The organism is Roseateles sp. (assembly GCF_039595595.1).
In the GTDB taxonomy this organism is placed as follows: domain Bacteria; phylum Pseudomonadota; class Gammaproteobacteria; order Burkholderiales; family Burkholderiaceae_C; genus Roseateles.
The window spans coordinates 506,100-546,800 of the sequence record NZ_JBCNLG010000002.1 but is presented as its reverse complement, the minus strand read 5'-3'; the positions used below and the strand labels follow the sequence as shown (position 1 = coordinate 546,800).

Sequence of the window (40,701 nt, the reverse complement as noted above, 5' to 3'; positions counted from 1 at the left end):
CCCGACCGCGACAGACGCTCGGATGGAACACGCCGCTTCAGGCCTTTGCGCTCACCTTGGCAAATGCGCATCAGGCTCCAGTATCAATTCAATGACAGGTGTTGCGGTTCAAACTTGAGACCGCCCGGCATATTCGAGAACGTTCTCTGGCATCAGTAATTGCGCAGCGAATGCATTCGCCTCACGCTCAATCGGAGAGAGCACACCGGAGAAATTGGAAGCTGGATCCTCGCGATGCTGAGCACATTCGGGGGATACATGTCCCAACGCCAGATGGCCGATCTCGTGGGCGATGGTGAATCGCTGGCGAATGGTCGACTCAGAACTATTGCAATAAATGTGTGGAAGACCGGCCACTAATTCGATCTTTCCGCTGAGGGGGCCGAGGTCTGGTGAGGAGAACACATGCGCGCCCATTTTCTGAGCAATCGCCACCACATCCACTGGCAGCTTGCCGTCCCAAAAGGCGGCCAGGACATCGATGGCTCGACGATGGGTCATCTTGCGCCCTTCTTTAGTCGACGTGGGGGATATACGTTCGCGAATCTGCGGGCGATCGTCAATCACTCGTTCTGGAGCACGAACCCCTTGGTATAAGTAGCCTAGCTAGCCTAAGAGAAGGGGCCGAAGCAAGTTGGGGCTTCAAGCCGTCTGCGCCGGACGAATGTTCACAAGCAAAAGGCCCCTGACTCCGTTCGGAATCAGGGGCTTCGAATCTTTGGTGGCCAAGGGCGGAATCGAACCACCGCCACGCGGATTTTCAATCTCGGCGGAAGTCGAGTCGTGACAGGCACTTAGGCGAGGTTGCGCGCTCTTATCGGATCTGCATTCGTCCCCGCGAGCGGCGCAGATCAGCACAGGCGCGGCGGTCTTGTAGATGCCTCTGATGTGCGCAGCCCGAGTGGCGGGTGCTTCGACAATGGCCGTCCCGACGCGTGCCGCGTCAAGGGAAGGACCGATGGAGAACACCCCGAAGGACGATCAGCGCGAAACCCCCGGCCGCAGACACGAGCGATGCCGCGATTGGCCGCCGCCTTCGCGAGGCGCGCGAAGCGAAGGGAATGACCCAGCAGCAGGTGAGCGTCCGTTCCAAGTGGTCCGATCCTGACGAAAAGGGCGTGTCGCGGACCGCCATCGTGGGCTACGAAAGTGGATCTTCTCGTCCAGGCACGCGTGAGCTGCGGATCCTTTGCGAGGCGTTGCATGTCACGCCGAACCATCTGATCTACGGGTCCGAACACCCATTCCAGACTTCCCACGCTGCCCTTGAAGGGCTGCGGACCAAGCGCCGAGCTATCAAGGCGGCCATCCAAGTTGCGTTTCTCGTCATGGTGCTACGGGATCACGAACGCGACGCCCTGCTGAACCTTGCGAATTCGTTGGGGGGCACACGCTTGGGGACGAGCGTCTCGCCGGCCTCAAGATGATGGGCCTCCTGCTCACTCAAGATGTGCAGGACAAGATCAGGTCAAGCTTCCCGGATCTCTCGGACGAGGAGTTCGCCGCAGTCCCATTGGCTGAGTTGGCACAACGTCTGTCCCGCGAGGTGCCGGCGAACATCGGCACGAAGTTGAAGTTCAACGACGATGGGGAAATCGTAGGGGGCGAGCGCTATGTCAGCGACGAGGAGTTCCGGGCCGTGTGGGAGCAGGCAGACCAAACGCTGCGCGATGCGATGGACCTGGCGCTTCTCAGCGGTCAGCGGCCGGCGGACGTGGTGAAGATCAAGCGCGAGGACCTGCGGGACGGGGCGTTGTGGATCGTGCAGAACAAGACGAAGGCCAAGCGTGCCATTGAGGTGACGGGCGAGCTGGCTGCGTTGATCGAACGCATCGACGCCAGACCGCGCGAGCGCCTAAGTGCCTGGCTGATTCAGGACGATGACGGGAAGCCGCTGGGCACATTTGCTCTACGCTCACGCTTCGACAAAGCGCGGCGTGCGGCCGGTGTGGATTTCCAGTTTCGGGACATCCGTGCCAAGGCCGCGACTGACACCGGGGACCTTGCGCACTCGCAAAAATTGCTCGGTCATCGAAATCGCGACATGACTGAACACTATGTGCGGGCTCGAATGGGCGAGCGCGTTCTTCCGCTCCGATAGGGCGAGGTCGGCCTGTCGCTATGCATCGGAGCTGAGCACCACTGACGTGCCTTCCAGCCCGAAGGTTGCACCGCCGACCAAGACTACGCCGTCGTCAAACCAGGAGCTGCCCTCTGGGTGGCTTGGGCGTTGTGGATAGGCGTACGCCTTGTCAAAAGCCCATGGTGCCACGCCGCTCAACGTCCTCAGTACGTCGTGCGCGATCTGCCGCATGCAATGCAATTCGATGTTTTTGATCGGGGTTGCTGGCATGCCGTTCTTGCTCACATTCCAGCCGAGCGAAACCCCAGACTTCCAGCCGACAAAGTGCTTATCGAGCTCTGCGTCAACGTGAGCGCCTCCGTCCGTCGAGGCGACATGCGAAACGAGATCTAGGCGGCTGGCCAAGTTGCCGCCCGTGTCACGCAATACGGGACTGGTCCACCAATCGGAGTAAGGGGCATTCGGAAACCTTGCCGGCTCCCGATTGTCAAGCGGCGCATAGAAGGCGGCTCCTCCCGGCCAGAAGACCAGGTTGACCAAGCCGCACGCTGGAATCAGCCCTTTCGGACGCTGATTTCCAATGACGCTCAGATGCTCAGCACGAATGGATGTTGCGGTATTCAAGAACCGATGCCGCACCAAGTTCAGTTGGTGCAGAAGTGGGCTAGTCCTGTTGCCCTTTCGGTTGGTGTTCGGCGCATAGAGGAGCGTTCTCAAAACCGCCGCGATCTGCTTTCCGGCAACTATCGCCCCCCCGTCGAAATTCTCGACTGCCAGCTGCAACATTGAAACCTGCTCATGGAGCGCTTCACGTAGCTCAGCAGGAGTGCGCCTCACGCGGTTGCTCATGGCTGCTCCGATTTGTAGACAAGCGGATCAAATAGTAGAAAAGCCCCGGGTAGACGAACTACGCGGGGCTTTTTGCAAGTGCGTGATGGCACTCATGAATTCTGGTGGCCAAGGGCGGAATCGAACCACCGACACGCGGATTTTCAATCCTCGCGTCTCAACGTGCATGGATGTGCGGCGACGTTCATGCTTCCTATACGAATCAATGAGTTGCCGTGTTCGTACTGTTCATATGTACAGTTTCTGTTATCATCCGTGTGCATCAAAATGCATTCGAATCGGCTACATGGCGGCTACATAGAGGCCGCGCTACTCGGTGGCACTCATGGCACGTCCATCCAAAAGCTCTCCTCTTGACCTGACGCAGCCGGCAGAGTTGACCACTGGCGTCATCGACCGGTTGATCTGTCCGACGGGAAAGACACAGGCATTCCTTCGCGACACCAAGGCTCCAGGCCTGCGGGTTCGAGTCACCGCCGCGGGCGCGAAAAGCTTCGTCTTCGAGGCCAAGGTCAACCAGAGGAACATGCGTCGCACGATCGGCGATGTCCGGTCCTGGACGATCGACGAGGCCCGCATCGAGGCGCGTCGGCTCGCAGTATTGAAGGACGCAGGGACCGATCCTAGGGACCTCGATCGAAAGACTCAGGCGGACAGGAAGGCGCGCGCCGCGGAGGATGCGGCGAACGCGCTGACCGTCGGCCAAGCTTGGGGGCGATACCTCGCGGACCGGCGACCACATTGGGGTGACCGCAACTATGCCGACCATGCCAAGATGACTCAGTCCGGAGGAGCACCCAGAAAGCGGATGCCCGGCGTGGTGACGAAGCCAGGCCCGCTGGCTCCCCTGATGGCCCTGCGGCTTGTCGATCTAACACCCCAAGCAGTTGAGCAGTGGGCCGTGAGGGAAGCGGTTGAGCGGCCAGCTCGTGTGCGCCTCGCGCTGCGTTTGTTGAAGGCATTCTTGCGCTGGGCCGAAGAGGAGCAGGACCTCAGGGGGCGGGTCCACGTGGCCGCGGCCAATGCGCGGAAGGCGAAGGAGGCAGCGGGGCGCCCTGGGGCGAAGGACGACGTGCTGCAGCGTGGCCAACTCGCGGCTTGGTTTGAGCAAGTTCAGAGCATCCCCAATGCAACGATCTCCGCCTATCTCCAGACGCTGCTTCTCGTTGGCGCGAGGCCAGGCGAAGTGCTCACTCTGAAATGGGAGGACGTTGACCTCCTTTGGAAGAGCCTGACGATCAGGGACAAGGTTGAGGGGGAGCGGGTCATCCCGCTGACGCCATACGTGGAGCGCCTCTTGGCCAGCCTTCCAAAGCGCAATGGTTGGGTCTTTGCAAGCCTCCGAGCGGTGAGCATGGAGGATCACCACGTCCAACGCCGTGGGCGTCGACGCGCCGCGGCTGGTCTGCCGGCCGAGGTGGATCCGCTGGTCGACCGAAGCGTGTCGGGGCACATTTCGGAGCCACGGGCAGCGCACTCGAGGGCATGCATGGCGGCGGGGATTGACGGCCTGACCCTTCACGGCCTTCGTCGCAGCTTCTCGAGCCTGACTGAGTGGCTGGAGATTCCGGCCGGCGTCGTGGCTCAGATCCAGGGACACAAACCGAGTGCGACCGCGGAGAAGCACTACAAGCGCAGGCCGCTTGATCTCCTGCGGGTGCATCACGTGAAGATTGAAGCCTGGATTCTTGAGCAGGCCGGTATCGAGATTGAAGAACATGCTGTTCAGCACGGTCCGCGTTTGGCTACAGGAGCACCCGCGTAGGACCACAGTCATGCCCCGGCTAGGCCCGCGAACCGAAGAGCGGGTAACCCTGCCCGCCTGCCGGGGTACCTCAATAGGGAAGCACTTAGGGCGTGCTGTGGGCGAAGATCAATCTGCTGATGGGTGGGAATGGGCGTCGCGCCCAGCTACTCGCCCGGTCCGCGCGAAGGACTTACTGGACGGAATCGGTTCAGAGATTCTGCGCGGCTTGCTCCTGTGCGAAGACCACGAGGAGATTCGATGGAGCCACGGTTGTTCGATCGATGAAGCTCGCGTCTCGCTCGCATGCAGCGACTTGGCGACGCTTCGAATGTGGGACCTTGAGGCACTCGTGCAGGCGGCAACTATCTGTTCGAGCGAAGAGCAACGGGTGAGCTGGGGGCACGAGACCCGAGAGGCAATGAACCGACGCGTCGCGCTAGCAATGTGCGTTCCAGGCACACCGCCATTGATGTCGCCAGCCGACGGAGTTCTGTTCCTTCGCGGCGCCGGCATCCACGTTTATTTCGAACTCGTCGATGCCGTCGCTGTGATGACGATCAGAGAGGAGGGAGGTATCTCGAAGTACCGAGAGCTCAAGCGCCTTTCGCCTGGTGCGTTGAGCGACCCTGCTATTGCATCCGAAGAGGGCGCCCCCAACCCCTTGACGCATTCGGCGTCGCCCCAGCAGTTGCCTTCTCAGGAGAGTGCCTCCTTCAAGAACTGGCGAAATCTTGTGAAGCCCTATGTTCTACACGTGCTCGGAAGCCGGCCAACGCTGACCGGCAAGGAGCTATTCAGGGCACTTGAGGCGGCGGCGAATGATGACCCAGATTGCCCATTTGAGATCGGCGTCGGCAGCGACCGCGGAAAGCTGGTCGTCCGCCAAATCCCTCAAGCAGTGAGCTCGAAGACCATCGAGAACTGGATGAAGGAACTGAAGCTCGCTCTCCGCAAGACGTAGTGAAGTCTTCCGTTTCCCCAGGGAGTCGAGGGAACGTCCCGGGAAATCGGGGAATGAAAACTTCGGAACCATCCAAGCAACGCCGAGCAGGCGAAGGATGTTTCCGATGTTCAACGATACCCACCAGGTCACCGCGACGACTGCAGCCTCCCATGGCACCTCGTTGTTCCCGGCGCTTGACCAAGAAACCAGACCCACTGTCACTACGGAGCAAGCGGCCTACTACCTGAGTCGCAAGCCCCGGACGTTGCGCGTCTGGGCCTGCTATGACAGCGGCCCACTCCAACCGCGGCGAGTCGGCGGCCGCCTCGCGTGGCCCATGGCCGACATCCGCCGTGTGCTGGGAGTCTCCGCCTGATGGCCGGAGAGGTCCTTCCCGGCGTCATCGCCGGATGCGTTGATCCCGACGCATTCGCCAGAAATGGGAAGGCCCGGTCAGCCGTTGCAGCGGCGCCGGGCCATCAGGAAGTCGAACGCCTTCATTTTCCACAGACCGACGCCGAACGCAAGAGCCTCCGGAATCTCCGCGACCTCCAAGCTCGATTCGCCTTGCTGGGTCTGGCACTTCATCGAACCGACGAAGGCTTCCTGCTGGTCGATTCCGTCGGCCGCGCCCGCGCGCTGCGCGAAGTTGAGCAGGCGGAGCGACTTCTCGAGGACCTGGGAGGTGCGCGATGAGCGACATCGACCAACGTCCGCTCTTCAACGCCGATGGGTCGCCGGCTGACACGCCATTCCTAGGTCCGAAGAGTCCGCGGCAGGAACGCGTCTTGGCGGCTCTCATGACAGGCGCCCCGCTCACGAACGCTCACGTCCGCAGGATCGCTGGAGCAGCGAACGGGCCCGACGTGGTTGCAAAGCTGCGCGCCCGTGGCCTCAGCGCCGCAAACGAGTTGATCACCGAATTCGTTGACGTTACTGATGTGGATGGCGAAGTGGCGCGTATCGGCCGCTGGCGATTGACCGACCGCGGACAAGCCAAGGTCGCCGCCTGGAAGGCTGGGCATCAGCCGAGGGAGGCCGCTTGAGCGTCAAGGCACTTTCCATCGTTTTCGATGCACCCATCCGACCGCCGACCAACAAGCTCCTCGCGGCCGTGATGGCGGACTGGTGCGACGACCGGGGCGGCAGTCTCTTTCCATCGATGTCCAGAATCGCCGAGAAGGTCGGTATCAGCCGCAGCCAGGCGCAGCGAATCGTCCATTCATTCATGGAGCAGGGCCTGCTGTCGGTGGTCGCCAACGGTGCGGGCGGCAAGCCCGGCATGGCTCCGCACTATCGCCTTCACCTCGAGCGCATCGCAGCCCTGGCCGAGACGGGTGGCGTCAGTGCGACGGGTCGCATAGATGCGACGGGTAGCGCCGGCGCGCAAGAGGGGTCGCATGGATGCGCGCAAGGGGTCGCACCCATGCACGAGACGGGTCGCACCGATGCGACCCTAACCACCATAGAACCGTTAGTGAACCACCATGTACCCGTAAAGGCACGCAAGTGTGGGGACGATTCGTTGGTCCTTCCCGATTGGATCTCTCAGGACACGTGGCGCGACTTCGAGCAGATGCGGAAGTCCATGCGCAAGCCGATGACGTCGGCGGCATCGCGCCTGATCGTCAAGAAGCTGGGAGAACTGCGCGAGCAGGGCCAAGAGCCGCAGCGAGTGCTGGAGCAGTCGATCCAGAACTCCTGGGTCGGAGTGTTCCCGCTCAAGGGAGCAAGAGGCACGCCGGCAAGCCGCCCTTCTCGCCATTCCGGCTTCGATGAGTTGGACTACAGCAAGGGGGTCGGCGATGACGGATCGCTCAACTGACGACGTTCCAAGCCCGCGCGCGGCGCTCTCGTCGCGCACGGACCTGGGCACGAAGGACGCGGTATGCCCGGAGCACGGGGAGTTCGGGTCGAAGGGGTTCCGCCTGGAGGCCTGGAAGCGGGAGATCTGGTTGCAGTGCCCGCAGTGCCAGCAGGCCGCCGAGCGCGAGCAGCGCGACGAGGAGCGCCGCCGGCAGGCGGACAGGCTGGCACGCGAGCGCCAAGAGGCTATCGGCCAGACCTGCATCCCGCTGCGGTTCCAGGACCGGACCTTCGAGTCCTTCCACGCGGCGGACGAGGTGCAGCTTCGAGCGCTGACGGTCGTCCGCGACTTCACCGAAGGATTCGTCGCCTACGCGTCGAAGGGAAGTGGCCTGATCCTCTCGGGCAAGCCCGGCACCGGCAAGACGCACCTCGCTTCGGCCGCGATGCTCGCGCTGATGGGCTCGGGCCGCTGGGTGCAGTACGTGACCTGCATGGGGATGATCCGCATGGTCCGCGAGACGTGGTCGCGCAATTCGGAGCGCACCGAGCGCGAGGTCCTTCGGCTGCTGGGATCGGAGATCGACCTGCTGGTGATCGATGAGGTCGGCGTGCAGTACGGTACCGAGGGCGAGCAGAACATCGTGTTCGATGTGCTGGACCGGCGGTATGCGGAGGTGCGGCCATCGATCCTCATCACGAACCAGGATGCGCAAGGGCTCAAGTCTTCGCTGGGCGAGCGCACCTTCGATCGACTGCGCCAGACCCATGCTCTGGTGAAGTTCGATTGGCCCAGCTACCGGCGTACGGCGCGCAAGGAGACCGAGGCATGAAGGTTCCCGCGATCCTCGGCGAGTCCGGGCTGGGAGAAGACGGTGAGCCGTATCCAACACGCACGGCCCCAGACACAGGATGACCGCGCAGTTCTGCGCAGTCCCGACGTTCATCAACCCAATCCATTAAACGCAATGCAAACCAACAACCGTCCCCAAACCCCCTCCGAGATCGAAGCAGAGAAGCGCCAACGCGAGCACGACCAGCGTTGGCCGTTGGCATCCGCTGACCGTGATGTCCGGCGTCAAGCCATCGCTGACTTCATGCGGCGAACTGCCGCGAAGACCGACGGCGCGAGCTCGCGCTGAGGAGGACACATGTCCCCAGCCGTCCTCACCGCCCCGGAGGTGTGTGCATGACCATCCTCAACTCCTTCTGCGATTCCCGCACGCTCATCGTCGAAGCCGGAGCCTCGGGATGGAAGCTTGCTGGAACGCGCACCGATGGAACACCCTTCGAAGAGGCTCTCGAGCCGGGGCCTAGGGTGCACGTTGTCGCGCGTTACGGTGCGGTCGTCGCTGCACGGGGCGACGAATCGTTCCTGACGGGGCTATCGCTGGCAGCTGAGCTCATGGCTCACAAGGACTTCGACGAGTTCATGGATGCGTTCGACGCGCTTCTCCGGGCCGTCTTTGATCAGCACCGAAGGGACATCCGCCCGACCCACGCGCCAGCAGAGAAAGGCGTTCGGTATCCCGAGGGGATCGTTGGCGGATTCTCGAAGTCGCGAGGGCGCATCAGAGCTGCGATCTTCTCCTTTGATCCGGAGTTGGACGAGTTCCAAATGACCGATCCCATCGTCCCTGGCTTCCTGATCACCCCATGGTTCGAGGACCTGACGCCACAGACCGCATCGGAATTTGCAGCGGTCGGGCTTGACGCGCTTCCTTTGAAGCAGTTCTGCCAAGCGCGGCAGAGGCACCCCAGCATCGCGACCGACGGATTAGTTCTGCGCGTGCACGTGTCCGATGCCGGGCTGACCCTTTCCACCCGCATTGTTGCGGGCGATTCGAACTAACAGACTGGCTACAACGATGGCTGACGAAATCACCACCCTCGGTCTAGGCGTCGACACCTCTGAGGTCAAGTCGGCGAACAAGGACCTGGACCAACTCACGAACTCGGCCAATCAAGCCGGGAGCGCGGCAGAGGCCATGCAGCAGGCGATGCTTGGCGCGGCGCAAGCCACGCAGGCCGCAGTCGCTCGCCTTGAGGCCATCGTCAAGGAATCCGCCAGCGCGACGCTGTCGCTGGCGGCCGCGATGTCCAAGGCTAGCGGAGCCAACGAGGATCTGGCCGCGTCCACGAAGAAGGTGGGCGATGCCGGCGATCGACTGCTTGACTCGCTGCGCGACCAGGTCGGCACCTTCGGGTTGTCGGTCGATCAACTGTTGCGGTATCGGGCCGCTCAGGCTGGCGTCACCGATGCTGCGGATCCGCTCATCACGAAGCTGACGCAGCAGCGCGCGGCCCAGAAGGCAGCGGCGGACGCCGCTGCGGCTGAAGCCGACGCGCTACGCAAGGTGGCGCAGGAGAAGCTCGCTGCTGAGCGTGCGCAGTCTGGCTTCCTGGATTCGCTGCGACAGCAGGCGGACACGCTCGGCATGTCGGCCACGGAGATCCTGCGCTACCGAGCCGCGCAACTGGGCGTCTCCGGAGACGCCGACACGTACATCAAGCGCATCGAGGCCGCGAACGACAAGACGCGCACGTACGGTGCAGGCATGAAGCTCACGGCCCACGAAGCCCAGCAACTGAGCTTCCAGCTGAATGATCTGTTCGTCCAGATCGCATCGGGTCAATCTCCGATCCAAGCCATCATTCAGCAGGGTTCGCAGCTGAGCGGGACTTTTGGTGGTCTCGGAAACACGTTCGCGGCGCTCTCGTCGGTGTTCACTCTCTCTCGCATCGCAACCGCTGGCGTAGTAGGAGCTATCGCGAGCGTCGCCGCGGCAGCCTACCAGGGCTCTCAGCAGAGCAATGAGTTGCGCAAGATGCTGGTTCTGACCGGCAACGCCGCAGGCTTGACGGAAGGCAAGTTCAACAGCTTGGCCGAGTCGATCGCAACCTCTACCCGCACCACAATCTCATCCAGCAGAGAGATCCTCCAGGGCGTTGCCGCTGGGGGGCAGTTGAGCGGTGATGCGCTGGAGGCCACGTCCAAAGCGGCGGCCTCCTTCGCAAAGGTGACCGGCCAGTCGACCGAGGAGGTCGTCAAAAACTTCGGATCGGTCGCTGATGGCGCCTCGGCTTGGGCCGAGCGCATGAACAAGTCGTACAACTTCCTCAGCGCGGAGCAACTGAAGTACATCCGCCAATTGGAGGACCAACAACGCGGTGATGAGGCGGTAATTCTCACGATGACCGCATTCAATCGTCGCCTGCTTGAGGCTGGCGAGAACGTGAGCACCCTTGAGAAGGTGTGGGGAGCCGCAAAGCGTGAGCTCTCAGGCTATGTGGAGGAACTTCAGAAGCTTGGCCGAACGCCGTCGATTGATGACCAGTTGACGAAGGCGAAGGAAACCTACGATTTCTGGTCCGGAATCACCGGTACCTCAGGTGGAATGACCGGGTTCAATCCGCTGAACGCTCTTTTCGGCGGGAAAACTGAGCAGGCCCGTGCAGCGCTCCAGGCGCTTCAGGATCAGAAGAAGGCTGCCGAGGATACGGCGAAGGCGCAGGCGGACTCAGCCGAGCTCGAGCGTACGCGCAAGACTCTCAACGATCAGATTACAGCGAGCAAGGGGAGGCAGGCTCGCTATGACAAGGCCATCGACGACGCGAACAAGTTGCTCGACAAGGCGCAGGCAACGCCAGAGCAGCGCAAGGCGCTACTCAAGAGTCTTGAGGACCAGTTCGATCCCGGCATTGCCGCTGCGCGTTCCGCGTCGAGCGTGCAGTCGATCCAGCGCACGCTTTCAACGCTCACCTCCTCCTACCAGGACGCCGAGTCGATTCTTGACGCGACCAGACAGGCGGGGCTGATCGCTGACCGCGAATACTACGATGCCAAGCGTGCGTTCATCAACCTGAATCGTGACGCGCAAGTGAAGGCGCTGAACGACGAGAACGCGGCGCTTCAGCTGGCATCACGCCGAGAGAACATCACCACTGCCGAGCGCATCGGATACCAGGACAAGATCAAGGACAACGCCGCGCAGATCGCGCAGATCAATGCCAAGGCTGGGGCTGCGACGGTGACGCTTGGAATGCAGCAGAGTTCCGCTGCCCAGGCGGCGGCTCGTGCGTATCAGGAGGCGCGCCAGTCAGCTCAGGACTATCTCGACACCCTGACGCGCTCTCAGAACCGGGAACTTGCGCTGATGGGCGCAGGCAATCAGGCACGCCAGCGCGAGCAGGGCCGCAGTCAGATCGAGGATCGCTACGACCAGCAGCGCCGCGCGCTGGAGAACAACAAGCAACTGCTCGAGCTGGAAGGCAAGTTCAACTCTGACGCCCGCAAGAAGTACGAGGACCAACTCAGCCTCATTGGCGAGTTCCGCGAGAAGGCTCTGACTGAGTGGGACAAGTACTACGACGCCAGGACGGCACGAGAGCAGGACTGGACGGTGGGCGCCAGCGAGGCCCTAGCGAACTACGCCGACAACGCAGCCAACACCGCCAAGCAGATGGAGCAGGTCTGGGGTAACGCTGCCAAGAGCATGGAGGACGCGCTTGTCACGTTCGCGACGACAGGGAAGCTGAACTTCAAGAGCCTGGCGAATTCGATCATTGCCGATCTGCTTCGGGTCGAGGCGCAGCGCGTCACGAGTTCCATCTTCAGCAGTGTCCTCGGCTTGGCTGGGTCGTTCTTCGGAGGCATCTCTGTGAGCCCTGGAAACGCCACCTCTGGCATCACGAGCGACACGATTCTTCCGAACGTGCTTCGCGGAGGTCGCGCTATCGGCGGACCGGTGTCGGCCGGAGGTGTCTACCGCATCAACGAGGAGAGCCGTCCGGAGGTCGCCACGGTGGGGGGGAAGGACTACCTGCTCACCGGAGGTCAGGGCGGCACCGTGCGCCCGGCGGCTGAAGCCGGACCTGCGGTCAACGTGAACGTGAACATTGGCCAGGGCGTGACACGCAATGAGGTTGCAGCCCTAGTCCCGACCATCGTCAAGCAAGTCCAGGCTGCCGTGCAGCGAGATCAGCGTCGCGAGTCGACATTTGGGCGTGGCTGAGGTCGGCCGGGCGGTTTCCAGCCTTGGTTTCCAGGGCTGGTTTCCACAAGAACGGCCGCGCCGGGTTAGGTCAGCGGTCTCCGTCGGGACCACTTCGCCGGCTGGTGCTGTGCAGACCAAAGTAGGTAGGCGATGAGCCGTCTGGCCGAATCTCCGGCCCGGTTCCACTCCTCGGCATTGAATCCCTCCACCTCAAGAGAGCCGACCCGCGATCTGACGCCGCGGGTGTTTGAGGTTTTGCCCCGGGCCGAACTGCCCGGGGTCTTTTCTTCTTTCTCCCTGTCCATGACCAACTGTCGCCCAGCGCGACGCACGGATCAACGTGAGGGTCGACTGACGATTCACTGGCGCGCGCCGGTTAGCGTTTGGCGGTTAGCGCGCTGGTTAGTGCGCACTGCCAGGTTGACGGCATTCGACCGTATCCCTCAGGCAAGCGGCGGAACCGTCAACCTTGGGTCAACCTTGACAGGGAAGGGCGGCCTTCACATCGCATCAACTGGAGCTGCCCTGGGATACCTGGGGGATACGGCTGCCAGGCGTTCGGAAAGTCCGTCAAGGCCTGGTCAAGGTGACGAAGTGGCGACTGGGCCATATGGCCGCGCTTCGCAACGGCTGATGAGCAGATAGCATCCGGCGCCAAAGGGAGTGCGAGATGCCAGCAGAGCAGATCTTCGGTCCCGGCGGCATGGGCCCGCTGGAGTTCATTGCGGACGTCGTCAGGTCATTGGCGTGGCCGGGCCTCATCGGATTGGGCTTCGTGCTGTACCGCCGGCAGCTCCGCCGGTTCCTGGTTAGCGCGGCAATCGCGGTGCGCCGGCTCAACCGCTTCAAGTACGGCGACTTCGAGGCTGGAGTCGCCGCACAGCAGGCGGCCCAGCAGGCAACCATCGCGCCAGCGATGACGGCCATCGAAAAGAGCATCGAAGCCGTGGCGGAGACGATCTCGTCGGAGAAGTCCCCGGAGGAGGCCAAGGAAGTCGCCCTATCCAAGCTCGACGACGTTTCCCGGCACCTGGGGGCCATCTGGTCGAAAACGGCGCCTCACCTTGTGACGTCACCTCGCTGGTGGGGAGGTGGTGAGGCGAACCACTTCGCCGTCGGGGAAGTCGTCCGAATGTCACATAGTGCAAGGCCGGGGTCGGTCGTGACGAGGGGCCAGCTCACATCGCTGCTGAAGATGACCGATTTCATGAGGACCGCCGAGAAGGAGGGGCTGGAACCGGCGATCCACGACCTGGAACGTCGCCTGAATATGCCGGAGAAGCTTTCGTCGTCGCCTGGCGTCGTAACTGTCGCGCACTTCCTGAAGCGGGCAGGGCTGGTCGATTCGGAAGGCCAGTTCACTCGGGCTGGCAGGACGGAGTTGCTCACGGCCTACGGCAAGATGATCCTCGACGAGGAGGGGCGCGGAAGGGCCGGGGAGGGGGCGAAGTTGCCGGGTAGCAATATCGGGCACCATGACGAAGAAGACCGCAAAGGGCCAGCCCCAGGAGACCCTCCAGCCCAGTGAGGGCGGCGAGTTCGGCCAGTGGCGCCTGATCCGAAGCTGCCGGCGGACAAGCGCGCCGTCGTCCACGTCGAGCCCGAGGACTGGGCGGCGTGGCTGACGGGGCCGGTCGAGGGTGCCATGGCGTTGATCCGGCCGCAGCCGGCCGACTTCTTCGATCAGACCGACGCGGTCAGGACGGACGCCCTGCTGGCGAGCTTGCTCTAGGGCATCCCGCGACATGTCGTGAGATGGCCGGACGCACACATCGGATCGTCAACCTGGCTTATTGGCGGACTGGCGAGCTACGGCGTCAGCATCAGCCAGGGCCTTGAGCAGGCGAGCGGTGAGCGCCATCTTGTTTCCACCGACGACGCGGAGTTCCGGCGACTTCCTTAGCTGCGACTGGATCTCAGCATTCAGCGAACGTTGCTGCTCGTGCGCCGCAGCCTGCTGCTGCGCGCGCAGGTCCGCGAGATCAGTCATGGCTCGGTCACGGTAGCCGTTGCCGTTGCACTTCAGTCTTTGGTTGTAGTGGCATCTACCCCCGCGGAACCCTCGGCATTTCCAGGTGGCACGGTCTGCTCATAATCGTCCGGCAAGGCGGACAGTGACGCTGCCTGCGAATCAAAGGGACAGAGGGATGAAACTAGTTCGCATGGCCGCGGTGTGCGGCCTTTCTATCGTCATGGCCGGCCCCGCGCTCGCGCAGCAAAAGGGTGCACTTCCATCGGCCGGTGCCGCTACTGGAACTGTTCCACAGACGAGTGACCAGGCTTGGGAGTACGTTGTGGTCAGCTATGGCAAGACGCTCTTCGGCGGGCCACAGAAAACCTTGGCCTACAGAGCTCTCGGCTTGCCCGATGGCAAGGAGGGATCCGAGTTGCAACGGAGTCTGGACATCCTCGGCCGGTTCGGTTGGGAGGTGGTTTCGGTCGTCGGCGCGATTGGCGGCGATCAGCAGCTCATCTTGAAGCGCCGGTTTGATCGGGCTCGATCAAACGGCGAGAGTGCAGCGATTCTGCGCGGCAAGGAGCTGTATATCAAGGACCTGATCGACATCCTCGAGAGGGAACAACGCGTACGTGAGGAGGCGGAGAAAGCTGCGGAAGCGGAGCGCGGCAAGCCGCGACTCGTCGATCTCGATGCAGTTGATGCACAGACTGCGCGGAAGCGACGAGTCGCCGAGATGCAAGCCGACTATATGGCCGTACTTCAGCGCGCTGAGATTGCCAAGTTCGCGACGCTCACCGCGGCGACGCTGACCCCGTACTCCGACAACCTCGTCGTCAACATCACAGTGGATCTGACGTTCATGAGTGATGGCAACACCTACCGTCGCAGCGTCGTATCAAAGTACCTGAAGGACCAATTGAGTCAATTCAAGTTCGGGCAACCGCTGGAGAGGTATGCGTCGATCCAGCTTCGCGGCACAGGATTCGTCAACTTTCAGGGGCAGCGCGTCGACGTTGCAACCTACAAGGCTGAATTCGATGGAATCAGCGGCCGATGGAGCGGGGACTGATCGGCTCTAACGCGGGCCTGATCCCCAAGATTGTCTCGGTATCCAGCCGATATCCACGAATACGCTCGTTAGAGCTCCGCTCTGAGGCTCTGCTCGCGCGGGCTTCGCACTTCGGTGCCTGGCCCCGCAGAGAGCCTTGCTAGACTCGTTCTCGATGCGACTTGGGCGCGCCGCAGTTCCCGGGTCGCAGTAGGCCGGAAACCGAAAGCGCTTGTGCTGATTCCACGCGCTCCGTCCACCGTCCGCCGATGCGCGCCGCGGAGATTCTGCGTGGCTTCGGGAGCCTCCCAGCACCACCTCTCGCTCGAACGCGCTCGCGCTCGCGCTCAATGCAAAAGCCGCTGCTGCTGCCGCAGTAGCGGTGGCGTTGTCTACGAGGATCGGTTCGAGGTTGAAGACCGGTCGGCACCTCGTTCGGAACGAATGCCCTCGCGGGTCGTAGCTCAAAGCACTCTCGATGAGTTGCGCCGCCGAGCGTCACAACTCTCTTCAGTTCGTCAGCCGGGCTTGTTTGCGAGTTGGCGTGCGATGGCGTCAGCGTCAGCCAGCGCCTTGAGCAAGCGCGCGGTGAGCGTCGCCTTGCTTCCCCCGAGGCCATCTAGCTCCAGCGACTTCTTCAGCCGAGCCTGGATCTCCGCATTCAGTGAACGCTGATGCTGATCCGCCGCCGCCTGCAGCTGCGCGCGAAGTTCCTCGTCAAGACGAAGCGGGTAGGACGGGGCTTGGTGTCGATCAGTGGCCATGCTGCATTGTGGACATCAAACAGATTCTTTACAAAGAATCTATTTGACATCCACAATGTGTGGAATCTATATTTCATCCACACACACGGAGAACGCCATGGCCCAAATCATCAACATTGATGTCGCCCGCCAAGCCAAGGAAGCTAACCGCATCCCTACGCCGCAAGGCAAGGTGAAGAAGGCCATCGCTGGCCGACTGGGCCTGGCCGCCTCCATCAAGCGCGACTGCGTGCGTCAGCGCGCGAAGGCCGCTCTCTAAATTGGCCCTAAGGAGAACCAACATGGACGAAGTCATCAGCCCTGCAATCTCCCGTCCGGCACGCCCGCAATTTGCAGAGGAGCGGCGCGCAGCGCGCGCCGCACGGGCGGCTGGATCGCCGGAAGTGCTGCAGTTGTTGCGGGATGCCCTCGGTACCGCGCAGGTCGCCTCGGAGGCTTGCCATGCGATCCTGACGATCCTCGATGACCGGGTCGACCCTCAGGAATTTGGCTTGATCGAAGCAATGCGGTCGTGTCTTCTTCGCATAGATCAGGCTGCGGAGGGAGCGCTGAAGAGCATGGAGAAGGCTGGTCCGGCGTACGACGGCTGATATGGCCCTTTCGCTCGTTCCGCCGGCAGATCAGCCCGAAGAAACGCCCGCCGACAAGATCCGCCGGCGAGTCGCTGCCAGCGCGCCGCGACACATGCTGGTGTGCCGCCGCTGCGGAGCGAGCGAGTTCATTGAGACCCGCGTGGGCGTCCTAGTCAACGCCGCGGGCAAGCCTGTCGGCGGAAAGAAGGCTCTGATCTGCCTTCACTGCATGGTCAGGCGCGCTGAGCGCGTCGAGGCTCCCTGACACGCCAGCGTTGCGCGTTTCTCATCGGTGAAATACGAAAAACCGGAAGCAAAACAAGGGCTTGCGTGCGTCGTAAGGCCGAGTAAGTTGCCGACGCCTAAACGTGCGGAACAGCCAGAATGTTCAAGGGCAAGAACCGCTAGCTAATCACTCTCAGGATTTGTGAGCGTGGCCAAGAAGGACGGCTGGAAGAGAGACCTCCAGTCCAAGATCCAAGCCAAGGCCGATGCGCTGGTCTCCAAGCGCGACGTATCCAACGGCCGTATCCACGGGGAAGGAGAGCGAGCTGGCCAGGAAGCTGCGCGCCGCGGCGATCAACGGTGATGCGTTCGCTCAAGCGGCCAGATCATGGAGCCCGAGCGGGCAGCTTCTTCGCGATTTGGTCGTCGATCTCCGCATCCGTCGCCACGCCGGCACGGAGAAGGTCGTCGGTGTATGCCTCGAAGACCTCCGCGCAGAAGATGGCCGTCTTTGCGAAGTACAAGGCGGCGGCCGCGAACAGGAGAATCACCCCCATCACCGGCCACTTCAATATGGGGAGTAGGGGAGCATCGCCCTTCGGTCCATACTCTAGAGCCCCAACCATGAGAACTGCGAAAGCCGAATAGAGGACGGCCCGGATCATGTAGTGCCGGTTCCGGGCAGCCAGCATGGGAGCCAGCCGAGGGTCTCGATGGCAATAGACGACGTGTCGTGCCAACTTGCGCTTACGGGCGGTGTGCTCCTCGGCGGTCGTCTTTTTGTCCCATTCGATAGCTGCCTTCACCTTTCCGAAGAACCAGCTCGCGATGCCATTTCCCACGATCCCCGCGACGATTACTGAGGCCCACCAGTAAGGCGTCACGACATCAGCCCAAAACCTCTCCATTCGCTCGCTCCCATTAGTGTTTCGGCAGAGCATAGCGCCCGCAGGCTTGATGCTGAGGGCCATCAATAGGCCGGAGTGGGCGCAAATTTAAGTGCCCGTGGCTTTCCCGCGCAATCCCCGTAGCTCTGCGGAGAATGCATCGCCAACGCAGAGGTGCTGGCCGCCTATGCGCGTCAGGCCAAGGACTCGGCGCTGATCCAGATGGCGACGGAGATCAAGGTGCGCGCAGAGCGTCGGTGCGGTGAACTGCTACGTCAGGTTGAGCGGAGCCCAGGTGAGCGCACGGATGCAACCTCGTCCAAGCGTGAGACCAAGTATCAGTAGGCATTGTCTGAGAACGATATTCCACGCGCCACGGCCGATCGTTGCCAGCAACTTGCCGCCATGCCGGCGGAGCACTTCGATCGGCATCCTCAATCTGTGGGAGGCAGCCGTCCCGTTCCTATGCTATGAACTAGCCACAACAAGCGGAGGGGTGAGGCATGGAATTCGTGGTCGTATGGGCGCTGCTCGCGATTGGCGTTGGCTGGTTGGCAACCGAGCGTGGGAGAAGCGGCGTAGGGTTTTGTCTTCTATCCGTAGTGCTATCCCCGTTGATCGGATTCGTTGCAGTGCTAGTGCTCCCGAATCTCGCCAAGCGCGATGAAGAGGAGCGCGAGAAGCGCGAGGCGGACCGGAAGAGCAAGCTGGAGAGCGAGCGACAGCATGAGCGGCAGCTCGAAGAGATTCGCGCGCTGTCGACTGCGGTGGCGAAGCCCGCTAGTGCACGTTCCGTCGCCGACGAGATCCAGAAGCTGCTCGCGCTCAAGCAGGCCGGAGCCCTGACAGAGGCGGAGTTTGAGGCGCAGAAGTCGCGGCTCCTCCAGCAGTGAGACCGCTTGCTTCTCGTCTGCGCAATTTTGGGCAGACGGTTTTCCCCGACGGAGGTCGGCGGGAAGCGGTCCGGTACGCCTTGCCTTATCAAGCCCGCGGAGGTTTGCGCGGTTTCACGACCGGAGGAATCACCCTGAAGCGTGGCTTCTCGATTGCACCGCGGCGCACAACCTCAAAGTGAGGCCGCTCGAGAACCACGACGCCGGCGCGCACGTAGGCCCGGCTGAAGCCGCGCTCGTGCAACTCGCGCAGTTGGTCTGCGGCTCGCTTATAGCCTGTGAGCGCCGCGAGTTCGGGATGCGTCAGTACAGCGGACCGCTGCTCCATAGCCTGGACCAGGCGCGTCACTAGGCCAGTCAGTTCGGGTAACACGTCTTCGAGGCGTCGACGATCGATCGAGGTCATGGTTGCACTTTCCGTGATGTGCTACGCGACCCTTCAGCGACGGCGGCCCGAGGTTACACCGCGTGGTTACACCCCCAGGTTGCACTCGTGGGAATGCAGTGCGGTGCCGGCCGGCCAGTTCATCACCGCTCTGCAGCGGAAGCGGACCAAGTTGAAGTAGGCTCAGCCCCCATGGACTACCACTTGACGGTCAACGAAGCTCTGGCTCGCCTCCCTGAGCTGGACGGTCTGGACATCCGCGTTGAGGGGGTCCTGAGTTTCAACTTTGAAGACGTGTGTGTGAGTCACTTCCCAGCCGACGAGCGAGCCGATGGGTATCGGTCCTCGATTTGGCTATGGGTCGGGACTGGCTCACTTGGATTCGACCGAGAAGCCTGTCCTCGTCTCAACGGGAGGCGGGTGGTGGTCGAAGGCTCACTGTCCGCCGCGACTCCCACCATGGGCTGTGGACACATGGGCCTGTGGCCGGCGGAGCTGCTCGTCAGGACTCTGAATCGTGCTTGATGTCCGTCCCTTTCAGCCGGAAGCGGTAGTCCGCAGAGCGTTGGTCGCCCTCGCGCGATGTCCCACGCCGCGGTATCCGGGAGCCCCAGAGTTTCGAAACCCAAAGTTCGCACCTGACTTGACCGCTAGACCGCATGGATCCTGGTGTTCGGCCTTGACGGTGCCCGCCGTAAGTGCGCAGTTCCGGAACTGTTCTGCCTGGTTCTGGCTGGCACATAGCGGGCCGATTGGTCCTTCGCCGCAGACGAAATCGGTACGCGGTACGCAGTCAGGTACGCGCCTGACCGTCAGTCCCGTCGCAACCGGTCTCTCGGGCAACCACGGGCAGACCTGAGCCCCGGTCGGTGTCACGATCAAGCTTTCAACGGCGCGGGGAGCGGGATGGGATGCGTGAAATCAGCGGCCGGCGGCCAACCCAGGCGAGCGCTACCGCCGCTGCTGGTGACCCGTGAGGAAGCGGCGGCGGCCGTGACCTTGAGTGTCCCAACGTTCTTGAAGGCGGTGCGGGAGGGGCGCATGCCTCCACCACGCCAGCTCTCCACGAATCGGGTCGGATGGCTATGGTCTGAACTGGAGGCGTCCGCCGCTGCGTTGCCGGCGTCCACGCTTCTACCGCCCTCCACGCTGCGAACCGAAGGGGAGAGAAGCTGGTTCAGAGATTTCGTGGAGAGCGCGCCACGCCAGGCTGATGAGAGCGGACTAGGCTTCGTCGGTGATGCGGAACTCAGTGCTTGAACCAGGAGCCGTCGGACTTCTTCTCGAAGACGACGGTCGCGTCTCCCACCGCGCGAACCAAGCGAATGCCGTTGAGTGCATCGGCCTTCGCCTTGTACCCTTCGCCACTCGTGGCGACCACGTCGACGTTGTTCGAAGCAATCAGGCGCCAGCGCCACTCGCTTGCGTTGTCCTGGAACAGTTCAAACTTCATGCTCGCTCTCCCGCGATGCTGGATGTGTCAGGCGGCGCACATGCTCCCAGCTTTCGTCGAGCGAGGATGGCGGCACGCTGCTTCCAGCGTACAACAGGGCGCGCACGGAGTGTCTAGCATGTGCGAGCGGCGACGATGCTCCGCCTGTTGACGATGAGCCGCTTGCCGGCGAAGGAGGGGTGGTGGATCTAGATCGACAGGTGCTCTTTGAGCAGGTATGGGCAACGCCCATTTCGAGGCTGTGTACAACCTATGGGTTGTCCGACCAGGGCTTGCGAAAGGCATGCTTGGCTCTACAGGTTCCTCTACCCGCTCGAGGCCACTGGGCGAAGATTGCCGCCGGCCATCAGATCAAGCGACCGACGCTGCCGCCGCTGCGCCAGCAGGAAGCCATCCCTGCCGTCCGTAAGCTGCGGAAGCAGGTGGAGGCTTCACTTCCTGTCCCGACGATGCCGATGCCCGACCTGTCAGCTTTGCAAAGCTTGGCCGGCCCGTTCCATCCACTGCTCCGTGCGCCCGTCGCGGACTATGTCGCCGCAGCCAAAGAAGCGCTGCAGCTGAAAGAGAAGTTCGAGTGGGAAGCGCTCAATCCGGGTCGGACCTATAAGGGACCGGCCCCTAGATTCCGAAGCTGGAAGTTCCTGCTGGACGACGGCCTGATTCTCAACAAGACCCACAAGAAGAGCTTCTTGCGCGTTTCGTTGTGGACATATCAGCGCGCCTTCCGAGTGCTGCAGCTTCTCGTCAAGAGGTTAGAAGGTGCGCGGTTCGCCGTCGAACTGGAGCCAGGCCGGGAACGGCTCAAGGCCTCGCGGAACGGAGCCTTTGTCTCTATTCGGCTCGCAGAGAAGATGCAGGTCGGCAAGCGTTCAGAGCAGCCGTCTTGGTCAAGGGAGCCTCACGTTGTCAGAGCCCTCACGCCTACCGGCCGGCTGTTCGTCAGCATTGAGCAAGAGGGCCTCGGCGAAGCCCAGGTGACCGAACGACCAGACGCGCCGCTGGAAGAGCAGTTGGACGCAATCCTTGCCGCCGTTGAGCAGCAGCATCAGCGCTCGATGGCCACGGTCGATCGATGGCGCGAAGAACGCGAGGCACGCGAGGAGAGTGCGCGTCACCATCTTGCGGAACGTCGGCAACAGGAAGAGGTAAAGCGTGCGGAGGAGGCCGAGCGGGCGTTGCGCGAGGCGCTAATCGGGGAGGCAGAAGACTGGCACCGGGGTCAAGTCTTGAGGTCGTATTTGGCGCGCTTGGACGAACGGCTCGCGGATGGCGGTAAGCCGGTGGGGGACTATGAAGTCTGGCGACGCTGGGCTGCCGAAGTTGCCGACTTCCTTGATCCAAGCACGCGGCGAGTCGTGCCTTCTGCGGTCTTGGGTGGGGTGGATCTCCGCGGCGATAGCGACGGTTGACGCCGTGACGCTGCTGCTCGACCGATTCGTGGTTCGCGTTGCGGGGCGAACTCAATCCGGATGAGGTACCGTCCGCCGTCATCGACACACTTTCGAGCAGGCGCACCGGGCGCTGCGGTGCATCACGGCCAGGCTCGGCGGCGAAGGTCGCGCGCTCTTCTCGCGGGCAACAAAAAGCCCGCGCGTGGCGGGCTCTCGCGAGGCTGCGCTGAACTCAGCGCCGAGCGGCGAGCGCTTGGGCCAAGTCCTGAGAATGAATCTCGACCGATTTGCGCTGGGCCAAGTAGGTTTGAGCCTGCTCGCGGGACAGGCCGCCGACGCTGGTCTCGGCCACGCGTCGTGCCTGCTGTGTCGCCTCGAACTGCGCCTTCAACGGCTGTTGGGGAAGGCCGCCCGCCTGCATCGCCGCGACCACTGCGGTCCTGAAGTTGTTTGCCATATGTCCCTCTCAACTACGCTGTAAACGATTGAAATAACGTGGGTTGATGTGAGGATCGAAGTACAGCTTGCGCTTGATCCAGACAAGTCCCTCTGACTTGGTGATGACAGCCACGTCAATCGGGCCGCCGACGGACTGTGTCCGCGCGGTGACCTTTTCCTTGAGTGATTCTAGCAAGACTAGGGTTTCCGCTAACTCTGCCAACTCTTCCACATTGAGACTCGCGATCGACGCAAACAGTGGATGCAGGTGGGCTCGAATCGTGGCACTCGTCCAGTTGTCCTGGAACAACTGCGCCTGCGCTTCGACGGAGGCTGTCACGACCGCCGGGTCCACTGCAACCACGCCGGAGGCCGTGCAAGCTGCTCGGGCTGCGTCAGCAGCGTGCTTCGCAAACGCATCCGCGACGGCTCCCCACACCTCGGGACTCGCTCCCAACGCGAAAGTTTCCACCATCGCCACTTGTGCGAAACCGGAGATAAGCGAGGGTTGCGTTGCGTTATTCACGCTTTCCGAATGGCCATCCTTCCACATGACCCGGCTGCCAACGAAACCATAAACGCTTTTCCCGATAAATCCAGGAAGAAAGTCATCCTCGCCATAACCGGCAATAACGATTCCTGTAGCGACCAAAACTGGCCGCTTGAAAGCCGATTCAGCCGCTATTTCCAACAGGCGTCCGACATCAATATGCGGCACGAGATGCGCGTCGTCGGTCGCAAGGTATTCACCAACCTGCTTAGTCAGATCGGCCCGATGGGTGGCCAACAGCGGCGCCTGTTCAGCAACCTCCAGGGCGGGGGACACTGGAAGCGCACCGAGGAGAGCCTCCACCTCCGCGAGCCCGTCAGCCCAGTTCTGCGCCAAATCCGGATCCGGCGTAGCGGGGGAGCTGAGCGCCTGCCGTTTAGATACGACGTCCCGCACTATTTGAGCAGCTGCCAGAGCTATCGCTGTTCCACCGGAGTTGCTGCGCAGCTCGGCGGTCAGCAGCCCATGCGCCGGTTCGTTGAGATACGTCAGGAAGTCTTCCCAATACGCTTGGAGCGTCGGAAACGTCCTATCTTTGAGCTGCTTGCGGTAAAGCTTGATGATCAACTCCCACGGAATGCCAGTCAGCGTGGAAGCGTTGTTGATCATGATGGCAACGGGTGCGTCGTTCGCCAACTGGAAAATCTTGTTGGCACCAGACGCATATGTCGTCTTGCCCGATTCCGTTGTCGTCACTGCGCTATCTGCAGCAAGCGCAATCGCCAAACGGTTCGCTACCGCCACCTCGCAGGTCATATCTCCCTCCGCCGTTTTCTGTTTGGTCGCAGTCTGCCCGCTCTACGAATCCGATCCAGAGGGAAAGCGAGATGTTGTCCGCGCGCCCGAAATCGACTGGGCGTGCTGCGCGCGCCCACCTGGACAGCGAACCGACACGCCAGCGAAGTCGGACTGACCACAGTGGCACCGACATCACTCCCCAAGCTTCGGGACTACTCGCCGCTGCTCCGATCGATCAGGACGGCGATGTGGCGCCTGTTCGCGGTCGAGTTCCTACGACTGCTAAAGTAGCGACGCAGGCGCATCCCATCATGGGCGCGACGGGGCCGACTCCTGACGCCCAGCCAGCATCGCCTGCAGCAGCTCGCGCTCGAGGTTTGCGGAGGTAGCGTAGCGACGCGCCGGCCGAACGCCTGGTCCGGAGCAACTCGCCGCTACACCGGGGCTACATGGGATGTGCACAAAGAAAAACGGGCTGCACCGATAAGTGCAACCCGTTGATTCTTTGAGAATTCTTGGTGGCCAAGGGCGGAATCGAACCACCGACACGCGGATTTTCAATCCGCTGCTCTACCAACTGAGCTACTTGGCCGTGAGACTGGGTCTCTGTCTCCGCTGTTCCGGGTCTTGCGACTCGTGCTGAACAACGAAGACCGCGACTATAACACTAAATTCCGCTGCCGCGCTTGTTTCTTGAAAGATCGACGCCGAGCTGCTTCAGCTTGCGGTACAGATGGGTGCGTTCCAGCCCCGTCTTCTCCGCCACCCGCGTCATCGAGCCGTTCTCCTTGGCCAGGTGGAACTCGAAGTAGCTCTTCTCGAACGCGTCGCGCGCCTCGCGCAGCGGGCGGTCCAGCTCGAACACCTGCTCCGACGCCAGGCCCTGGTGCGGCAGCGGCGTCACCGGCGCCAGGCCAGCCGACGGCATCGCCATCACGCCCTGTGAGATCGGCGGCAGCGCTTCAGGGCGCGGATAGCTGGCGGGGATGCCGACCGTGCCGATCACCGGCGCCGCCGGCGGCGCGGGACGCGGCGTCGTCTTCACCAGCGCCTGCTCCACCGCGCGCAGCAGCTTCTGCAGCGTGATGGGCTTTTCCAGGAAGGCCATCGCGCCGAACTTCGTCGCCTCGACCGCCGTGTCGATCGTGCCGTGGCCACTCATCATGATCACCGGCATCGTCAATTGGCCGGAACTGCCCCACTCCTTGAGCAGCGTCACGCCGTCGACGTCGGGCATCCAGATGTCCAGCAGCACCAGATCGGGCCGCGAGCGCTCTCGCGCCGCCCGCGCCTGCTGGGCGTTCTCCGCGAGTTCGATCGTGTGCCCCTCGTCCGAGAGGATTTCCGACAGGAGGGCGCGGATGCCCAATTCGTCGTCAACAACAAGAATGGTTGCCATGTATGCCTACTGTTCACGCGGGCCGAGGCGCGTCCTGCGCAGGGCTCGGTGCAGTCGCGAGTTTTGAAAATGATAACGAAACTTGTGCGCCGCTCGGCGGTAGATCGGCGCCGCTCACGCCTGGGAGATTCACCAGCCTGATGCGCGCGCCGTGCTCGTCGGCGATTTTCTTCACCACCGCCAGGCCCAGCCCCGTCCCCTTGGTCTTGGTCGTGACGTACGGCTCGAAAGCCCGCTTCAAGACGTGCTCGGCGAAGCCCGGACCGTTGTCCGTCAGGACCAGCCGAAGCGCCCGCAGCTCGCCGGCGTCGTTCAGCGCCTTCTGCGTGCGCACGACCACCTTGCCCTCCGGCCGCTCGCTGACCGCATCCAGCGCGTTCTGCACCAGGTTGTGGATTACCTGGCGCAGTTGCGGCGCGTCGCCCAGGATCAGCGGCGGATCGGTCGCCAGGTCGGCGCTCAACTGCCCCGACTCCTGCGCCTCGGCGTACAGCGTGAGCACTTCGGCCACGAGCGCGTTCAAGTCCAGCGGCGCCAGCTTGGCGGCCGGCAGCCGCGCGTAGTCGCGGAACTCGTTGACCAGCTGCTTCATGGCCTGCACCTGGTTGACGATGGTCCCGACCGAGCGCACCAGCATCGACTGATCGGCCCCCTCGAGCTTGGATTCCAGCTTGAACTGCAGCCGCTCCGCCGACAGCTGGATCGGCGTCAGCGGGTTCTTGATCTCGTGCGCCAGCCGCCGCGCGACCTCGCTCCAGGCCGCCGAGCGCTGCGCGGAAACGACCTCGCTGATGTCGTCGAACACCAGCAGCCGCGCGTCCTGCGGCAGCGGCGCGCCGCGCACCAGCAGCGTCAGCGCGGTCTTCTCGTCGAGCTGCAGCTCGAACGAGTCCTGCCAGTGCTCGCGCTCGCCGGCCTCGGGGCTCTGCAGCTCGAAGCGCTGCCAGATGTCCTTGCCGAACGCCGCCAGCGCCGGCAGGTCCTCCAGCGGCCGGCCGACGTAGGCCGACAGCGGCAGCTTCAGGATGCGCGTCGCGCCCGGGTTGACGGTCTCGATGCGGCGCTCGGCGTCGAACACGATCACACCGGCGGTCAGGTTGTCGAGGATGGTCTGCACGTGCGTGCGCGCGCTCTCGAGCTGCGTGACGCTGAGTTCCACCTGCGCCCGCGCGTCGGCGAGCTGCTGCGTCATGTCCGCGAACGAGCGCGTCAACCCGCCCAGCTCATCGCCCGAGCGGAACACCGGCTTGGCCTTCAGATCGCCCCGCGCGACCTCGCGCATGCCGTCGGCCAGCAGCAGCAGCGGCTGCACCAGCTGGTTGGACAGCGCCACCGCCAGCAGCAGCGCCGCGAACACCGCCAGGATCAGCACCAGCGTCAGCGTGCCCAGGTACATGCGCCGCAGCCCGTCGCGCAGCAGCGAGCGCTGCAGGTACTCCTGGTTGGCCGTCGAGACGTTCAGCGCGTTGCTGATGACCTTGCCCGAGATCTGCCGCACCACCATCAGGTAGCGGTCGCTGTTGGTCAGCTGCAGCGCGGTGCTCTGCAGCAGCGCGAGCGAACGGATGCGGGCCTCGCCCAGCACCGCCTGCTGCTCGTCCTCGAGCCCTTCGAGCCGCGAAGCCACGCCGTTGTTGCGCGCCTGCGCGAGCAGGGCGGCGCTCGGGCGCGCGGGCGTCTCGCTGGACTCGCCGCCAGCCGACAGCACGATCTGCCCGTTGCCCGCGACCAGCGACACGCTGCGCGCGCCCAGCTGGTCGCGCAGCCGCTCCAGCGCCAGCGGCGCCAGCGCGCCATCCTCCCAGCGCTCGGCCGCGGCGCGGGTCCGGGCGGTCTGCTCGGCGCGCAGGTTCTCCAGCGTGTCCTGGCCGAGCGCCAGGCCGGCCTCGAGCGCGCTCGCCAGGCGCTGGTCGAACAGGCTCTCGATGCTGCGGTTCACGAATTGATAGGAGACCGTGTAGATCAGCAGCCCCGGCGCGACGCCGACGAACGCGAAGATGCCGGCCAGCTTGAGCAGCAGCCGGCTGCCGAAGCGGCCGCGCCGCACGCGCAGCGCCAGCCGCGTGCCGGCCACGCCGATGACGATGATCAGCGCCGTGGCGACGGCGACGTTGACCCAGAACAGCCACAGGTAGTGGCGCTCCAGGAAGCCGCGCTGCGCGGTGGTGCTGATCGACAGCAGGAAGGCGAGCATGCCGATCGCGCCCGCGATCGCGGCCACGGAGATCAACCACGCCAGGCGTGCCGACTTGGTCACGGGTCAGGATCCTTGATGCGTCAAGAAGGTCGAAGGAGGGAAGGATCGATCAAGCGGCAACCGCGGGTCAGGGCTGCGGCTTGTTGGGCGGCGGCGCCGATGGCGTCTCGAGATTGAGCGTCAGCGTGCGCTCGACGCCCAGCGTCCAGCCCTGGCTGCCGCCCAGGCCGATCTGCATCGGGCGCGGCAGTTGGGCGGTGTCGAGCTTGTAGCTGAACTCCAGGTAGTAACGGCCATCGTCCTCGATCTCCTTGGCGTCGGCCACTCTCCAGCCCGAGACGCCGCGCAGCGACGCGACCGCCTCGCCCAGCGTGTCGAAGCTCTGATGCAGCCCGCCGGTACTGACCCGGTACTGGCGCGTCAGCGGCTGCCAGGTCAGGCGCCAGGTCCGCGAGGCCTGGGCGACGCGGGCGTCACGCCAGTACCAGCGGTTGCGCAAGACCTGGACCTCGGCGACGAAGTACACCGCCACGCCCTTGAGCAGCGCGTCCTCGGCCGCCTTGGGCAGCTCGAAGCGGGTGCTGAAGCTCAGCGCCAGCCCGTCGTCGCCGCGCTCGGCGTTGAGCAGCTGCAGCGTCACGCCTTGAGCCAGCGCCCAGCCGTGCAGCACCAGCAGCGCGCCGACGAGGGTCAGGCGCTGCCACCAGGATCGCAGCGGAACGGGACGGGATGGCGGAGACACGCGGACGGAGCAGGATCGTGGCGAGATTCCAGAGATCTGGGAGGAGTTCAGGCCTTCTGCAACAGGGCGTAATAGAAGCCGTCGGTGACGGCGGCCTCGCCCGGTGCGGAGTCCTGCGGGGCATTGTCCGCGAGCGGCAGCAGATGCCCGGCCCCCTGGTCGAACTGACGCGACCGCGCATCGCCATGGCGTTGCAAAAATGCGTCGATCTGGTCCTGTCCCTCGGACTTGAAGACCGAACAGGTCGCGTACAGCAGCCGCCCGCCGGGTTTCAGCGCCGGCCACAGCGCTTCCAGCAGCTCGGCCTGGATGCGTGCCAGCGCCGGGATGTCGCCGGGCCGGCGCAGCCAGCGCACGTCGGGATGGCGCCGCACGATGCCCGAGGCGCTGCACGGCGCGTCCAGCAGGATCGCGTCGAAGAGGCGGCCGTCCCACCAGCCGGCGGTGTCGCGCGCATCCGCGGCGCGCACCGCGCCCTCGAGCCCCAGCCGGTCCAGGTTCTGCCGAACGCGATCGAGCCGCTTGGCGTCGGCGTCCAATGCCAGCAGATCGAGGCCGTTGCCAGCGAGTTCCTGCAGGTGAGCGGTCTTGCCGCCAGGCGCGGCGCAAGCGTCCAGCACCCGGGCGCCGGCGCTCAGCGCCGGCCAGTCCTCGCCCGGGGCCAGGTCTTGCGGCCGGCGCAGGCCCAGCAACAGCGGCGCGGCGAGCTGGGCCGACGCGTCCTGGACGGAGGCATGGCCGGCGTCGAAGCCGGGCAGGGCCTGGACCGGGCGCGGCTCGTCGAGCACGACCGCCTGCGGGAACAGCGGGCCGGCGGCGTGGGCGCCGATGCCAGCCTCGCGCAGCCGGGCCAAATAGCCGGTGAGGTCGCCGTGCGCCGGATTGACGCGCAGCGTCATCGGCGGGCGCTGCTGGTTGGCCTGCAGCAGGCCTTCCCATTCGGCCGGCCAGTCGGCGCGCAGCCGGTCCTGCCACCAGCGCGGATGGTTGAAGCGGGCGATCGGATCCGATTCGGCGGCCGCCACGAGCGCCTCGCGCTCGCGCAGGAAGCGTCTGAGCACCGCATTGGCGAAGCCCGCGCTGTTGGGCGCGCGCTGGCGCACCGCGTGCACGGCCTGATCGACCAGGGTGTGGCCGGCATAGGCCGTCTCGCCGGGCCACAGCAGCGCCAGCGCGGTCACGAGCAGGGCGTCCACGCGTGCGGGCGGGTTCTTGGGCGCGAGTGCGGCGCGCACCGCCTGCGCCGCGCCGAGCCGGCGCAGCACGGTGAAGCTGAGCGCCTGCACGCCGGGGCGCAGCTCGGCGGGGCAGCGCGACAGCCAGTCGGTCAGCGACTGCCCGTCGCGCACGGCCTGGACGGCATCGGCGCAATGGGCCAGCAGGCGGTGCAGCGGCGGCGCCGGATTCTTGGGGGAGGGGGCGGAAGACACCGCGGGAGTTTAAGTGGCCGCCCCGGCCCGCCCGGCAGCCCCCGGCGCAAGGACCTTGCTTTCGCAATGCCTTCCGGATGCCGCGACAATCGCGGCTCACCCATAAGAACGCAGGCTCCATGACAGGCACCCCGATCCTGAGCCCCGAGGACCTGGCCGCGCGGCCGGCCTCGGACCGCATCCGTTACCGGCTGGTCCAGGCCGGCCGCCGGCACCATGCCAACGACAACATCGCCGAGTTCATCGAACCCGGCGAGCTCGAGCAGATCCAGGCCGAGGTGCAGGCGAAGATGCAGGAGGTCCTGCAGGCGCTGGTGATCGACACCGACAGCGACCACAACACGCAGGAGACGGCCAAGCGCGTGGCCAAGATGTTCGTGAAGGAGGTCTTCGCGGGCCGCTACGCGCCGCCGCCGCCGGTGACCGAGTTCCCCAACGCGGAGCGCCTGAACGAGCTGATGATCGTCGGCCCGATCACGGTGCGCAGCGCCTGCTCGCACCACCTCTGCCCGATCATCGGCAAGGTCTGGATCGGCCTGCTGCCCAGCGAGCATTCCAACCTGATCGGGCTGTCGAAGTACGTGCGCCTGACCGAATGGATCATGAGCCGCCCACAGATCCAGGAAGAGGCGGTCGTGATGCTGGCCGACGAACTGCAGGAGCGCGTCAAGCCGGACGGCCTGGCGATCGTGATGGACGCCGACCACTTCTGCATGCACTGGCGCGGCGTCAAGGACATGGAGTCCACGATGACCAACAGCGTGATGCGCGGCTCCTTCCTGAAGGACGCGACGCTGCGGGCGGAGTTCCTCGCGCTGATGAAGAGGAAGGGCTGAGCGCGCCAGCGGCGCTCGCCCGGCTCAGAGGCTGCGCGCCTCGGTGAAGCCGACGAAGCTCATCAGCACCCGGGTCGGGAACTGGCGGATCGCCAGGTTGTAGGCGTCCACGGCCTGGTTGAAGACCTGGCGCGAGAACGCGCGCTGGCGCTCGATCATCTTGAGCTCGTCGACGGCGCCGCCCAGGTCCGGGTCCGCGCTCAGTTCGGCATGGTGCTCGACCAGCGACACCAGCCGCGTGAGCGCCGCGCCATGCACCGCCGACGCGATCGCCAGCTGCGCCACCGGCTCCGCCGCATGGGGGCGGGCGCGCACCGCCTGCGTGGCGCTCTTGGCCTCCGCCTGCGCCGCGGCCAGCGCGTCCAGGCTGGCCTGCTCGCTGGGCAGGCGCTCGCGCAGGCGCTCCAGCAGCAGTTCGCCATGGGCGAAGCGGCGCGTCAGCGCGTCGTCCAGCTGCGCGAAGGCGCGGGCGATCTCATTGCGCAGCAGCATCACGCGGTTGTACGCGCCGATGCACCAGAACAGCAGGACCGCGCCCAGGCCCCAGAGCCACCAGTTCAGATGCAGCGTGCTCGCGTCGTTCATGCCGTTCATGCCGCCGGAGCCGGCCGTGCCGCGCCCGCGGCCTTGTCGCGCTGGAACTCGTGCCAGCCCTTGGCGCGCAGCTCGCAGGCCGGGCAGTGGCCGCAGCCCCAGCCCCAGCCGTGGCGCGAGCGGCGCTCGCCGAGGTAGCAGGTGTGCGTGTGCTCGACGATCAGGTCGTTGAGCGCCGTGCCGCCCAGCGCCTCGGTCAGCGCCCAGGTCTGCGCCTTGGTCAGGAACATCAGCGGCGTGTCCAGCGTCATCGGCGTGTCCAGCCCCAGCGACAGCGCGACCTGCAGCGCCTTGAGCGTGTTGTCGCGGCAGTCGGGGTAGCCGGAGAAATCGGTCTCGCACATGCCGCCGACCAGCACCGATGCGCCGCGGCGGTAGGCCAGCGTCGCGGCGAAGGTCAGGAACAGCAGGTTGCGTCCCGGCACGAAGGTGTTGGGCAGGCCGTTGGCCTGCAGCTCGATGGCGCGGTCCTGCGTCAGCGCGGTGTCGGAGATCTGGCCCAGCAGGCTCAGGTCGAGCAGATGGTCCTCGCCGAGCTTGGGCGCCCAGTGCGGGTACTGCGCGGCGATCTCGGCGCGCACGGTCTGGCGGCAGTCGAGCTCGATGCGATGGCGCTGGCCGTAGTCGAAGCCCAGGGTCTCGACCTCGGCGAAGCGGTCCAGCGCCCAGGCCAGGCAGGCGGTGGAATCCTGGCCGCCGGAGAACAGCACCAGCGCCTTGCGGCGCGAGGCGTGGACGGCGGGGATCGGAGCGGGGGCGGCGTCGGACATGGCGCGGATCAGGAAAAACGGCAGGCCGGAAGTGTGCCAGCACCGTGCTACCGTCGCCGGCCCAAGGAGGAAAAGCAATGCAACGACTGTTCACGACGCGCGCCGTCGCAAGCGCCGCGCTGGCGGCGCTGGCGGCAGGCCCGCTGGCCCTCGGCGAAGCGCGCGCGGCCGCCGGATCCGCGGGGGCGTCCGCCATTTCACAGGTGCTGCTGTACCCGGGCGGCGCGCAGGTCGACCGCACGTTGCGCGTGCCGGCTGGCGCGGTCCAGGCGCGCTTCGCCTGTCTGCCCGCCAGCCTGGAGCGCGACGCGCTGCAAGTCCAGGCGCCGGCGGGCGTGAATCTCGGCGAGCTCAAGATCGAGCGCGCCCCGCGCGACTCCCTGCCGGAATGCCGCCAGCGCGATCCGCGGGTGCGCGACATCGAGCAGCAGCGCGCCGCCGTGGAAGCGGAGATCGCCGGTGTCGACCTGGCGCTTGGCTACCTGAAGGGGCTCTCGGATCGCGAGGCGCGGCCCGGCGCCGCGCTCGGCGCCAGCCTGGACACGCTGCGCCGCAACGGACAGGAGCTGACCGCGCGGCGTCAGACGCTGAAGGACCGGCTGACCGATCTGGGCAACGACCTGGCGGCGGCGAAGGCCGTGGCGCCGACGGCGTCGGCCCAGGTGTCGGTGGTGACGCTGCGTCTGTCGACGGCCGAGGCGGCCGATGTCGGGCTCTCCTATCGGGTCGCGGGCGCCGGCTGGCAGCCGCAATATCGCGCGCGCCTGGATACCGCGACCGGCGCGCTGGCGATCGAGCGTCTGGCGCAGATCGCGCAGACCAGCGGCGAGGACTGGACCGACGTGAAGCTCAAGCTCTCGACGGTGCGGCCGCGCGACGCCGTCGCGCTCGAGCCGCTGGTGCCCTGGACGCTGGCGGTCCAGCAGGAAATCTTCGAGAAGACGACCCGTTCCCGGATGGCGATCGCACCGGTGGCGATGGCCGCACCGGCGCCGGCTGCGGATCTGCGTTCGGTCGAGGTGACGGGCTCGCGCGTCGCGGAGACGATCCGCTTCGATCCGAGCGTCTTCGAAGGGGAGTTCGGCGCCGAATACGACCTGCCGCAGCGCGTGACGTTGCGCGCCGACGGCGCGATGTCGACGGTCAGCCTGGGCCGCACGGCCGAGCAGGCCCGGGTGCTTGCACGCGTGCAACCGCGGACCGAGGCGGCGGCCTACCTCGTCGCCGAGCTGCCACGCCCGCAGGGCTCGTGGCCTGCGGGGCCGGTGCAGTTGTTCCGCGACAACGCGCTGATCGGCCAGGTGCCGCTGCAGTTCGGCGGCGAGACCACGTGGACGCTGCCCTTCGGTCTCGACGACCGGCTGCGCGTGCGCGTGGAGCCCGACAAGCGCGATGGCGCGAACGCCGGCTTCATCGGCGGGCGCCGCGAGGTCGTGGTGACGCGCCAATGGCAGGTCGAGAACCTGCGCGGCAAGCCGGTCACGCTGCAGGTGCTGGAGCCGGCGCCGGTGTCCGAGCACGAAGACATCCGCGTGCAGACGCAGTTCACGCCGCCGGTGACCAAGGCCGACTGGCGCGACCAGCGCGGGATCCAGATGTGGGAGCTGCCGCTCGCGCCGAACCAGACGCAGCGTTTCCAGGCGATCTACAAGGTCAGCGTGCCCAAGGACGCCAACGTCCCGAACCTGCCCTGAGGCCGCGTGCGGCCGGGCGGGCGGGACCGCGTCAGGTCCTGATCTCGCCCTGGCCCAGCACCACCCACTTCATCGAGGTCAGGCCCTCCAGGCCCACCGGGCCGCGGGCGTGGAACTTGTCGGTGGAGATGCCGATCTCGGCGCCCAGGCCGTACTCGAAGCCGTCGGCGAAGCGCGTGCTGGCATTGACCATCACGCTGGCCGAATCGACCTCGCGCAGGAAGCGCATGGCGTGGACGTGGTTCGTCGTCAGGATCGCGTCGGTGTGATGCGAGCCGTGGCGGTTGATGTGGGCGATGGCCTCGTCCAGCGAGTCCACCACCTTGATGCTGATCACCGGCGCGAGGTACTCGGTGTCCCAGTCCTCGGGCGTGGCCGGCTTGAGCAGCTCCCGCGGGACCGCGTCCAGGTGGGCGAGCGCGCGCTCGCAGCCGCGCATCTCGACGCCCTTGGCCGCGAACACCATGCCGATGCGCGGCAGGAAGTCCGCCGCGCGCGCGGCGTGGACCAGCAGCGATTCGGTGGCGTTGCAGGGGCTGTACTTCTGGGTCTTGGCGTTGTCGACGACGGTCACGGCCAGGTCCAGGTCGACCTCGGCATCGACGTAGCTGTGGCAGTTGCCGTCCAGGTGCTTGATCACCGGCACGCGGGCCTCGCGGCTGATGCGCTCGATCAGGCCCTTGCCGCCGCGCGGGATGATCACGTCGACGAAGGCCGGCATCGTGATGAGCAGGCCGACCGCCGCGCGGTCGGTGGTGTTGACCAGCTGCACGGCGCTGCGCGGCAGGCCGGCTTCCTCGAGGCTGTCGGCCACCAGCGCGGCGAGGGCCAGATTGCTGTGCAGGGCTTCGGAGCCGCCGCGCAGGATGCAGGCGTTGCCGCTCTTGATGGCGAGCGACGCGGCCTCGATGGTCACGTTCGGACGGCTCTCGTAGATCATGCCGAACACACCCAGCGGCACGCGCATCTGGCCGACGCTGATGCCAGTGGGGCGGCGCTTCACGCCGGTGATCTCGCCGATCGGGTCGGGCATCGAGGCGATCTGGTCGCAGCCCTCGGCGACAGTGGCGAGGACCTTGGGGGTCAGGCGCAGGCGGTCGACGAGGGGGGCGTCCAGGCCGGCTTCGGTGGCGGCGGCGAGGTCGCGCTCGTTCGCGGCGGCCAGGGCGGGGCCGGCTTCGCGCAGGCGGCGGGCGAGCGCGAGCAGCGCGCGGTTCTTGGCGGCGGTGGGGGCCGCGGCCATCAGCGTCGCGGCCGCGCGGGCCGCCTCGCCGACGCCGGTCATGTAGGCGGTGAGGTCGGTCATGGACGGGGATTCTGACGGATGCTCCGCGATCGCTGCCGCGCCGGGGCCATCGCAAGCGGCAAGGAGAGCCTTCGCGGTGCATGGCATGCCTCCGGTAGCGGCATGGCGAGGGAGTGGGCTGTCTTCGGGTTTGTCCCAGGATCACGGCGCTTGCAGCGGTCCGATTGGATCTTCTACAGTCGTAGTACGACACATGTAGAAACGCAGGAACGGTGATGGACGAGATCAATGACGGCGACGCCAAAGGCGACGTCTCGCTCAGCGAGCTGCAGTTGGCGCTGATGCGCGTGCTGTGGACCCGTGGCCGCGCCAGCACGGCCGAGGTGGCCGAGGCGATGCGCGAGCAGCAGCGCCCGCTCGCCCACACCACGGTGGCGACACTGCTCTCCCGCCTCGAAAAGCGCGGCCTGCTCGCCAGCGAGCGCGATGGCCGGGCGCTGGTCTACCGCGCCGCTGTCAGCGAGCCCGAGGTGCAGCGCTCCATGGTGTCGGGTCTGCTGAGCACGCTGTTCGGTGGCCGTCCCGAGGCGCTGCTCAGCCATCTGGTGGAAGAGGGCGAGCTCGGCGACGACGACCTGGCTCGCATGCGGGCCATGCTCAAGCGCAAGGGAGGCCGTCATGACTGAATGGCTCGCCGGCTGGCTGCTGAACTACCTGGTGCACAGCACGGTGCTGCTGGGCGGCGTCTGGGCGATCGAGCGCGCCGGCTGGCTGAAGCATCCGGCGTGGCGGGAGGCGTTCTGGCGCTGGGCCTTCTTCGGCGCGGTGCTGACCGCGAGCCTGCAGCCGCTGCTGCACGGGACACGCGTCACCCTGCCAAGCGAAGTCGCGGCTCCTTCCGCCCCATCGGCCGCGCTCGCGACCGCGGCGGCGCAGCCGGCCCTGCCTGCCGAACCGACGACCCTCCCGGCCGCCCATCCGGCGCCCGTCGTCGACGAATCGATGACGCGCCGCCGCCAACTGCTGCATGACGCGTTCGCCGCGCTGCTGCTGTCGTGGCCGCTGATTGCGGCGCTCGGCATGGCGCTGACGATGCTGCGCTGGCTGTCATTGCGGCGCGAGGTGCGCGCGCTCCCGCCGTGCGACGACGATGAGCTCCGGCAAGCCGCCGCCGAACTCGCCCGCAGCGCCGGCGTCGCGATGCCGGCGCTGCGCCTCAGCCCGGTCTGGCCGAGCCCGCTGGTCGCGCCTGGCGGCCAGATCTGCCTGCCCGCCTCCTTGATGCGCACGCTCGACGGCCAGCAGCGCGTGGCCGTGCTGGCGCACGAGATCGCCCATCTGCGACGCCGCGACCCCGGCTGGCGCCTGGCCGCGCGGCTCGTGTCGCAACTCGGCTGGCTGCAGCCGCTGAACCGGCTCGCCACGCGCCGGCTGGACCTGCTGGCCGAACTGTCCTGCGATGCCTGGGCCGCCGCCGAGGCCGGCGCGATGCCGCTGGCCGAAAGCCTCTACGTCTGCGCCCGCGACGGCGCCGCGACAGGCCGCGCGAAGCGCGGACGCCGCGCCATGCCGGTGCTCGCGAGCGCGATGGCCGCCGCCCGGTCCCCGTTGATGGCGCGGATGCACGCGCTGCTGGAGGAATTCCCGATGTCCGACTCCACCCCTTCGCGCCGCCGCCTCGGCCGGCTGGCGCTGGCCGCCGGCCTGTGCGCGCTGGCACTGTCGGTGCCGATGCTGGTCATCGGCAAGGTCCCGCGCCTCAAGATCGACGTCGGCGCCGTGCTCGGCGACCACAAGGTCACGCGCTATGTGCATGACGACAACGGCCACGAGCAGCGCGCCAGCTACGACGGCGACCTCGTGTTCAACGACGACGAGACCGACGTCGTGTCGCTGGACCGCAAGCTGGAGATCTCCGAAACCGAGCGCGGTGTGACGCGCCGCGCCGAGATCGTCAACGACGGCCGCGGCGGCACCACGCGCCGCTTCTGGATCGATGACAAGGAACAGCCGCTCGATGCCGACGCCCGGCAGTGGCTCTCCGGCCAGATCGGCCTCGTGGCCGAGCTGACGCAGGGCAGCGAGCCGCGCGCGCGCCGCCTGCTGCAGCGGGGCGGTACCGCGGCGGTGCTGGCCGACATCGAGAAGTCTCGCGACACCTTCGTGCGCCGCAGCCGCATCGAGGCGCTGCTCGCCGTGGGCCGGCAGGACGACGCGACGCTCTCGCGGCTGATCGCGCAGAGCGCGACGCTGGACGGCGATTTCGACCGCCGCAGCGCGCTCGATGCGGTGGTGGCGCACCGGACGCTGAGCCCGGCCTTGCAGCGCGAGGTGCTCCAGGCGACCGAACGGATGCAGGGCGCCTTCGAGCGTCGCCAAGTGCTTGAAGGCCTCGCGCCACAGCTCAGCCGCGATGCGGCGGTGATGGCCGAGTGGCAGCAGGCCGTGCGCGGCATCGATGGCGACTTCGAGAAGCGCTCGGCGATCGTCACGCTGGTCGAGGCGCAGAAGCGCGTGGACCGCGCGCTGGCGCTCAGCGTGCTGGGCGCGGTGGAGGCCATCCGCGGCGACTTCGAACGGGCCCAGGTGCTGATCGCGCTGGCCGAGCGCATGCCCGCCGATGCCGAACTCATCGCCCGCTACCGGCAGGCCGCGCGTGGCCTGTCGACGCACGAGCGCGGCCGCGTGGAAGAGGCGCTCGATCACCTGACGCCGGCCTGAGCGCCCTGCGGATCGCGGATCTCCAGCGGCTTGCGGCCGACGGCCTCGAGCTGCGGCAGCACCTTGTCCTTGTCGCCGACCGCCACGACGATCATCGCGGCGGGATCGACGTAGGTCCGCGTCGCCTTGTACGCGCTGGCGGCCGTCACCGCGCCGTACTTGCGCGGCAGCGAGGTGATGCTGTCCGCCGGCATGCCCACGGCCCACTCGCTCGCATAGCTCGACGCCACCACCCGGTTGGTGTCGAACAGCCCCGGCAGCGCCAGCAGCTGCGCGTTGCGCACCCGGTTCAGTTCGGCCGCGCCCATCGGCTTGGCGCGCATGCCGTCGATCTCCTTGAACATGTCGACCAGCGCCGGGCCCGTCACGTCGGTGCGCACGCTGCCGCGGATGCCGAACAGCCCGCTGTCGCGGTTCATCGTGTAGCCCGAGTAGATGCCGTAGGTGTAGCCCTTGACCTCGCGCAGTTGCGTGTTGATGCGCGACGTGAACAGCCCGCCCATCGCCGCGTTCATCACCTTGATGTCCTCGGCGTCCGGCGTGCCGGCCTTGGGCCCGGGGGCCACGACGCTCAACGCGGTCTGTGGCGCGTTCGGCTTGTCCACCAGCACCACGCGCGCCGTCACCGGCTTGGGCGGCGTCGCGTCGACCGCGGGCGCGGCCGTCTTCGGGCGCTCCCAGCCGCCGAACAGACGTTCGGCCAGCGATTTCAGCTCCTCGGCCGAGATGTCGCCCGCGACCACCAGCGCGGCCTCATCCGGCCGGTAGCGGGTGGACCAGAACTGGCGCAGCGCCGCGGCGTCGGTGGCCTTGACCGAGGCCTCGTCGCCGATCGAGGCCTGGGCCAGCGGGTGGCCCTCGCCATAGATCACGCGGTTGGACACGATCGCCGCCACGGCCGGCGGCTGCTCGCGCTGCTGCTGCAGCGCGGCCAGGCGCTGGTTCTGCATGCGCGCGATCTCGGTCGCGTCGAAGGCCGGATGCAGCGCCACGTCCGCCATCAGCGCCAGCGTCTGCGCGAAGTTGCGCTTGAGGCTGCTGGCCTCGATGCGAGCCTCGTCGCGCCCGGCGCCGCTGCTGATGGTGGCGCCCAGCGCGGCGGCCTCGTCGGCGATCTGCTGGGCGGTGCGCGTCTGCGTGCCCTGTTGCAGCATGCCGGCGGTGAAGCTCGACAGGCCCGGCTGCTGCGGCGGGTTGGCGGTCTGGCCGGCGCGCACGACCAGCGTCGCGCTCACCAGCGGCAGGCCCGGGTTGGGGATATGGATCAGCGTCAGCCCGTTGGCCAGCACGGTGCGATGGCCGTCGGGCAGCGACAGGGGCTTGGCCTTGCCCGCCTTGGGCTGCGTCTTGCGCCACGCGACATCGGCGTTCATCGACTCGCGCTCACCCTTGGCGGCCTTCTGCGGCATGGGCGGGGTCGGCACCTCGGGCGCCAGCTTCTGCTCGCCCGGCGTGGCCTGCACCACGACGCGCGCGTCCTTCTTCAGATACGTGGCGACGACATCGCGGACCTGGTCCGGCGTGACCGCCTGATACCGCGCCAGATCCTTGCCGATGAAGTTCGGATCGCCGGCCTGCTGGTTGTAGTAGTTGATCTGGTCGGCCAGCGCCTGGACCTTCTCCAGACGGGCCAGCGTGCCGGTCTCGATGGAGGCGCGCGCGCGCGCCATCTCGTCCGGGGTGGGCGGATTCACGGCCAGCTCGGCGACGGCGTCGTCGACGATCTTCTGGATCTCGTCCAGCGACTTGCCCGGCCGTGCGACCACCTCGACCGAGAACACCGAGCCCAGCGACAGCGAGTACTGCGACACCGCCACGGACTGCGCCAGCTGCTTGTCGTAGACCAGCGTCTTGTACAGGCGGCTGGACTTGCCGCCGCCCAGCACGTGCGAGGCGATGTCCAGTTCGGCATCGCCGGGCTTGAACACGGCCGGCGTGTGCCAGGCGATGTCCAGGCGCGAGAGCTCGATGCGGTCGGTGACGGCGACCCGTTTCTCCTCGGTCAGCCGGGGCTGTGGCACGTTGACCGGCGGCACCGGATCGCCGGCCTTCAGCGCGCCGAAGTACTTTTCGACCAACTGCCTGGCCTGCGCCGGATCGAAGTCGCCGGCCAGCACCAGCGTCGCGTTGTTGGGCCGGTAGTAGCTGCGCGCGAAGGCCTTCACGTCGTTGAGCTTGATGGACTGGATGTCGGCATGCGAGCCGATCACCGTCGCGCGATACGGGTGGCCTTCAGGGAACAGCGCCTGGTAGAGCGCTTCCTCGACGATGCCGTAGGGGCGGTTCTCGACCGACTGGCGGCGCTCGTTGCGGACCACGTCCTGCTGGTTGGCCAGTGACACCGAATCGACCTCGTCGATCATGTAGCCCAGCATGTCCGACTTCAGCCACAGGCCCAGTTCGAGCTGGTTGGACGGCAGCGTGAAGAAGTAGTTGGTGCGGTCGAAGTCGGTGGAGCCGTTGGAATCGGTGCCGCCGGCGGCGTCGATGATCTTGTCGGCCTGGCCGCGCGGGATGTGGCGGGTGCCGGCGAACATCAGGTGCTCGAACAGGTGGGCGAAGCCGGTCTGGCCGGGCGCCTCGTTGCGCGGGCCGGCATGCACCCACAGGTTGAAGGCCACCAGCGGCAGGCGGTGGTCCTCGACCAGGATCACCTCGAAGCCGTTGGCCAGCTTGATCTTCTCCAGCTTGACGCTGAGCGTGCCGCCCGCGGCGGAGACGGCGCTGGCGCCAGCGCCGGCTGCCGCCGCAGGGGCAGCGTGGGCGCCGCCAAGGGCGGTCAGGACGGCCAGGGTGATGGCGGCGGACGCCGCGGGCATGAATCGCATGGTGGGACGCTTCCCTTCTAGGTTGGAGCGGGGCACGCTATCCAAAGCGGGCGGCCCTCACAAGTGCCGGAACTCCGGAAGATCAAGATCTGGCGATCTCGAACCGCTTGCGCGGTCGAGGCTGCGTCAAGACCGCATCAAGACGGCGCGATCACAGCGGACGGCGCATCAACTGCTGATGGAGCGGCTGCGCCGTGGCTCCGAGCGCGCGCAGCGCGCTGCCGCCGAGGTCCTCGCGCTGCAGCTGCGGCACGCGCAGACGGCGCTCCGGATAGACCGCCGCCAGGGCCTGGATCAGCGCGCGGGCGCCGGTCTCGCGCGGCGCGACCAGGCTGTGGATCATCACGGTCTCGTCGGGCAGGCTGAAAACGACCTGTGCCTGGGTGGCGGCGGCGTCCCCGTCGCCCACCCGCCAGGCGTGGTAATCGACGCCGTGGCGCAGCGTGGCGGAGGTGACCTGGAGCGGCAGGTCCGGCAAGCGCTTCTCGGCCTCATCGAGCCATGCCAGCGCGGAC

41 protein-coding genes and 1 tRNA gene (1 of these 42 cut by a window edge) are annotated in these 40,701 nt (G+C 65.8%); 23 read left to right on the top strand and 19 right to left on the bottom strand.

Features of this window, described 5'->3' with window-relative positions; translation table 11 throughout:
- Positions 1-108 precede the first annotated feature (108 nt).
- Positions 109-501: an ImmA/IrrE family metallo-endopeptidase gene (locus tag ABDW61_RS05200; RefSeq protein ID WP_343636863.1), complete on the bottom strand. Its 393-nt coding sequence runs from the start codon at positions 499-501 to the stop codon at positions 109-111.
- Positions 502-908: 407 nt separating this feature from the next.
- Here ABDW61_RS05200 and ABDW61_RS05195 point away from each other — a divergent pair, with 407 nt between their 5' ends.
- Both ABDW61_RS05195 and ABDW61_RS05190 read left to right on the top strand, forming a co-directional pair.
- Complete coding sequence (locus tag ABDW61_RS05195; protein ID WP_343636861.1) at positions 909-1,427, top strand: helix-turn-helix transcriptional regulator; 519 nt, start codon at positions 909-911, stop codon at positions 1,425-1,427.
- The gene (locus tag ABDW61_RS05190) at positions 1,424-2,101 is read left to right on the top strand and encodes a tyrosine-type recombinase/integrase (RefSeq protein WP_343636860.1); all 678 of its coding nucleotides are present in this window, start codon (positions 1,424-1,426) and stop codon (positions 2,099-2,101) included. The genes ABDW61_RS05195 and ABDW61_RS05190 overlap by 4 nt, the downstream gene beginning before the upstream one ends.
- Positions 2,102-2,119: 18 nt before the next feature.
- Here the strand turns inward: ABDW61_RS05190 and ABDW61_RS05185 are convergent, their stop codons facing one another.
- Entirely contained in the window at positions 2,120-2,932 is an 813-nt protein-coding gene (locus ABDW61_RS05185; protein WP_343636859.1) for a hypothetical protein, read from the bottom strand.
- Positions 2,933-3,257: 325 nt separating this feature from the next.
- On the opposite strand from ABDW61_RS05185, the gene ABDW61_RS05180 reads away from it, so the two are divergent.
- The 11 genes from ABDW61_RS05180 (at position 3,258) to ABDW61_RS05130 (ending at position 14,157) form a co-directional block, all read left to right on the top strand.
- Positions 3,258-4,697 (top strand): integrase family protein, encoded by a 1,440-nt coding sequence (locus ABDW61_RS05180; protein WP_343636857.1) that lies wholly within the window; start codon positions 3,258-3,260, stop codon positions 4,695-4,697.
- Between the two features lie 400 nt (positions 4,698-5,097).
- Positions 5,098-5,640, top strand: coding sequence for a hypothetical protein (locus ABDW61_RS05175; RefSeq protein WP_343636855.1), 543 nt, complete (start codon positions 5,098-5,100; stop codon positions 5,638-5,640).
- Positions 5,641-5,997: 357 nt separating this feature from the next.
- A complete protein-coding gene (locus ABDW61_RS05170) occupies positions 5,998-6,318 on the top strand; it encodes a hypothetical protein (RefSeq protein WP_343636853.1) in 321 nt (106 codons plus the stop codon).
- A complete protein-coding gene (locus ABDW61_RS05165) occupies positions 6,315-6,668 on the top strand; it encodes a hypothetical protein (protein WP_343636851.1) in 354 nt (117 codons plus the stop codon). Before ABDW61_RS05170 ends, ABDW61_RS05165 begins: the two co-directional genes overlap by 4 nt.
- Positions 6,665-7,447 (top strand): helix-turn-helix domain-containing protein, encoded by a 783-nt coding sequence (locus ABDW61_RS05160; protein WP_343636849.1) that lies wholly within the window; start codon positions 6,665-6,667, stop codon positions 7,445-7,447. The genes ABDW61_RS05165 and ABDW61_RS05160 overlap by 4 nt, the downstream gene beginning before the upstream one ends.
- Complete coding sequence (locus ABDW61_RS05155) at positions 7,428-8,261, top strand: ATP-binding protein (RefSeq protein WP_343636847.1); 834 nt, start codon at positions 7,428-7,430, stop codon at positions 8,259-8,261. Before ABDW61_RS05160 ends, ABDW61_RS05155 begins: the two co-directional genes overlap by 20 nt.
- A gap of 135 nt (positions 8,262-8,396) precedes the next feature.
- Positions 8,397-8,570, top strand: a complete 174-nt coding sequence (locus tag ABDW61_RS05150; RefSeq protein WP_343636845.1) for a hypothetical protein — start codon at positions 8,397-8,399, stop codon at positions 8,568-8,570.
- Between the two features lie 47 nt (positions 8,571-8,617).
- Entirely contained in the window at positions 8,618-9,280 is a 663-nt protein-coding gene (locus ABDW61_RS05145) for a hypothetical protein (RefSeq protein ID WP_343636843.1), read from the top strand.
- 16 nt (positions 9,281-9,296) lie between these two features.
- The gene (locus tag ABDW61_RS05140) at positions 9,297-12,443 is read left to right on the top strand and encodes a phage tail tape measure protein (protein WP_343636841.1); all 3,147 of its coding nucleotides are present in this window, start codon (positions 9,297-9,299) and stop codon (positions 12,441-12,443) included.
- 652 nt (positions 12,444-13,095) lie between these two features.
- The gene (locus tag ABDW61_RS05135; RefSeq protein WP_343636839.1) at positions 13,096-13,953 is read left to right on the top strand and encodes a hypothetical protein; all 858 of its coding nucleotides are present in this window, start codon (positions 13,096-13,098) and stop codon (positions 13,951-13,953) included.
- Between the two features lie 18 nt (positions 13,954-13,971).
- Entirely contained in the window at positions 13,972-14,157 is a 186-nt protein-coding gene (locus ABDW61_RS05130) for a hypothetical protein (RefSeq protein ID WP_343636837.1), read from the top strand.
- Positions 14,158-14,205: 48 nt separating this feature from the next.
- On the opposite strand, the gene ABDW61_RS05125 is transcribed toward ABDW61_RS05130, so the two are convergent.
- Positions 14,206-14,415, bottom strand: a complete 210-nt coding sequence (locus ABDW61_RS05125; RefSeq protein ID WP_343636835.1) for a hypothetical protein — start codon at positions 14,413-14,415, stop codon at positions 14,206-14,208.
- A gap of 157 nt (positions 14,416-14,572) precedes the next feature.
- Here ABDW61_RS05125 and ABDW61_RS05120 point away from each other — a divergent pair, with 157 nt between their 5' ends.
- Entirely contained in the window at positions 14,573-15,454 is an 882-nt protein-coding gene (locus tag ABDW61_RS05120) for a hypothetical protein (RefSeq protein WP_343636833.1), read from the top strand.
- Positions 15,455-15,951: 497 nt separating this feature from the next.
- On the opposite strand, the gene ABDW61_RS05115 is transcribed toward ABDW61_RS05120, so the two are convergent.
- Complete coding sequence (locus ABDW61_RS05115) at positions 15,952-16,197, bottom strand: Arc family DNA-binding protein (RefSeq protein ID WP_343636831.1); 246 nt, start codon at positions 16,195-16,197, stop codon at positions 15,952-15,954.
- A gap of 97 nt (positions 16,198-16,294) precedes the next feature.
- Here ABDW61_RS05115 and ABDW61_RS05110 point away from each other — a divergent pair, with 97 nt between their 5' ends.
- From ABDW61_RS05110 to ABDW61_RS05100, 3 genes are all read left to right on the top strand, one after another.
- The gene (locus tag ABDW61_RS05110; protein ID WP_343636829.1) at positions 16,295-16,456 is read left to right on the top strand and encodes a hypothetical protein; all 162 of its coding nucleotides are present in this window, start codon (positions 16,295-16,297) and stop codon (positions 16,454-16,456) included.
- 22 nt (positions 16,457-16,478) lie between these two features.
- Positions 16,479-16,787 (top strand): hypothetical protein, encoded by a 309-nt coding sequence (locus ABDW61_RS05105; RefSeq protein ID WP_343636827.1) that lies wholly within the window; start codon positions 16,479-16,481, stop codon positions 16,785-16,787.
- Positions 16,788-17,202: 415 nt separating this feature from the next.
- Entirely contained in the window at positions 17,203-17,358 is a 156-nt protein-coding gene (locus ABDW61_RS05100; protein WP_343636825.1) for a hypothetical protein, read from the top strand.
- Between the two features lie 22 nt (positions 17,359-17,380).
- Here ABDW61_RS05100 and ABDW61_RS05095 read toward each other — a convergent pair whose 3' ends face one another.
- Positions 17,381-17,965 (bottom strand): hypothetical protein, encoded by a 585-nt coding sequence (locus ABDW61_RS05095; RefSeq protein ID WP_343636823.1) that lies wholly within the window; start codon positions 17,963-17,965, stop codon positions 17,381-17,383.
- Between the two features lie 419 nt (positions 17,966-18,384).
- Between ABDW61_RS05095 and ABDW61_RS05090 the strand changes: the two genes are divergently transcribed.
- Entirely contained in the window at positions 18,385-18,774 is a 390-nt protein-coding gene (locus ABDW61_RS05090; protein WP_343636821.1) for an SHOCT domain-containing protein, read from the top strand.
- Between the two features lie 88 nt (positions 18,775-18,862).
- Here ABDW61_RS05090 and ABDW61_RS05085 read toward each other — a convergent pair whose 3' ends face one another.
- Positions 18,863-19,180, bottom strand: a complete 318-nt coding sequence (locus ABDW61_RS05085) for a hypothetical protein (RefSeq protein ID WP_343636819.1) — start codon at positions 19,178-19,180, stop codon at positions 18,863-18,865.
- Positions 19,181-20,408: 1,228 nt separating this feature from the next.
- The gene (locus tag ABDW61_RS05080; RefSeq protein WP_343636816.1) at positions 20,409-20,612 is read right to left on the bottom strand and encodes a DUF1508 domain-containing protein; all 204 of its coding nucleotides are present in this window, start codon (positions 20,610-20,612) and stop codon (positions 20,409-20,411) included.
- Positions 20,613-20,794: 182 nt separating this feature from the next.
- Here ABDW61_RS05080 and ABDW61_RS05075 point away from each other — a divergent pair, with 182 nt between their 5' ends.
- Positions 20,795-22,021: a hypothetical protein gene (locus ABDW61_RS05075; protein WP_343636814.1), complete on the top strand. Its 1,227-nt coding sequence runs from the start codon at positions 20,795-20,797 to the stop codon at positions 22,019-22,021.
- A 214-nt stretch (positions 22,022-22,235) separates the two neighbouring features.
- Here ABDW61_RS05075 and ABDW61_RS05070 read toward each other — a convergent pair whose 3' ends face one another.
- The 7 genes from ABDW61_RS05070 to rsmB all read right to left on the bottom strand — a co-directional run bounded on the left by ABDW61_RS05070 (position 22,236) and on the right by rsmB (position 29,497).
- Positions 22,236-22,460 carry a hypothetical protein gene (locus ABDW61_RS05070; RefSeq protein ID WP_343636812.1) on the bottom strand — a complete coding sequence of 75 codons (225 nt, stop codon included), beginning with the start codon at positions 22,458-22,460 and terminating at the stop codon, positions 22,236-22,238.
- 9 nt (positions 22,461-22,469) lie between these two features.
- Complete coding sequence (locus ABDW61_RS05065) at positions 22,470-23,747, bottom strand: hypothetical protein (RefSeq protein WP_343636810.1); 1,278 nt, start codon at positions 23,745-23,747, stop codon at positions 22,470-22,472.
- A 498-nt stretch (positions 23,748-24,245) separates the two neighbouring features.
- Positions 24,246-24,321, bottom strand: a tRNA-Phe gene (locus tag ABDW61_RS05060).
- A gap of 75 nt (positions 24,322-24,396) precedes the next feature.
- A complete protein-coding gene (locus tag ABDW61_RS05055) occupies positions 24,397-25,128 on the bottom strand; it encodes a response regulator (RefSeq protein WP_343636808.1) in 732 nt (243 codons plus the stop codon).
- 13 nt (positions 25,129-25,141) lie between these two features.
- Complete coding sequence (locus tag ABDW61_RS05050; protein WP_343636806.1) at positions 25,142-27,385, bottom strand: ATP-binding protein; 2,244 nt, start codon at positions 27,383-27,385, stop codon at positions 25,142-25,144.
- A 67-nt stretch (positions 27,386-27,452) separates the two neighbouring features.
- On the bottom strand, positions 27,453-28,067 hold the full coding sequence (locus tag ABDW61_RS05045; RefSeq protein WP_343636803.1) for a DUF4390 domain-containing protein: 615 nt from the start codon (positions 28,065-28,067) through the stop codon (positions 27,453-27,455).
- A gap of 47 nt (positions 28,068-28,114) precedes the next feature.
- Positions 28,115-29,497 (bottom strand): 16S rRNA (cytosine(967)-C(5))-methyltransferase RsmB, encoded by a 1,383-nt coding sequence (gene rsmB, locus ABDW61_RS05040; RefSeq protein ID WP_343636801.1) that lies wholly within the window; start codon positions 29,495-29,497, stop codon positions 28,115-28,117.
- Between the two features lie 119 nt (positions 29,498-29,616).
- Here rsmB and folE point away from each other — a divergent pair, with 119 nt between their 5' ends.
- Positions 29,617-30,333 carry a GTP cyclohydrolase I gene (gene folE / locus ABDW61_RS05035; RefSeq protein WP_343636799.1) on the top strand — a complete coding sequence of 239 codons (717 nt, stop codon included), beginning with the start codon at positions 29,617-29,619 and terminating at the stop codon, positions 30,331-30,333.
- A gap of 24 nt (positions 30,334-30,357) precedes the next feature.
- Here the strand turns inward: folE and ABDW61_RS05030 are convergent, their stop codons facing one another.
- Both ABDW61_RS05030 and queC read right to left on the bottom strand, forming a co-directional pair.
- Positions 30,358-30,927 (bottom strand): LemA family protein, encoded by a 570-nt coding sequence (locus ABDW61_RS05030; RefSeq protein ID WP_343636797.1) that lies wholly within the window; start codon positions 30,925-30,927, stop codon positions 30,358-30,360.
- Positions 30,924-31,697 carry a 7-cyano-7-deazaguanine synthase QueC gene (gene queC / locus ABDW61_RS05025; RefSeq protein ID WP_343636795.1) on the bottom strand — a complete coding sequence of 258 codons (774 nt, stop codon included), beginning with the start codon at positions 31,695-31,697 and terminating at the stop codon, positions 30,924-30,926. Before queC ends, ABDW61_RS05030 begins: the two co-directional genes overlap by 4 nt.
- Before the next feature lie 77 nt (positions 31,698-31,774).
- On the opposite strand from queC, the gene ABDW61_RS05020 reads away from it, so the two are divergent.
- Entirely contained in the window at positions 31,775-33,391 is a 1,617-nt protein-coding gene (locus tag ABDW61_RS05020; RefSeq protein WP_343636793.1) for a DUF4139 domain-containing protein, read from the top strand.
- A gap of 31 nt (positions 33,392-33,422) precedes the next feature.
- Here the strand turns inward: ABDW61_RS05020 and ABDW61_RS05015 are convergent, their stop codons facing one another.
- The gene (locus ABDW61_RS05015; protein ID WP_343636791.1) at positions 33,423-34,697 is read right to left on the bottom strand and encodes a glutamate-5-semialdehyde dehydrogenase; all 1,275 of its coding nucleotides are present in this window, start codon (positions 34,695-34,697) and stop codon (positions 33,423-33,425) included.
- Between the two features lie 215 nt (positions 34,698-34,912).
- Between ABDW61_RS05015 and ABDW61_RS05010 the strand changes: the two genes are divergently transcribed.
- The gene (locus ABDW61_RS05010) at positions 34,913-35,323 is read left to right on the top strand and encodes a BlaI/MecI/CopY family transcriptional regulator (RefSeq protein WP_343636789.1); all 411 of its coding nucleotides are present in this window, start codon (positions 34,913-34,915) and stop codon (positions 35,321-35,323) included.
- A complete protein-coding gene (locus ABDW61_RS05005) occupies positions 35,316-37,358 on the top strand; it encodes a M56 family metallopeptidase (RefSeq protein ID WP_343636788.1) in 2,043 nt (680 codons plus the stop codon). Before ABDW61_RS05010 ends, ABDW61_RS05005 begins: the two co-directional genes overlap by 8 nt.
- On the opposite strand, the gene ABDW61_RS05000 is transcribed toward ABDW61_RS05005, so the two are convergent.
- Both ABDW61_RS05000 and ABDW61_RS04995 read right to left on the bottom strand, forming a co-directional pair.
- Positions 37,340-40,186, bottom strand: coding sequence for a pitrilysin family protein (locus ABDW61_RS05000; RefSeq protein WP_343636786.1), 2,847 nt, complete (start codon positions 40,184-40,186; stop codon positions 37,340-37,342). The two genes, ABDW61_RS05005 and ABDW61_RS05000, sit on opposite strands and share 19 nt — an antisense overlap.
- Before the next feature lie 151 nt (positions 40,187-40,337).
- Positions 40,338-40,701: the 3' portion of a GNAT family N-acetyltransferase gene (locus ABDW61_RS04995; RefSeq protein ID WP_343636784.1), read on the bottom strand. Its footprint extends 545 nt past the window's final position; the window shows 364 of its 909 coding nt (coding positions 546-909); its start codon lies beyond the right edge, outside the window; its stop codon occupies positions 40,338-40,340.

What these genes read in the sequence shown, in the direction of transcription:
- ABDW61_RS05200 (WP_343636863.1), bottom strand. Translation starts at nt 501, where the DNA reads ATGACCCATCGTCGAGCCATCGATGTCCTGGCCGCCTTTTGGGACGGC.
- ABDW61_RS05190 (WP_343636860.1), top strand. Translation starts at nt 1,424, where the DNA reads ATGATGGGCCTCCTGCTCACTCAAGATGTGCAGGACAAGATCAGGTCA.
- ABDW61_RS05185 (WP_343636859.1), bottom strand. Translation starts at nt 2,932, where the DNA reads ATGAGCAACCGCGTGAGGCGCACTCCTGCTGAGCTACGTGAAGCGCTC.
- ABDW61_RS05180 (WP_343636857.1), top strand. Translation starts at nt 3,258, where the DNA reads ATGGCACGTCCATCCAAAAGCTCTCCTCTTGACCTGACGCAGCCGGCA.
- ABDW61_RS05175 (WP_343636855.1), top strand. Translation starts at nt 5,098, where the DNA reads ATGAACCGACGCGTCGCGCTAGCAATGTGCGTTCCAGGCACACCGCCA.
- ABDW61_RS05170 (WP_343636853.1), top strand. Translation starts at nt 5,998, where the DNA reads ATGGCCGGAGAGGTCCTTCCCGGCGTCATCGCCGGATGCGTTGATCCC.
- ABDW61_RS05165 (WP_343636851.1), top strand. Translation starts at nt 6,315, where the DNA reads ATGAGCGACATCGACCAACGTCCGCTCTTCAACGCCGATGGGTCGCCG.
- ABDW61_RS05155 (WP_343636847.1), top strand. Translation starts at nt 7,428, where the DNA reads ATGACGGATCGCTCAACTGACGACGTTCCAAGCCCGCGCGCGGCGCTC.
- ABDW61_RS05150 (WP_343636845.1), top strand. Translation starts at nt 8,397, where the DNA reads ATGCAAACCAACAACCGTCCCCAAACCCCCTCCGAGATCGAAGCAGAG.
- ABDW61_RS05145 (WP_343636843.1), top strand. Translation starts at nt 8,618, where the DNA reads ATGACCATCCTCAACTCCTTCTGCGATTCCCGCACGCTCATCGTCGAA.
- ABDW61_RS05140 (WP_343636841.1), top strand. Translation starts at nt 9,297, where the DNA reads ATGGCTGACGAAATCACCACCCTCGGTCTAGGCGTCGACACCTCTGAG.
- ABDW61_RS05135 (WP_343636839.1), top strand. Translation starts at nt 13,096, where the DNA reads ATGCCAGCAGAGCAGATCTTCGGTCCCGGCGGCATGGGCCCGCTGGAG.
- ABDW61_RS05125 (WP_343636835.1), bottom strand. Translation starts at nt 14,415, where the DNA reads ATGACTGATCTCGCGGACCTGCGCGCGCAGCAGCAGGCTGCGGCGCAC.
- ABDW61_RS05120 (WP_343636833.1), top strand. Translation starts at nt 14,573, where the DNA reads ATGAAACTAGTTCGCATGGCCGCGGTGTGCGGCCTTTCTATCGTCATG.
- ABDW61_RS05115 (WP_343636831.1), bottom strand. Translation starts at nt 16,197, where the DNA reads ATGGCCACTGATCGACACCAAGCCCCGTCCTACCCGCTTCGTCTTGAC.
- ABDW61_RS05110 (WP_343636829.1), top strand. Translation starts at nt 16,295, where the DNA reads ATGGCCCAAATCATCAACATTGATGTCGCCCGCCAAGCCAAGGAAGCT.
- ABDW61_RS05105 (WP_343636827.1), top strand. Translation starts at nt 16,479, where the DNA reads ATGGACGAAGTCATCAGCCCTGCAATCTCCCGTCCGGCACGCCCGCAA.
- ABDW61_RS05095 (WP_343636823.1), bottom strand. Translation starts at nt 17,965, where the DNA reads ATGGCCCTCAGCATCAAGCCTGCGGGCGCTATGCTCTGCCGAAACACT.
- ABDW61_RS05090 (WP_343636821.1), top strand. Translation starts at nt 18,385, where the DNA reads ATGGAATTCGTGGTCGTATGGGCGCTGCTCGCGATTGGCGTTGGCTGG.
- ABDW61_RS05085 (WP_343636819.1), bottom strand. Translation starts at nt 19,180, where the DNA reads ATGACCTCGATCGATCGTCGACGCCTCGAAGACGTGTTACCCGAACTG.
- ABDW61_RS05080 (WP_343636816.1), bottom strand. Translation starts at nt 20,612, where the DNA reads ATGAAGTTTGAACTGTTCCAGGACAACGCAAGCGAGTGGCGCTGGCGC.
- ABDW61_RS05070 (WP_343636812.1), bottom strand. Translation starts at nt 22,460, where the DNA reads ATGGCAAACAACTTCAGGACCGCAGTGGTCGCGGCGATGCAGGCGGGC.
- ABDW61_RS05065 (WP_343636810.1), bottom strand. Translation starts at nt 23,747, where the DNA reads ATGACCTGCGAGGTGGCGGTAGCGAACCGTTTGGCGATTGCGCTTGCT.
- ABDW61_RS05055 (WP_343636808.1), bottom strand. Translation starts at nt 25,128, where the DNA reads ATGGCAACCATTCTTGTTGTTGACGACGAATTGGGCATCCGCGCCCTC.
- folE (WP_343636799.1), top strand. Translation starts at nt 29,617, where the DNA reads ATGACAGGCACCCCGATCCTGAGCCCCGAGGACCTGGCCGCGCGGCCG.
- ABDW61_RS05030 (WP_343636797.1), bottom strand. Translation starts at nt 30,927, where the DNA reads ATGAACGGCATGAACGACGCGAGCACGCTGCATCTGAACTGGTGGCTC.
- queC (WP_343636795.1), bottom strand. Translation starts at nt 31,697, where the DNA reads ATGTCCGACGCCGCCCCCGCTCCGATCCCCGCCGTCCACGCCTCGCGC.
- ABDW61_RS05020 (WP_343636793.1), top strand. Translation starts at nt 31,775, where the DNA reads ATGCAACGACTGTTCACGACGCGCGCCGTCGCAAGCGCCGCGCTGGCG.
- ABDW61_RS05015 (WP_343636791.1), bottom strand. Translation starts at nt 34,697, where the DNA reads ATGACCGACCTCACCGCCTACATGACCGGCGTCGGCGAGGCGGCCCGC.
- ABDW61_RS05010 (WP_343636789.1), top strand. Translation starts at nt 34,913, where the DNA reads ATGGACGAGATCAATGACGGCGACGCCAAAGGCGACGTCTCGCTCAGC.
- ABDW61_RS05005 (WP_343636788.1), top strand. Translation starts at nt 35,316, where the DNA reads ATGACTGAATGGCTCGCCGGCTGGCTGCTGAACTACCTGGTGCACAGC.
- ABDW61_RS05000 (WP_343636786.1), bottom strand. Translation starts at nt 40,186, where the DNA reads ATGCGATTCATGCCCGCGGCGTCCGCCGCCATCACCCTGGCCGTCCTG.